Genomic DNA, 57,671 nt, shown 5'->3' on the forward strand with positions numbered 1-57,671 from the left:
AACGGCTAGACCAGTTTCGCTATATCTCTGAAGATCTGCTCCAGCTAATCCTGACCCGCTCCTGCCAGGCCAAGGCCGATGTCGTCTCCCAAGATGAAAAGGAAGCGGGCAAGCGGGCCATTCTCAATTACGGACACACCATTGGCCACGCAATTGAGAGCCTGACCGGCTACCGCACCATCAATCATGGCGAAGGGGTAGCCATGGGCATGGCAGCAGCAGGCCTGTTGGCCGAAAAGATGGGGATGTGGAACAGCACCGACAACCAGCGTCAGCGCCTTCTGATTGAAAAAGCAGGTCTCCCCAGCACCATTCCTAGCGATCTAGACCCCGATGCAATTATCGATCTGCTCCAGACCGATAAAAAGGTCAAAGACGGCAAAGTGCGCTTTGTGCTACCCGAGGCCCTGGGCAAGGTCACCATTACCGACCAAGTTGATGAGGCCGACATCCGGCAGGTATTAAAAACCCTGCAAAGCACCTAAATCTCTCCCTCCCCGTGTCTCCCCCTCTCCGCATCCCGCGTCTCCCCCCTAAACCCCAGCTCCCCACTCTGGAGCCCTGCAGCTCATTGTCGCGGCTAGCGCTGACATGGCACGATAGGGGTTTCTTGAGTTACTGGGTTTGACCTATGCAGACGCGCGATCGCAACTTCTCCCCCGCCTCCGATTTAATCCTTGACCGTAGCGCCTCGGTCAGCCGCACCACAGGCGAAACCGATGTGCAGGTCAGCCTCAACCTAGACGGACAGGGACAGTGCAGCGCAGCGACCGGCGTCCCCTTTCTCGACCACATGCTGCACCAAATTTCCTCCCACGGGCTAATCGATCTAGAAGTGCGGGCTAAGGGAGACTGGGAAATAGATGACCATCACACCAATGAAGATGTCGGCATCACCCTGGGCATGGCGCTGCACAAGGCCCTGGGCGATCGCAAAGGCATTGTCCGTTTCGGTCATTTTTTGGCTCCCCTAGATGAGGCGCTGGTGCAGGTGACTCTAGACTTTTCAGGGCGGCCCCACCTCAGCTACGGGCTGCAGATCCCTACAGAGCGAGTCGGCACCTACGATACTCAGCTAGTGCGGGAGTTCTTTGTGGCCGTGGTCAACCACAGCCAGATGACCCTCCACATTCGCCAGCTAGACGGCATCAACTCCCACCACATCATTGAGGCCACCTTTAAAGCCTTTGCCCGCGCTGTGCGCATGGCGGTTGAAATCGATCCCCGCCGAGCCCACCTAATTCCCAGCTCCAAGGGAGTGATTTAGACGAATTCCATACTGGGAGAAGCCCGCGCCGTATTGCCTAAGCGGTCGGTGTCAGGATTCTGTCACGGCAGAGGCGGCCCCACCAACGGCAGCCTCAGCTTAGAGGGGGCGCTGCGGGGCGGGTTCACCGTTAGGGTAATGATGCGGCAGTCCATTCGGGCACTGTCTCCGGCAGGCTTACCGGTCCCGGCATTAACCGCGTAGGCGGGAAAGCAGGCAGCACTGAGGCTGAGTCGCAGGGCGTGACCTTTAGGAATGGCAAAGCAGGTGGGCTGTAGCGATAGCGTCAGCGGCTGCCCTCGCTCTGTCTCTGGCCGCTCTACCCGCTGATAGCCTTGGGTCAGGTTAAAGACACGACCATCGGCTCGCACCTCCGACAGCACCGCGCAGACATCAAAGCTAGAGGCATCAGCACGGCAGCGCAGGTCTAGCTGAACGATACCTGCGATCGCAACAGTCGCCTCAAAAGGCTCCGTAGTGTAGGTCAGCACATCGCTACGGCCATCAATCGCCGAGCGCTCAAACGACCCTGATGGCATACCCGCATGGCCCCCTAAGGAAGGAACAGGTCGCCAAGGATCGTGTACCACCACGTCCGGCTCCGGCGGAGCCAGCGGAAACTCAGCCTCCAGTTTGCCGACATCTTCTCGCATACCGGCTAGGCCAGTACTGGTCAGGTAGTAGGTCTGAGTTTCTCCTTCAGGCCAGGCGGCAAAGGTGCGCCACTGGTTGGTCCCCATCTCAAACAGGGAGATCGAATCCTCCTTCAGCAGGCCCGTATTTTTGCGCTTGAGAAACTGGTCAAACCAGCGGATTTGCAGTCGATCAATCGGGCTAATAGCTTTAGGGCCAAAATCAACCGCCCCTACCTGACGGCTCCAGGGCAGGTGGCCCCAAGGCCCCACCCAAAGATGCTGAGGTGTTGTGCCTCGCGCCTTCATCTCCTGGTAGAGCCGCAGGCTGCCTCTCAAGTAGGGATCAAACCAGCCGCCCACGTGGAGCATAGGCAAATCGACTCGGCTCAGATCAGGTTTAAGGGCCTGCCAGTAGTCATCGGGGTAGGGGTGATCGAGCCAGTCGTAGAAGAAAGAATCGGCAGCCAGCTGCGAGAGCACCTGAGGCCGCGCCGCAATCGCCTCGTTCAAGGGTAAGTCGCGGGAGGCCGCATAGAGACGGTTAAACGCTATCTCGTCCCCCTGGCGGCGAGCCGCCTCGGCAGCCAGCTGAATCGCCCAGCCCAGCCCAGCCTGCAGCAGCAGCGCGCCATTCTCATAGGCCCAGTCGGCATAGAGATCGTAGCCGACCATAGCGGGAGCTAAAACCTTGAGGGCAGGAGGCGCTGCCGTCGCTGCATAAAGCTGGGTCATGCCTTGGTAGGAAAAGCCATACATTCCCACCTGGCCAGTGCTGCCGGGTAGCCCGGCAGCCCAAGCCACGGCATCAGCACCATCGTCAGCTTCGTGAGCAAATAGCTGAAACGCCCCTTCCGAACTGCCCCGGCCTCGCACGTCTTGAATCACGACGATGTAGCCCTGGCTGGCGTACCAGGTCGGGTGGGCATAGACCACAGTGGATGCGATCGCACGGCCATAGGGCTGCCGCATCAGCAGGACCGGGAAACGCCCTTCATCCTCTGGGTAATAGACATCCGAATCCAGGCGGACGCCATCGCGGGTGTGCATAGACAGAGTTTGGTGCGGCTGTACCCGGTACCGTGCCATGAAGCAGTTCGTTTAATCAGGGGCAGGACACTAGACTAGCAGGCAGGCCGTCCTGTCGGCCCAAAACAGCCAAATCTTCCTCATCTAGCTCTGCCGGAATGCCGCTACGGATCAGTTCGGCAAAGTCCTCGTTCGGCACCATAATACAAAGCGCATAGAGCCGACTTGGCCCAACGTTTTCAATCACGTGAACGCCCGTGGGCGGCACCAGAATGCTGTCTCCTGCCCGGATCAGCATGCTTTTGCCATCACAGGTAGCGCGGCCTTCTCCTTTAAGCACAAAAAACATTTCCACGGCAATCTGGTGTCGATTAGGCGGCGTCTTTCCCCCTACATCAAAAATTTCGACACAGTAGGTCAAAGACATATTGGCAATAGTGGGATCAAAAACAATCGCCAGACGATTCGTATCTTGAGAGCTAATGCGATAAGCCTGATAGTCTTTGGGAGACTTAATTACAGGCACCACACAGCTTTCAGAAAGCGTACAGCTTGGAGTATCCATACCGGTCTCCATGAGGAAGTAGGTTAGTTAAAGGCTGAAATTATGGCTGAACTATTGCTGAATCCGGACGGTTTTTGCCGCCTATAGCGTTGGCTAATCACCTCTGCAAATAAGGTGTCTGCAACCTGCTTACCAGACCTCCGGCAGTCGCAGGGTAGTCTCTACAACACTTTGTAATAACAAGTCAGAAACTAGCGTTAAATTGGCCTACCTTACGCATCCAAATTACCCCAAAATTAGATGGCTATGAACCAGTTCTAAGGCGTAAAACAGGGCACAATAGGAGCGTTCCAGCGGGAAAATCTATTGGGAGTCGTCATTTTGAGCCAGACCTTTACCCTTCGGTCCGTTCTTGTCCTCAGTGAAACAGGCTACCAGACTCAAGATGTCCAGGTTAGCGAGGGCATCATTGCGGCGATAGGTGCCGACCTCTCCGTGATAGGAGAATCGATTGACGGTCGAGGGAAACTGCTGCTGCCGGGATTTGTCAATGCCCACACCCACTCTCCAGAAATGTGGTGCCGAGGGCTAATTCCGCCACTGCCCCTAGAACTCTGGTTGGGGGTGCTCTATCAGTGCCCGCCACTGACGCCCGAGCAGACATACCTAGCAGCGCTCTGGACGGCGGCTGAGACACTTCTATCGGGGGGAACAACCCTAGTTGACCACCTGCTCTTGACTCCAGGGCAGGAGCTGGAAACCATTGCTGCCGCCGCCCAGGCCTACGAAGAGATTGGCATTCGCGCCTGCATTGCCCCGCTGATTCAAGATCACTCAATGGATGTCAGTATTCCAACGGGTCAGGTCAGCAGTCAGCTTCCGTCTACCCGCCAAACTCGGGCTGTGCTGGAGATGATGGAAACGGCCATACAGCGGCACCATCAGCCTGCCAAGGGGATCTATATCGCCCCTGGCCCAACTGGCTTTCAGCTCTGCTCCGAAACCCTATTTCGGGGCTGCGTTGAGCTGAGCCAACGGTACGACCTCTGCCTCCACACTCACCTATTAGAAACCAAGGCCCAGCAAATGCTAGCCTACGAGCGCTATGGAGTAAGTGGCGTGGAGTATCTCAACCGCATCGGCTTTTTGGGCTCTAAAACGTCTCTAGCCCACGGAGTTTGGCTAGACGACGCTGACATCGATCTGCTAGCGATGACCGGGGCCACAGTGGTACACAATCCGCTGAGCAATTTGCGCCTGGGCAGCGGTATCGCGCCGTTACTGAAATACCGGCGGGCGGGCGTAAACGTGACATTTGGCTGCGATGGCTCAGCCAGCAACGATGGGCAAGATTTGCTAGAAGCCATCAAGCTGGGCACAATGCTGCACAACCCAACCGACTTTGAGTACCGCAACTGGCTGAGTCTGCAAACAGCAGCTTCTATGGCAAGCCTAGGCGGGGCTAAGGGCTTAGGCCTGCAGGAGCAGATTGGATCGCTTACGGTAGGCAAGCAAGCCGACTTGGTTCTCTATGATTTAAGTGACTGGTCGATGCTGCCTGCTAGCGATCCCTTAGGGCTGCTGCTGCTGGGCAGACCTGTCAATCTGGTGGATCGGCTCTGGGTAGGGGGTCGCGCTATTCTCCAAGACCGTCAGTTTAAAACGGTGGATCTGGCAAATCTGCGGCAGCAACTGCTGCAGGGGCGATCTAGCTGGGTGACGACTCCCCCCGTCCTAAGTCAGGCATTGGAGGAACAGTACCGTTCTGTGATGGGTCTTGGGGCAGGGGCCTAGGTGGGTGTAGTTAAAGATTGAGGATAGAGAGCTCAATCGATGGCGCGACGTATCGGAATCCTGCAAGATAGGGAGGGAATGTGCATCAATTTTTAAAGCCAGCCTCAAGACACGCCAGAAGCCTGATGTGATGACTGATGCGACGACCGATATCCTCGTCATTGAACACGACCCTATCACCGAGCATTTTTTGGTGCATACGCTACGGCAGCAGGGGTACACGGTGACGACCGCCCGTACGGGGCAGGAGGGGTTAGCCCAAGCCAAAACGCTGCAGCCCGCAGTCATTATTTGCGACTGGAATATTCCTGGCACTGTAGATGGGTTGACCATCTGTCAAACCGTTAAGCAGACTGTCGTCTCGACTACTTTTTTCCTGCTGCTGACGTCTCGCCACAGCATTGCCGATCGTGTTAAAGGGCTGGAGCTAGGGGCCGATGACCTCCTGTCCACACCGGTCGACGTAAATGAGCTGCGCGCTAGAGTGCGGGCCGGACTGCGGCTGCACCAGCTAGCCCGCGACTTGCGGCAGCAAAAGCAGCGGCTAGAAGACGAACTCGCAGAAGCAGAAGCCTACGTTCGCTCGCTGTTGCCCGATAGCCAAGCAGGGCGGGTGCCGATTCAGGCCCGCTTTGTACCCTCACAGCAGCTAGGCGGCGACTGCTACGACTATTACTGGCTGGATCCAGACTATCTGGTGATGTACCTGCTAGACGTCTCAGGGCATGGGCTGGGGTCGGCTCTCCTGTCAACCTCGGTGCTAAACGTGCTGCGATCGCAATCTCTCCCCGACGTCAACTTCTATCGCCCAGAGAATGTGCTCAAAGCCCTGAACGAAACCTTTCAGATGAGCGACCAGAACCAGAAATACTTCACTATCTGGTACGGCGTTCTCAACTGCGCCAATCGGCAATTGCTCTATGCCAGTGCCGGACACCCACCTGCTGTCTTGATCTCTGAGCAGCAGCAGGGGTTTACCGCCGAGCGACTACGCACCCCCGGCATGCCTATCGGCATGATGCCGGAAGCCCGCTATCAGTGGCAGCGGTGCCAGGTTCCCCCCAATAGCACCCTTTATCTCTTCAGTGACGGTCTCTACGAGGTGCTTCAGGACAACCGGGAATACATCGGGCTAGACGGATTTATTGATTGTCTGTCTCAGGCTCAGCGGCAGACCCATGTCGACGACATTCTACAGTCCGTGGAGCGGCGGCGAAGCCCCGGTAGCGCCACCGACGACATGTCCCTGGTCTCAATCGTTATAGATTAGGGTGTTCTAAATTAGGGTCTGGACTTAAGACCTGGAGCAGGGCGCTCTAGCTCAGTACCTTAGCTTCAAACTCAGCGCGATCAGCAAACACCTCAAAGACCCGGTCCATTCCCGTCAGGTCAAACAGCATGCGAACCTGATCGTTAATCGAGCAAATATACATCTTGCGCTCGGCTGCCCGCACTTTCTTCAAGACCATCACCAGACTGCCCAGCCCCGAGCTGTCAATAAAGCTGACTTTTTCTAGATCAATCAAAATTATCTCGTACTCCTCTGACAAAGCCTCATCCACGGCTTTACGGAAGGCCTCCGCGTGGGTACTGTCCAAAACTCCAGCTGGTTCAACAGCTTTAAAAGAAGAAGTCATTTTGAGCCCTTACAACAGAATCACAAAAACACAGCTAATGCAGGATTTAGGGTGCTGCCCCTTACCTAGACAGCCTCTTGCTTCAGCACCTTTTTCACAGGGGCCTGTTTCAAGAGTACCGCTGTCAGTTAAGCAAACCGATAGCGCGCTATTACCTAGACTGACAAAGTCTCCGTTGAAAGAGGGGGCTTTTCCGGAGAATAAATGCGCAAGGGCCTACGATCAGGGCCAATTTCAATCACCAGATCGACCCAGTCCGGCTGGCTGCATAGAGGAGTGATAAAAAGCTCTGGGTGTAACGCCTGCCAGAAATACTCGACAAATTGGTTCAAGGTAGCGTCGGACATACCTGCCTTGCCCTGAGCCATCATCTGGTGCTCGGCCTGACGCCGCCACCGCTGGCTGATACGGTAGTCCTGGGGATAGAGAACTACTAGACGGTCCAGAAGCGCCCACAGCGGCAGATATGCCTGCAGCTGCTGGTTCATATCACGAGCAAACTGGCGATCGGCCTCAGTCTCAATTGGCGGCGGTAGGGGCTGATCAAATCGTTGGGGCTCGATTGGCCGAACGCCCAAAAACCATCCTTCAAACAGCACAATATCAACATTTTCAACCCATTCGGGCGTTATCCGGTCCCCCTCTCCTCCATGCAGTGACTTATCAAACCGGGGTAGGGGCACCGCCTCTTCCGGCTGGGCCCGTCGCAGGTGCTCAAGAGTAGCAATGCCCAGATCAATATCGTGGGTGCCAGGTGGGCCTCGCCAGATCAGGCGAGGGTCAATTAGCCGCAGCTGTTGTCGGTCGGCATAGGTTTTATAGAGGTCATCAATGGACAGCCCTACCGTTCGATAGCCCATAACCTGAAGCAGCAGCTGCAAGATTTGGGTGAGCGTAGTTTTGCCTGTCCCCTGCCCGCCTAAAAACCCCTGAATTAAAGGTGAGGATTGGCTCTGTCGAGCCGCTCGCAGCTGCAGCGCTAGAGGCAGCCAGAGCTGCCAATAGAGCGGCAGGTAAGCGCTGAGAGGCTGGTGGGGCAGAGGCAGCCGATCGTGCAGCGGCACCATCTGATGTAGCCAGTGCAACCGTTCCTCTAGCGCTTCCCGAACCGTCTTGGGCGTGATTTGCCAGGCTGAGGAACGGCGGGTGTCGGTTAGTTCCCAGGCGATTAGCTGCTGCCACTGATCCTCGGCAATCGGCTGTCCGGCAAGGCTCTGCTCTAAAATTTGCACCACGTCTATCATCGCTACAGCCATCCTATGACCTGCTAAGCCGAAAGAAGATGCCGCCTGAGTAAGCCTGTTCGTCTCGACCGTAGCTAGTCACTGCGATCGACTGTAGATGGCTGAATAGGGGTTGGCCTAAGGTTTCAATAAGCTTGAGCCAGGGAGCCCGATTCAGCCAATCTGGTCTGAGGGTTTGCCAGTCGAGATAGAGGTAGCCTGCATTGGGCAGGGTTAAAGGCTCGATAGTTTTTTGCCATTGAGGCGAGGTGAGCAGCGAGTTGCCATTCACCTGAAACGCTCGGTAAAGGCTGGTGGGCGAGTTTGACAGCAGTTCGTACTCTCCTGACTGAGTGTGCAGACCTGCAACTGTTGTAGTCACAACTAGTTCAGGGGATGCGCCCGCTGGAGATGAGGAATTTGGATCTGGGGTGGAGGCAATGGATAGACGAGTCCAGGCCGAGACTGATTGATCTGCCAATGTCAGGGGGCCTACGCTCAAACCCTGCTGTCGGGCCAGCTCATCAAAGCGGGCCATTGCCGCTGGGGTATTGTCTTGGTGGTGGGCAGCTAGCACCCAGCCTGAGGCCATTTGAGGGGAGCGAGTCACCAGTCCTAAAGCATAGTCTCCGCTAATCCAATCTAGCAGCGCTTCTGGCGGTTGATTAGGCAAAGGGGCCTGCAGGCGATCCCACAGTGGCTGCCAGGCGGGTACCGCAGCCGCATAATAGGGCAGATTGTTGCGAACATCTTGCCACAGCTGGTCTAGCTGGCTACCCACGGCAGCCAGTGCTGTGTCGGCAGGCAAAAATTGGGCGGCCTCGGGCGGTACCGGGGTAGCCTGCTGTGGTTTGAACGGATGTCCAGCAGCGGCCAGCAGCACTGTATCAGCCAACAGTCCTTGACGGTGAGGGCGCAGGGAGAAAACAGCTCGATCAATTATGCCGTCTGAGCTGCCTAAGCCTTGAGTCCGGAGAGCGGCAGTCGTATGGGTAGCCAACCCTAACCAGCTCAAGCTGGGGGGCAAGTTAACAACGGCTAGACCAATTCGACTGTTGTCTAGCGAAGCTACAGCTTTCCGGTAGCCCAGGTCGTGCTCCAGATTGAGATCTCTAGACTGGGCTGCGGTTAAGGCCTGCTGCAAAACTCTGGGGTCGTTAGCCAACAGAACAAACTTTTGGCCAACTAGAGCGCTGGCAACGGACTGAGGGCCAAATTCAGCAATTCCAGCTTGAGGCAAATCAGCTGGGGAGGGGTCGCCTTGAGCTGGGGTATAAATTAGCTTGCTGCCCGCAAACTGCTCAAATCTGAGGCGGTCTCCTGCGATCGCACGTTTTTGCCAAAACAGCTCGAGCACAGCCTTAGCCCGCTCGCTATCGCGGCAGCTCAGGGCTAGCAGGTAGCCGGGCTGGCTGCCGTTATCGGGATCTTGATCAAGATCCGCTGTTGTGACGGCAAAGGTAATCTCGTTGCCTAACCAGGGACGAATATCCTCTTCGTAGGTCAGTCCCACCCCTGCTAGCAAGGATTTTTCTAGCCGAGCAATCTCGGCTTGGGTTTGCCGTCGATCGCCTGGAGCCGCTAGCAGCAGCCACAGATCTGTCAGGCGATCGGGGCGAGTTAACAGCGACACCATAACGGGCGCATTCTTAGAGACAAAGGGAGCCGCAGTGGGCAGCGACTGTCCCCCCTGAGCAAGCAGAAAAAGTGGACTCCGAGAGGTGAGCCCAATAAATCCACCGATTCCCACCACCAGCAAAGCCACCACAACCAGAGTCAAGGTGGAAAAAAACGTTCGGACTTTCATGCGATCAATCGAACTAGCACCAGAGATTCCTGACCTCTATGCCCTTGACTCGGACGCAGTGGTCAAGAGCTAGTTTATTACTGCAGGGCAGATGCCAGCGCTAGATCTCTATGTAAGTCGCCGTAATTTAAGGATTGTGAAGGTTTTGCCCGGTGCTAACGAGAATCAAGGCTGAGCTAGACCACTAGATCCGGATCCAGTCCTCGCCAAACAGCGATCAAGCGCCCCTGCAAATCTACAGCCTCTGCCGGAAATTCCATCACCGGATACTTGGGGTTGGCCGGCTTAAGCTGCACCAGATTGCCCTGACGGTGAAAGGATTTTAAGGTTGTACCGCTCTCCACACGGGCAGCCACGATGGTACCTTCCCGCAGGCTTTGAGGATCGGTAATGGGGCGCATAATGACGACATCGCCGTCGCAAATCTGCTCCCCAATCATGCTGTCTCCGGTAACTTTTAGCGCGTAGTCATTGGTCCGAATGGGCAGCCCAGTCAGGTCCAAGCGCTCAATCCCGTCGGTAAACACTTCATTGACAAAACCAGCGGCAATGGTGCCCAGGATAGGTACACCCCGAGCATTTCCTTTAACGCGAATGGTTCTTGCCTTGCCCTCGCTCCATTCGATGTAGCCTTTATTCTTAAGATGCTCCAGACGGCTCTGAATAGGAGCAGGTGACTTCAACCCCATAGCCCGCATCATCTGGCGAATGGAAGGAGAGTGCTGATGCTCTCGGATGTAGTCTACCAGCCAGTCGTAAAGCTCTTGTTGGGCAACAGTAAGGGGTTCCATAGTGGGAGACGCTCAAACGCTGTACGGTAATCATAACAGAACAAGTGTACCAATAAATACAGAGTTCTGTCTATAATCTATGTAAACATCTGTATTGTCTACCCCTAAAGCTTGCTCCCTCAGCAAGCCACAACCCAACTAAACAGCTCAACTAAAAAGTAAAGAGACCGCCCGTAGACGATCTCTTTAATAATCACTTGTAGGACGATATCCTGCAAGCTGTTAGATCCAGGAAGATCTCACCCTTACCTGCTCCTAACGGATGTATTCCTTAAGGATGCTGTTGCGGTTGGGGTGGCGAAGCTTGCGCAGGGCCTTGGCCTCAATTTGACGGATGCGCTCACGTGTAACGTTAAAGATCTGGCCAATTTCTTCCAGAGTCTTCATCCGGCCATCGTCAAGGCCGTAACGTAGACGCAGCACATCGCGTTCGCGGGGGCTGAGGGTGCCTAAAACACTCTCTAGGTCTTCCCGCAGCAGGCTCTTGGAGACCTGATCTTCTGGAGTTTCACCATCGGACTCGATGAAGTCTCCTAGACGGGAGTCTTCTTCTTTACCAATGGGAGTCTCTAGGGAGATGGGCAGCTGAGCTGACTTAGCGATGAAGCGAAGCTTCTCGATAGTCATTTCCATGCGGGTTGCAATTTCCTCTTCCGTGGGCTTGCGGCCCAGTTCTTGAGACAGCAGCTTAGTGGTTTTCTTAATCCGAGAGATGGTTTCGTACAGGTGAACCGGCAGACGAATCGTGCGGGACTGATCTGCGATCGCACGGGTGATAGCCTGACGGATCCACCAGGTCGCATAGGTAGAGAACTTGTAACCCTTTTCGTGGTCAAACTTCTCCGCCGCTCGAATCAGGCCTAGGCTGCCTTCCTGGATCAAATCCTGGAAAGATAGCCCTCGGTTCATATACTTCTTGGCAATGGAGACGACCAGTCGCAGGTTGGACTGCACCATTTTGTCTTTGGCGCGGCGACCTACGTGTAGACGGCGGCGGAAGGCTGGCAGTTCCATGCCCACCTGACTCGCCCACTCATCATCTCGAGGATCCCGTTGCAGGCTCTCAACTAAACCTTCTCGAATACGCTCCAGCTCCAGGAGGTCCGCAATTTTGCGAGCCAGTTCGATTTCCTCTTCGGCCCTCAGCAGGCGAATTCTTCCAATTTCTTGGAGATAAAGACGAATGGAATCTTCAGTGTAATGGCCCCGTTTCTTGGCTGGAGTACGGCGGCGGGAAGTTTTTCCCTTGGCTCCTTTAGCCGGCCCCTCCTCCTCCTCTTCGTCTGGAGCGACAAAATCCTCGTCCCCATCGTTACCAAGCAAGAGTTCTAGCTCGTTCTCCGGCTCAATGGTTTCGAGCAGATGATTAGCTTGAGTCATGCCGCGATCCTCGTGCTCCTCTAAATTCAAGACAAAGGCTTCATTCAAACTAGCACTCCGGGTCAAACCCTGCCTGCTATTTCTAAAGCGTTGTTAACGCTTTGTGTCACCCGTAGGCCGGACTTAAGAAATAACGTGACAGAGAGTCTTCCCAGAATCCCAAAAAAAGTCACAGTTGGGCGTGAATGTAGCCTCCCAGTATTACCGGGAACCATTCCGCCAAAAGTTTTCCAATTGTAACTTCTCCAACAAAGATGTACCACCTAAATGCTTGATTTCCGGCTTAGAATTCACACACTCCTTAATCAAAACCCGCAAATTGGTAGCCACGGCGACTTCCTAAATTTTTTGGAGGCTGTATGTAGGTCAAGAAAAGCCTATTTTTTTAAGAATTAAAAAGGAATTCACGCTGAGCAGCTGCTCTTTCTAGCGCTCTAGTCTTATGGAGAAGGTCTTGTTAAAGGAGGTGCTAAAGAAAGTCGCTAGTTTTTGAAGCCTCAGAGCTAACGTCTGCCGAGGGTTGGTACACTGACTGCTGCAGGCTCGTAACTGCCAACTTTTGATTGCGTAAGCTGATCCACAGGCTGCAGTGGTTGTCTGCCGTGCTCACAACAATGCCAGCCTGCCGCTCAGCTAACCTGCAGGCCGTCTGGTAAAGCCGAGATCGCTGATCGGTCTTGACGGTTTGGGCGCGGTAGTAAAGCTCGTTCCGATGATGCAGTCCATCCTGCACCCTGCCATTGAACCAGAACTTAAAGAGGTTCAACTGGCTTTCTAGCAAAATTTGAGGCAGCACAGGGCTTCACTCCAATCTCGTTGGGGATAGGGAACAAGGAAATACCCAGTGACTTGCCAAAGCGTTGGGAGCAAATCTAGAGCATCCCGATCAAAGTTTCTCAGCTAGCAAAATTTTTAGGTTACAGTCAGACTCAGCATCAAAGCTAGCAGGCAAAGGGTTAGGGAGCTTACTAGAGCTCTGTTAGAAATACTTTTCCTAGTCTACCCAGGGGGAACGCTGCCTATCTTGGGGTAGGAGAAATGGGGCTTACGTCTAGCTCTGTTTAGCCAGGGCTGATTCGACTAGAGAGGTGAGAACTTCTCCACTCAAGGGCTTAACTAGAAATCCGTCGAGACCAGGATTCTCATCCTGCTGTCCCCAGCGGGGGCTGGTTGAATCAGTCAAGGCAACAATAGTCATGTTGGCTGTACTGGCTCCCTGGCGCAGCTGTTCTACTAGAGGCTGAGACCAATTTTGCCCATCGCCTATCAAAATCACGAGGTAGGGAGGTACCTGATGAACTTTGGCCAGCGCTTGTTCTGCTGTCCCTGCAATGAAAACAGGACAGTGCAGCTGAGTCAGCAGAGAATGAACTCCACTCGATTCTTGCCGCTGGGTATCCAATACTAAAATGTAGCGATGAGTCTTTGACATACACAGTAAACTACTCTGGCTTTTTATAGTAGTTAGTCCTCGAGAAGTAGCTTTAAAAGTTTCGCATTGTCCAAAATATGGCTAAAAGCCTGAAAGGCTGGTTTCACGGTCTTGTTAGGGTTAGTAGGGCAATAATCTTCTTCCGTTTTTTTTAGCCTTGTGAAATCAAATCTAAATAACGAAATTCCGGTGAGCTGTTAGCCCTGAAGGCAGTTCAAGTAATGCAGCTTAAGTCTTCGCAATAAAGCTTTATACAAAAGCAAAAAATTACTTAAGATTGCCAGCAAAAAAACAAATGCCTTACTTCAAATGCTTGCCTGCTCATCTTTTTAAGCTTTTTACCTTGTTTTTTAATAGACCCGAAAGCCCGCTTTTAAAGTCGATTAGGCAAGCTAGCTAGAGAGCACAGCTCTAGCTAGCTTGATATCTTTCTTAGGAGAGATGTCAGGATTCTGGGGTTTGCTCTTGGACTATTAGGTGATTGCTCTGTCTGCTCAATTGTTTCAACTCTTCTTCAAAAAAGCTGGGCTGAGCTTCGGAGTTTTGCATCATTTGAGTAGGTTGATCGCCTTAGTTAAAGTAGGATTTGGGCCTACTTCCATGAGCGATCTTCGGTGAATGGATTTCATTGCTTTTACTGATCGCTTTTACAATAAAGCAGACGAATTCCGATGGCCATGGGTGGTGCTAACCCAACCTTTCGATATTGATCGGGTACTGACAACCATTCGAGATGCGATCGCACCGTTTCCTAAGGCGGCTATGTTTCAGCTGGCAGAGGAGGGGTTTGACTCCCTGTTTGAGCAGCTGGTCTCCTGCATCATCTCCATCCGGACCTACGATGAGGTCAGTGCGCCGGTTTCCCAACGCCTCTTTAAGCAGGCCCGGACGCCAGAAGCCATAGCGCAGCTATCCGTTGCCGAAATTTTTGACTGTATTCGAGACAGTACCTTCGCTGACCGTAAAGCAGAGCAGATTTTGGCTATTGCTCAGCAAATTGTGTCGGAGTATGGGGGGCATCTACCGGCTGACCCTGAAGTTCTCACTAGCTTTCATGGTGTGGGGCCCAAGTGTGCCCACTTGGCTCTGGGGGTGGCGTGTCATCTGCCGTATATCAGTGTCGATGTGCATGTTCATCGGGTGACCAACCGCTGGGGCTACGTACAGACCCGGACGCCCGAGAAAACGCTGGTGGCGCTCCAGAAACAGCTGCCCCAGCAATACTGGGTTGAGATTAACTCGCTGCTGGTGCCCTTTGGCAAACACATTTGCCGAGGGACTCGCCCTCGTTGCCAAACCTGTCCGGTCGAGTCTATGTGTGCTCAGGTCGGAGTCACAGAGGTGGGGGGATAGGCAGGTATGAGCCGTTCTAAAATCTTTGTCACTCGCCGACTGCCCATTTCTCTCTCACCGCTAGAAGCTGTGGCGGAGGTTGTGCTTTGGCCTGAGCGGCAGCCCCCGCCTTATGAGGTGCTGCGGCGCGAGAGCCAGCGCTGTGAAGGGCTGCTGTGTTTGTTGACCGACCGCATTGATGCAGCACTGCTGCAGGCTTCACCCCAGCTCAAGGTGGTGAGCCAGATGGCAGTCGGTTACGACAATATTGATGTCAAGGCTGCCACCGCGCTCAAAATCCCGGTGGGCCATACGCCAGGGGTATTGACCGAAGCAACGGCGGATTTGACCTGGGCTTTGCTCATGGCAGCGGCGCGGCGCGTAGTTGAGGGCGATCGGTTTACCCGCTCAGGCCAGTGGACGACCTGGGAGCCTGACCTGCTCTTAGGACCTGATGTGGCGGGAGCGACCCTCGGCATTGTGGGGCTCGGTCGCATTGGTCAGGCGGTAGCTCGGCGGGCGCTAGGGTTTGATATGCGAGTGCTTTATACAGCGCCTCGACCGGTTGATAAAGCCCTTGAGCAGCAGATCAGGGCTGAGTACGTTGACCTGAGTAGGGTTTTGCGAGAGGCCGACTTTATTACCCTGCACGTGCCGCTAACCACAGCAACGCATCATCTCTTAGGGGCAGCTCAGTTTCAGCAGATGAAGCCGACTGCCGTTTTGATCAACACGGCTCGTGGTGCCATCGTCGATCAGAAGGCGCTGTATGAGGCACTGCAGGCAGGGCAGCTAGCCGGGGCAGCGCTAGATGTTACTGAGCCGGAACCAACGCCACTGACAGAACCACTGCTCAGCCTACCCTCTGTCATTGTGACGCCCCACATCGGCAGTGCCAGCCGTCAGGCTCGTGAGAAGATGGCGCAGATAGCAATAGCTAACCTGCTGGCTGGCTTGCGAGACGATCCTTTACCTCATTGCGTAAATTCGGAGATTTATGGTTGAAGCTTCTACTCGGCTACGTGTTTTGGTGGTGGGTGCAACTGGCGGGGTTGGCCAGCTAGCAGTAGCCAACCTGCTGGAGCAGGGCTATCCGGTGCGAGCATTAACCCGCTCTACAGAGAAGGTGCAGCGGCTGTTTGACAATCGTGTTGAGGCCGTCGTGGGAGACATTCGCCAGCCGGAAACGCTGCCACCTGCAATGACGGGGGTGGGCTATCTAATTTGCGCCACCGGTACAACCGCGTTTCCCTCACAACGATGGGAAATTGAGCTGCCAGAGGGAGGCGGAGGACTAGCAGGTGTAATAGGGTGGGGCCGCATTCTCACCGATGCCACTTACCGTCAGCAGCACAGCCGCAATAATCCTCATATAGTTGATGCTCTAGGCGTTGCCAATCTGGTTGCCGCCGCTCCTGCCGACCTCAAGCGGTTTGTCTTTATTTCATCAGTCGGCATTCAGCGCCAAAAGCAGTTTCCGTTTTCGGCCCTAAACGCCTTTGGTGTACTCGAGGCAAAGCAGCAGGGAGAGCAGGCAATTCAGCAGTCGGGCTTGCCCTACACAATCATTCGACCGGGGCGGCTCATCGATGGCCCCTACACTTCCTATGACCTAAACACGCTGCTTCAAGCCAAAACCCAGAGCAAGCGAGGCGTGGCCATTGGTCAGGGCGACACTTTGGCTGGAGACGCCAGCCGCATTGACGTGGCTGCCGCCTGCGTAGCCTGCCTGCAAAACCCAGCGGCAGAAAACCAAATTTTTGAGCTAGTTAACCAGGGCAGCCGTCCGGCAGAACTCGACTGGAACCGCTTGTTTGCCAGCCTGAATTGAGAAGAAGGGGTGGGGAATGTAAGGAGTAAGAGCTTTGAACTAAGGCCAGATTCACTGAAGTTAAAATCCAACACTCAGTAGTTTGGCCCTCTCCCCTCTGCTCTCTCCCTACTCCTCACAAACCTGTCGCCAAAGCGGGTGCCTAGGTCCTTTCTGGCGGATGCGGCCGAGCTGCTTTTCGAGGCGTTCTCGTTCGTGGGTCGAGAGGCCAAACAAGATATGGCGGCTTTCTGCCATCAGAAGCGCCACTGTCATGCCGACACACAGGCTTAGACCTAGCGCCGACAGACGGTTATAGGCTAGCCCATAGCGGACTGCTGTCCAGGTGAAATACTGACGCAGCAGGGCTATTTCGCCGCGAAGGTGCCATAGACAAAGGGGGGCAACCACTAGCCAGAGCAGGCAGGTAATTATCCACCACCGCCGCATCATGACATCTCTGAGCCGGTTAATTTGGCGTTCGTAGGCGGAATCTGTCACGGTTAAGGAGTGTCTTCAACCGTTCCGGGCAGGGGCTCAGCGTCGGCCTGGGTCGCGTAAGCTCGGCCTGTTCGCTCTCGCCAGAAGGCCAGCATTGTACTGGCCACAAAGATGCTGGAGTAGGCTCCGGAGACAAACCCAATAATTAGAGCCAGGGCAAAATACTTAAGTGTTTGCCCGCCAAACAGCAGGATGGCTAGCAGGGGCAGCGTGGTGGTCAGACTGGTGTTGATAGAGCGGGCTAGCGTCTGATTGACGGAGTCATCAACGAGCTTATCAATGTGCTCACTGGGCTGAAGCTTAATGCTCTCACGCACTCGGTCGTAGATGACTACCGTATCGTTAACCGAAAATCCAACGATGGTCAGCAGGGCCACAATAAATAGGCTGTCTATCTCAACCCCTAAGACCAAACCCAAGGCAGCGAAGACGCCAGCAGTAATGAGAACATCGTGGAACAGAGCAATAATCGCAAAAACTGCGTAGTCAAACTCAAAACGAAGACTGAGGTAAACAATGATACCAGCAAACGAAACTACGAGTGCTAGCAGACCTGAGGCAAAGAGCTGTTGCCCGATTACTGGCCCAACTGAGTCAATTTGAATTGAGTTGGGGTCAAACTGGCCCAAAGCGTTTTCGAGGGAGGACTGCAGTTGCGATCGCACCTCAGTCTCTAGATTAATCGTTCGCACCGCCAGAGTCTGCCGGTCTTCGCCTATAACCTGCAGGCTACTGCTCTCTAGCCCCTGCTCAGCTAGCACCTGACGCACAACAGCCAGATCAATCGGCTCGCTGCAGTTGTCGGGCACTGAACAGTCCCGCGTTAGCTGCAGCCGGGTGCCCCCGGCAAAATCGAGTCCAGGCCGCAGCGGCGTCCCTATCTGCTGCCAGGAGATCGCCATCGCCACCAACCCTGCCAGGATGGCCAGACCCGAGATTGTCCACCAGAGGCGGCGCTGCTTAATAACGTTGAGCTTCATAAGACCAGGAGAGTTAGTACTTGGGGGCCTGCTTTAACCCCGGACAAAACAGTTCAGGCTTGCGGAACTGAGGCAGGGAGAGACTAAACAGCAGAAAAGTACGGCTACAGGTCAGTGCCGTAAACATGCTAATGGCGACTCCAATGGCCAGGGTTAGGGCAAATCCTCGAACCAGGCCGGCTCCCAACCAGAACAAAGCACCACAGGCGATCAGCGTAGTGACATTGCTGTCAAGAATGCTGGAGAAGGCTCGGTAAAAACCGGCCTCTACGGAGCGGTAGAGGGTTTTGCCTGAGCGCAGTTCTTCGCGAGTGCGCTCAAAAATCAGCACATTGGCGTCAACAGCCATGCCAATGCTGAGAATAAACCCGGCGATACCGGGTAGAGTCAGGGTAACGCCCAGTAGATTGAAGGCGGCCCAGGTCAGCAGAGCATAGATCACCAGCGACAGATCGGCCAGGATGCCTGGCAGGCGGTAGTAAACGGCCATAAAAATCAGCACCAAAACTAGGCCGCCTATGCCTGCGTATAGGCTGCTCTGGATACTGTCACGGCCCAAAGTCGGTCCTACGGTGCGGTTTTCAACGATTTCGACAGGCACTGGCAGTGCACCACCGCGCAGCTGAATGGCTAGATCTTGGGCAGAGGCAGCGTCAAAGTTGCCCGAAATAACAGCTCCACCCCCAGCAATGCCGGTTTCGGCGTACTGCACATCAACGGTGGGCGAGCTGATCAGGCGATTGTCAAGAAAAATGCCTAAACCACGTCCGGTGCCAGCTATGCTGCGGGTCAGATCGGCAAACCGTTCGCCGCCTTCTCGATCAAACTGGATCTCTACCTGCCAAATTGATCCACTCGGCGGTAGACCCGCCTGGGCGTTGGTTAGGGCTTCACCTGTTAGCTGAGGCGGTTCAAATAGGTCGGCAATGGCGGCTTCGCTGGTTGCGATCGCAGCCTGTAGCTGCTCCAGCTCACTCACGGCATCTGAGTCAGGCAGGCCCCGTGACTGGGTCTGCTGCAGTGCGGCCAACTCCTGCAGGTGCCCCTGAAGAACCTGATTCTCAACCACAATTTGCTGCTCGGTGCCGGGCCTTTGCGCCCGAAACTCTAGCTGGGCCGTACCGCCCAACACCCGCTCTGCCTGCTCAGGATCATTGATGTCGGGTAGCTGAACCAAGAGCTGGTCACTGCCTAGCTCCTGCACAAGCGCCTCTGAGACACCCAAACCATTAACCCGACCCTCCACCACCCGTTTAACCGCATCTAGGGCCTCGGGAGTAATTTCCCTCACCTTATCAGTGGTCTGGACCTGTAGCGTCAGCTGAGAGCCACCCCGCAAATCCAGGCCCAACCGGGTCGGAATTTGTACGATCACCAGGACAGCCGCGATGGCCAATGCAAAAATGACCGCCAGCAGTAACCGTTGTCTTGCCATAAATCACACATCTCAACAGCGAAGACTCTGGGTCAACCCTAAACCCTCAGAGCCACCATTTTCTCAACCGCTTCTTCAATTTGCTTGGGCTGAACAATAGTTAGGCTCTCCAGCTTACCGTTATACGGTGTAGGAATGTCTTGAGAGGACAGACGCAACACAGGCGCATCCAGTTCATCAAAGAACCGGTCATTGATCGAGGCAATAATCTCTGCGCCCACCCCACCGGTCTTCATACACTCCTCTACCACGATAACTCGGTGAGTCTTGCGGATGGACTGACCAATGGTCTCAAAGTCTAGAGGCTTCAAAGAAATTAGGTCAATAACCTCGGGGTCAAAACCCTGCTTCTCCAGATTCTTCACCGCCTGCATGACGTGATGGCGCATGCGGGAATAGGTCAAGATCGTCACATCGCTGCCTTGCCGCACCACCTCAGCCTTGTCCAGAGGGACCAAATATTCGTGCTCAGGCAGGTCTTCCTTCAGGTTATAGAGCAGCACGTGCTCAAAAAACAGCACCGGATTGTTGTCACGGATAGCGGATTTGAGCAGGCCCTTCGCGTTGTAAGGCGTAGAACAAGCCACAATTTTTAAGCCCGGCACCGCCTGAAAGTAAGCCTCTAGCCGCTGGGAGTGCTCAGCGCCAAGCTGCCGCCCGACCCCGCCCGGCCCCCGAATCACCATCGGAATCTTGAAGTTGCCGCCAGAGGTATAGCGCAGCATTCCCGCGTTGTTGGCAATCTGATTAAAGGCCAACAGCAAAAAGCCCATGTTCATCCCTTCGATGATGGGGCGCAGCCCGGTCATGGCTGCACCAACGGCCATGCCGGTAAAACTGTTTTCGGCAATAGGCGTGTCAAGTACCCGCAGTTCACCGTACTTCTCATAGAGATCCTTAGTGACCTTATAAGACCCGCCGTACTGCCCCACGTCCTCTCCCAGCACAAATACTGTGGGATCTCGCTGCATTTCTTCGTCAATCGCCTCCCGTAGGGCGTTGAACAACAGGGTTTCTGCCATTTTGAGCTATGCCAATAATTTATTTGATAAGTTCCAAAGTCATCTTGATCTAGGGGCCAGCAGCAACTGCCGCCAAAGGCTCCCTAGGCGTTTTCAGCAAAGATATCCCGGTAAAGGTCTTCAGGACTGGGCTCCGGGCTTTCTTCAGCAAAGACCACTGCCGCATCAATGGTTTCTTGAATGCGCTGCCGAACCGACTTTAGAGTTTCCTCATCAGCTAGGTTTTGCTCCAGCAAACAGACCTCAAACCGCTTGAGCGGATCGCGGGCTAGCCAAGCTTCTTTTTCAGCTTTGGAGCGCAGCTCGTCGGGGTCGGCCAAAGAGTGGCCCCGGAAGCGGTAGGTCAAACATTCAATCAACGTTGGGCCTTCCCCAGCGCGGGCACGGGCAACAGCCTTTTGGGCCACTTCCCGCACTGCTAGCACATCCATGCCGTCCACTTCTACGCCAGGCATGCCAAAAACGCTGGCCTTGCGGTAGATCTCAGGCTGAGAGGTAGCTCGTTCGTGGGCCATGCCAATTGCCCACTTATTGTTTTCAACCACAAATAAAATAGGCAGCTTCCAGAGAGCAGCCATGTTAAGGCACTCAAAAAACTGGCCATTGTTAGTGGTGCCGTCACCAAAGAAGCAGGCAGTGACCTGATCAGCCCCAGCATCGCCCATCGCGTCTCGGCGGTAGCGCGATTGAAAAGCTGCGCCTAGCGCAACTGGAATACCTTCTCCAATGAAGGCAAACCCGCCTAACATATTGTGCTCTGCCGAGAACAGGTGCATAGAGCCGCCTCGGCCTCTGCTACAGCCAGTTTCCTTACCAAATAGCTCGGCCATTACGTTGCGAGCAGGCACCCCGGCGCTCAGAGCATGGACGTGATCTCGGTAAGTGCTGCAAACAAAATCATCGGGACGCATGGCTTTGATTACACCCGTAGAAACGGCTTCTTGACCGTTATAAAGGTGAACAAACCCGAACATTTTGCCCCGGTAGTACATCTCGGCGCACTTGTCTTCAAAATAGCGGCCAAGCACCATATCTTCGTAGAGCATCAGCCCTTCTGCCTGCGTCAGCGGGACTGATGCCGCGTGAAATGCTGGTAGTGTCCTTTCCTGAACCATGGGTTTGCTGAGTCCTAAGCCGCAATGTCCAATTTTTGACTATAGCGAAAAGGTCGTCCAACTGATCAGCCTGTACGACAGTCCTCGTCAGACCCCATTAGACTGTAGCTCCAGACTTTAACATTGCTAGAGCAGATCAATTCCTGATTCTGATCTTGAATATTCTGAACAAACAGGCCGAGTTGAGCGAATTGAATCTACTCATTCTAATATGATGGGTTGATGAAATCTGACGGTAAGCTGGTCAGGACTGGAACCAACCCAGCTAAGGCTAGGCTGAAACAGGGTAGCATCTGACAACCATTGCAAAAAAAATTGCAAAAGATGAAATCGTTCGCGCATCCGTTGCAAGCCTTTTTGGATACTATTCGATTGAATTCACTGGTGGGGATTTGAGCTGTGCGAATTCCGTTGGACTACTACCGTATTCTGGGGTTGCCGATTCAGGCGACGGCGGACCAGCTAAAGCAGGCCCATCGCGATCGCACCCTGCAGCTGCCCCGTAGAGAGTATTCCGAAATTGCCATCGATGCCCGCAAGCAGCTGATCGATGAAGCCTACGCAGTGCTTTCCCAGGAGGGCTCGCGGAAAGACTACGACAGCAGGTTCCTGGCCAAAGCCTATGCCTCAGAAGATCCAGCCCTGCCCCCCGAGCCCCAGCCCAGCCCAGCGGAGGTCAGTGTCAACGCTGGGGAAGAGGCACTGCGCGCACTGGCTTCAGATCCGGCTGTCCCCGAGGCCCCCTACACCCCCACCATCGAAATTGACGACAGCCAGTTCGTAGGAGCCCTGCTGATCTTGCTGGAACTTGGAGAATACGAATTGGTCATCCGCTTAGGGCGACCTTATTTATCCAGCGGCTCCCGACACCTCGAAAATCCCCTTGGCGACCCTAAAGCAGCCCTAGCCGATACAGTTCTGACGCTAGCTCTAGCCTGCCTGGAGCTAGGCCGGGAGCAGTGGCAGCAGCGCCAGTACGAAATTGCCGCCGAGTCGCTTGAAACTGGGCATGAGTTACTCATTCGAGAAAACCTCTTTCCCGTCATTCGAGCAGAAATTCAGACCGAACTTTATAAGCTGCGGCCCTACCGAATTCTAGAGCTGCTGGCTCGCCCCCTAGACCAAGCCCGAGAGCGGCGGCAGGGCCTCCAGCTGCTGCAGAGCATGCTGCAAGACCGGGGCGGTATAGAAGGAACCGACGATGACCTCTCTGGCCTGACGATTGACGACTTTTTGCGCTTTATTCAGCAGCTGCGCGACTATCTAACCGCCTCCGAACAGCAGGAGCTTTTCGAAGCAGAGGCGCGCCGCCCCTCTGCCGTAGCGACTTATCTAACGGTCTACGCCTTGCTCGCTCGAGGGTTTGCCCGGCATCAACCGGCTCTGGTGCGGCGGGCCAAACAGCTCCTAATGCGAGTTGCAGCTCAGCAAGATGTGCATCTTGAGCAGGCCGTTTGCGCCTTGCTGCTGGGGCAAACCCAGGAAGCCAGCCAGGCCCTAGAGCTAAGCCAAGAATATGAGCCACTGGCCTTTATTCGCGAGCATTCCCAAGCCGCTCCTGACTTGCTACCTGGCCTGTGCCTGTATGCAGAGCGCTGGCTTAAGGATGAAGTTTTTCCCCACTTCCGAGATCTGCGAGAGCAGCAAACAGCGCTCAAGGAGTACTTTGCAGACCCGCAGGTACAGGCTTACTTAGAAGCCATGCCCGCCGACAGCCCCAACAGCCCAACAGCCTCCTTTCCCCAATGGCGGCAGCAGAATAAAGCTGCTGCTGAGCCTGCCCCAGTCATGGCTCAAGACCCCCCGGTACAGCTTCGCCAGCCTGCTAATTCGAGTCTCAAGGCAGAACCGAGCCGAAAATTTGAGAATCCCTTTGCAGGGTTAGGGCGCGCAGCAGAACCGCCGTTGCCATCAGAGATGGGAGAGCCCGCTGCAGCTCTCTCTATTGCCGAGCGGGTAGCGCAGCTCTCCCCCGAAGGCCGTTTAGAGGCTCCCTCCGGGCCAAAAGGTCCAGCCCCGCAAAATAACCATAACGACCACAATGGTCGCAGTCGTAATGGCCGCAAACAGCCCACGATTGTCAAACCCGCAGGGGAGGCAAGCCCACCACCGCCGATAGAGGAGCGGCGGCAGCCCGGTGCTCGGATTCCGCGCTGGGATCGGCTGGCTTTGCTGTTTTTGGCCGGGCTGTTGGGTATGGGGGCATTAGGCTTTTTGACGACCCGCGCCTTTGGCCTCATGGCAGATATCTTTGGCGGCCCTAAAGTGCAGGGGCAACCTCTGGCTATTGGCGTGACCGCACCTGCTATTGAGATTCCGCCTGCTCCCACCGAGGCTGAGCAAATCGGAGTTGAGGAAATTGCTGAAAGGGCAATCGAAGGTTGGCTGACCGCCAAGCGAGAGGCGTTGGGCGCTGACCACCAAGCTGATAGTTTACGAACGGTCTTGGCCGACCCAGCTCTGACGCAATGGGAGCGCCGAGCCAGAGAAGCTAGACAGTCAAACTGGTACTGGGAGTATGAGCACGCAGTTGAAGTGAAATCAGTAGAGCCGAGAGATCCCTCTGCGGATGCCCTGCGGGCTACGGCCACGGTAACTGAAACAGGTCGTTATTTCGAGCAAGGCATTGAAAACGACTCTGCCTCCTACGAAGACACCCTCACCATGCAGTACGACCTCGTGCGCCAGGACGGGGATTGGCGCATCAAGGGCATGACCAAAGTGAACTAGAAAACCCTCTTTGCTTGAATTGAGGTGAGCTGATAGAGATAGCCCCAACAGTTTTCTGATTTGCTTTCTCAAAATTGCCCCTAACTAAAGACGTAGGTTATTAAAGGGGTTTGCCATAATGGACTTTTGGCTGTTAGGTTCGGCCATCCCTCCGCTAAAGAGGGCATAAACCGTGTTTTGATAGTATCTGTTTGAGTAAGCTTGAGCGTAATGCAAGTAGATAGCCCACCAGTCCCCTCCCAGCCGTTGATTTTAGAGGCTTTGCCCGACCCGGACTTGCCCAAGGAGGAATGCCCTCGTCGGGCGCGGGTACAGCTTGACCTCTTGCTGTTGGCGATTGAGGCCCTAGATTTGGGAGGGTCGGAGGCAATGCTAGTAGCTGCTCGTGAACTCGATCTGCAGAATATTGTTCGGGGACGCGTACATCTATGGCTCCTGCGAGGCACCAACCCTATGCGCCGCTACAGCCAGCGCCGCCCCCTGAGCTTTGCTGAAGCCAAAGCGCTCGCTATCATTACCTGCTCTCTAGCTCGACGGCTTACTGTGCTGATCCGACAGCTGCTCCTGGGGTATCAGCAGCTAAGTGACAAGCATCTGTCTTTGGAGCACCACTTTCGCCTGAGCGACTACCTGACTCGGTTTCGCAGCCATTTTCGCTCTCGGATGAATCCTAGCCGGGCTGGGGTGATTGCCTACACCACTGATGAAAAACTAGACGAACTGGCTATGAGCTTGCTCTCACAACTGCTGCTGTGTACCGGAGCTCAGGGCACAAAGCGGCTCTGGACTAGTCTGTTTGATGGAGAGGCCGTATGACCATCCAGCGCCAGTACAGCTTGCCTAACTGCAGCTTAATCTTGGAAGGGTTGAGCACTGATGGAGACACTGGATTAGCTCCGATGTCTGTGCTCCTCAATGTAGAGTGCCACCTACCAGGGGCTGCTGCCGGGCCTTTGACGGGCGGACGAGAGTTTTTAGACAACCTTGTGGTAGCGGTCAGCAGCTACGCCCAACGACTGCTTAGCGGCATTGCCCCACCTATGCAGCGATTAGAACACCCGCCGCTGGTGGAATTGAAGCCAGGGGAAGGGCCTTACCACCACCTCATCGTTCGCAGCGACAAATCGTCTGATAGCAACACCCCAGCAAACGACACCAGCGTCACAGCGCCTCTAGACATCAGGCTCAGTACAGTTCAGTTTTATGACCTGATGGAAGCTGTAGATCAGCTTTTGACCGACGCCCAGACGCTACCGGATCTGGCACTGGCCCTAAAGCCAGTCTCTCGTCGGTTGGTCAAGCCTGCCGAACCGGTTGCCAAACGGGTAGCGCCAGCAGTAATTGGTGCTTCGACGTTGGCCGCTGCCGCCCTAGCCCTATTCTTTGTGCCATTACCAGAGTTTGAGCCAAGGCCGTCTTCAGGGGCCTCGGTGACAGAACCGACAACTGCGGCAGCCGGGACAACCCCTGATACCCCGCCTACCCCGCCCGATGAGCCAGCAACTGAAACCCCGCCGGAGACAGGGCCTGAATCTGGGGCTGCAGCTCCTGCAGCGGCTGGCTCCGCCGTAACAGGGCCGGTAGCAAGGTCAGCAGAGAATGCACCTGAAATTACCGATGCGGATGCAGTTGAAGAGCTAGGGCAGGATCTCGCTGAGCAGCTCCAGGATGAGTGGGCTCTCGACTCACTACCTGCCGAGGATTGGCGGTATGAGGTGACTGTTTCTCAAGACGGCGATATTTTAGGCTACATTAGCCGCAACGATGCAGCTCTGGCTAATGATGAAGCGACTCCTCTGCCGCAGCTGCTGTTTCGACCGCCCAACCCAACTGCCCCCATCACTGAACCGGTAGCTCGATTTATTACTCGCTTTACGTCAGGGGGAGAGGTGGTAGTTGAACCGGCCCCATCAAGCTCACTCAAAACCAGTGAAGCGACTGTAGTAGGTGGGGCGAGGCCCCTAGACCCAGAGATTGCCAATCCCATCCGAGATGGCCGCCAGATAGAGACGCTCAACGCTGACCTGCGTCGCACCATCAGCAGTAACCGCAAATCCACACGCTTCCCAGAGCCTGTGACCTATCGGGTACGGCTGAATGAGGCTGGCGATATTGTTGGGTTTGTGGCAGTTGATTCAGCGGCAGGCGCGGCCGTAGATCAAACTCCTCTGCCTGATCTAACCACCGCAGGCCAAGCGAACTCGCCTCAGTCTGACTTTATGGTAGTTTTTACCGAGGATGGGACTGTCCAGGTTAGCCCCTGGAATGGCTGGCCTGATTGATTTGATTGAAGCACCTCTGCCTGAGTTTTTTGTAAGGTTACCTGCACCCAGATATGTCTGAGTCTCCTTCGAACGAATTTCCTCAGGGGTCAGGAGTTTCTCCCGATGGGGTTAGGGTTGCCCCAAATCCTATCCCTCCAGCTAAACCAGCTAGGCGGGGGCCCTTGTCTGGGCTGGCAGCTCTATGGACTTTGACGGTGCGGCTAGCATTGTTGGGGGTGGGGGTAAGCCTGGGCTGGTTAGCTGGCGTGTTAGCAGCCCAACTTTTGCCTAGCCCTAATCTTTCGGAGCCACCTTTTCAAGAAGTGGCGATGCGGCACTCTAGCCGAGTAGTGCGTAAGGTGCGGCAACTCCCTCAGTGGTGGACCGAGGATTTGACTCTTACCTCTGCGATCGCAACCTCGCCGCTGCCTGATGTGGCCTCCCCGCCTCCGGCACAGACGGCCCCACCGCCTGCCACCCCCAACTTAGATGCCGTGGAGCAAGAAGCGATCGCATCGGAGCTATCAGCCCTGGGAACTGAGCTAGGAGCGCTAGACAATCGCCTAGCTGACCTAGAGACAAAACTAGGAGAGCCCGTGTCGGATGCCCCGCTGGAGTCTCGCCTGCAGCGGCTAAATCGCAGCCTGCCGGGGACAGCGGCTCCAGATCCGGCTGCTAACAGCCCTGAGGCTCCCACCGCAGGCGATTCGGCTGCCCCAGCTGGAGTCCCAACACCAGACATAGATCCCCTGTTTCAGTTGGCCCGCGATCGCGTCACGCTGCCCAGTTCTTTGCTCTTTATGCCCGGTCAGGCAATCTTGACCCCCAGTGCTGAGCGCATTCTCGACACCCTGCTAGCGGATTTGAGCCGCTACCCCGGCGCAACTCTGGTGGTCGGCAGCCACAGTGACAGTTCTGGGTCTGCTGAAGATTATCGAGATTTGACCTTTCGGCAGGCGCTGGCGGTGCAGCAATATCTAGAGTCTCGCATGGGGGAAGGCTATCGCTGGGTGCCGGTGGGCTACGGCCAAACCCGCCCGCTCATTGCCGGTACCTCACAGGCTGAGCAGCAGCGCAACCAGCGCATTGAAATTGCCATTGTGCCCCGGCGCTAAGGAAGACCTAGCCAGGGCTGGTAAGGGCTCTTCACAGGCTACCAGCGTAGCGCCTAACCTGGGGTTTAATGGTGAGGAACGTTGTGAGCCTGGTTATGCGGATTGTTTTTTTTGGCACGCCCCAGTTTGCTGTGCCCAGTTTAGAGCGGTTCCTGAGCCACCCCGAGTTTGAGGTGGTGGGGGTAGTAACTCAACCGGACAAGCGGCGCGGGCGCGGCGGGCAGGTGATGCCTTCACCCGTCAAGCAGGTGGCGCTGACGGCGGGTTGCCGCCTCTGGCAGCCAAAGCGAATCAAAAAAGACGAAGCCGTTTTGGCGGAGCTGGAAGCGGTTGGGGCAGATGCCTTTGTGGTCATCGCCTACGGCCAAATCCTGTCGCCACGCATTCTAGCCATGCCCCGACTCGGGTGTATCAACGCCCACGGATCTCTGTTGCCAGCCTACCGAGGCGCGGCCCCCATCCAGTGGAGCCTCTACAACGGAGAGAGTGAGACGGGTGTTACCACCATGCTTATGGATGAAGGCATGGATACTGGCCCCATGCTGCTGAAGTCGAGGGCTCCCCTTGACCTGATGGACACGGCCCTTGATTTGGCCCAGGTTTTGGCGGCCCAAAGTGCAGACTTGCTGGTAGACACGCTGCAGCAGCTTCAGGCTGGAACCGTAACGGCAGTGCCTCAGCCCGATGAGCAGGCTACTTATGCGCCGCTGATTCAGAAGGAAGACTATGCGCTGGACTGGAGCCGCAGTGCGATCGCACTACACAATCAAGTGCGAGGCTTTTACCCCAACTGCAGCACCCTATTTCGCGGCGAGCCTTTGAAGATCACCGCCACCGCGCCCCTAGAAGAGTTTACCTGGCCCCAACTGCCCGAAATTTTGATTCGGCTCCAGTCTACGGTCGAAGCCATTCAGCTAACGGCCGCTTCGGCTCAACCGGGAGAAGTAGTGGGCCTATTAAAGGGGCAAGGACCGCTGATTCAGACTGGAGAAGGGCTGCTGCTGCTGCTGCAGGTTCAGCCCCAAGGCAAGCGGGCTCAAAGTGGGGCAGATTTTGTCAACGGCAGCCGCTTAGAAATTAGTGAACGGCTCGGCCAGTAAAAGCGTTATGCACTGCCATGTGCTTGCCACCACTATCAGGGTAGCTCTGCGATCGCACCTAAAAATATCTTGACTGCCTGCTAATTCTTTGAGTTATCCGGCCAAGCCCATTAGGATAAGAAGTGAATTTCTGTTAAGACCTGCTCCTTGATTAGTGGCAGTGTCTTAAAGCATGTTCCAACTAAGTTGTCCTGGCCGAATCGAATGGTGCTTGCCTTACCTGATCAGTACAGATTTTTGCCTCGTTTCTTGCGATTATCGGCGGTCAGCGTGCTCTCCAATATGATGGTGCCTCTCGCGGGTCTGGTTGATACGGCCTTTCTAGGGCATTTAGCCGATATTCGGCACCTAGCTGGCGTGATTTTGGCATCGATTTTGTTTGACTACCTCTACCGAGTGCTCAAGTTTTTACGCTCAAGCACCAATGCTCTGACTGCTCAGGCAGCAGGGCAAGAATATACCAAAGGTGTGCTGCTGGCGGGGCTTAGAAGCGGCCTGATGGCGCTGCTGATTGGCCTAGCAATCTTGCTGCTGCAGTACCCCCTGCAAAAAGTTGGGTTTGCCATCCTAAGCGGCACAACGGAAGTAGAAGCATCGGGTCTGGACTATTTCTATGGCCGCATCTGGGGAGCCCCTGCCGTCTTGCTCAACTTTGTGCTGATCGGCTGGTTTTTAGGCCGAGAGATGAACTGGGTCGTTTTGATCATCTCAGTACTGGGCAACGGCTCTAACGTGCTGCTGGACTACCTGATGATTTTTCAGTGGGGTTGGGCCAGCACGGGGGCAGGGCTAGCTACCGCTGCCAGCCAGTACTTATCTTTGCTAGCAGGTCTGGGGGCCGTGTGTTTCACGGTTCGCGGCTCTGATGTGAGGGCTGCCCTCAAGGAGGTTTTGGACTGGCAATCGCTCAGAGAAACGGTGGCCCTCAAAGGCAATCTATTGGTCCGGTTTTTGGTGCTGATCTCGACCTACGCCATTTTCACCAACCTCAGCTCATCGTTGGGCACCACGACCCTGGCTCAAAACGGTCTGCTGCTGCAGATTGCCCTGCTCAGTCAGTTCACAGTTCAAGGGGTAGGCATGACAACTCAGACCCTGACTGGCAGCTTTAAGGGCAAGGGAGAAACTCAGCTAATGATGCCGCTACTGAGAGTTGCGATCGCAGCCGCCCTGCCCATCGCCCTAGGGTTTGCCCTGGGAGCAATCCTCTTTCCAGACCTCGTGTTTGGGCTGCTTACAAACCATACCGAAATCAATGCCCAGATTAGCGATTACGTGGGTTGGCTGTTGCCCCTGCTCGTTATTACAGCAGTCGCTTTTATGATAGAGGGCTACTTTATTGGTATGAAGCAGGGCAAAGCACTCCGCAACGCTGTCTTAATTGCGTTTGGCTTGGGGTTTGGGCCGCTAGCGGTAGCCGCTGAATACGTCCAGAGCAACCACCTGCTCTGGCTGTCGCTAGTGGGTTACGTAACCGTGTTAGGAACTATCCTGGCAATTCAGATTCCCAGCACGCTCGATCTGGAGCTACCCAAAGAAACCCCTGTTCCCAGTGCTTGAGCTACTGATTAAAATCCATAGCTGCTGAGGCCGCGCTCCTCAGTTGATGCATGTACATGCTGTAGCGCCCATAGTTAGGGATCAAGCACTAATCTCCTTAAATTTCCGTTAAAAGCCACATTAATTGCCGGATTCTTCAGCAATTCCAAATTAGGTAATAGACGATTTTAATCGCCTATTACTTAATTTGTCTTGACCACGAAAAAGTGAGCAGGTTGAGCAACAAAAACGTTTCTTCAACTTGTTTTACTAGTTCACAAAGTGAGCAAGTTGAGCAGTAAAAACCTTCCTTAGGCAGACCCCCTCAGTTGCCCTAAAGATAGACCAATTAAGCCAGCCAAGCTAATAGCATGAAATGTATTAAGGCGAGATTGAGAGTTTACCTCATGCAACAAATTAAAGAGACCAAGCAGGCTGCACAACAAGCCCCGATCGACAATTCAACTAGTCTTCCTCGCACTGCCAAGGCTTATAACGGCTACGACCGCAACGCCTGGATTTTTGGCTGGAACCCTCAGCAAGAGCTGTGGAACGGCCGTCTAGCAATGATCGGCTTCTCAGCCTATCTTCTCTGGGATTGGGCAGGCTACAGCGTACTGCGCGACGTACTACACCTAGTGCGGTAGAAAATTTCTTTTTCCCCCCAACTCAATTTCTTTGAGTAGTTTGTGAACTGATTTTGTGTGAAAGAGAAAAGGAGATTTTAAAGAATGCGTAGTCCTTCTGTCGATGCTGCTATGGATAGTCAGGTTCGTACCTGCGCCCTAATTTTGGGTATTTTGTCCCTATTCTTGGGAATAGCAGGTTTTGTACCTGGCCTAGTATCCTTACCGGCAGGCCACGATTATTACCTGGGTAACGGGTATCTGTTTGGTATTTTCCCCACCAACTATTTCCATAATGGCATTGGTGTTTTAGTGGGTCTTTGGGGCATTGCCGCGTTCACTAGCTTAAGCGGCTCTATTGTCTTCAACCGGATCTTTGCGATTATTTATGGTGCTCAGGCCATTTTGGGCCTATTACCCTTTACCAACACCTTCTTTGGCACGATGCCTCTGTTTGGTAACAATGTCTGGTTGAGCGTTATTTTGGCTGGCGTTGCATTCTACTTTGGCTATATCAAATCTGATGCAACTATTCTCCAGCAGGGCTCTGGAATTCCCCTTTCTAATAGCCTGTAAGACCTTGTAGTAGCCCTTTAGGGCCAACCCCCTTGGGCAAACATTAAGGGCTTTTGCTTCCTTTGTAATCGGCAAGCAAAAGCCCTTAATGCTGGCTATAGAGATAGAAAGTCCTCTGAAACGTTTGTTTCAGAGGACTATTTGCTGTGGTTTAGCACCTGCAAGGAAGGATTGAGTACCCCCTGAGTGAGCAGCAACACTTGAACTCTGTTGAGGCTGCTTGGAGTAACCAGAATGAAGGCCTGCTAAAGCTAGCTGCTTTGGTGAGCCGGTTCAAACTTGTGAGCGTAGTCTTGCAGCAGAGAGCTAACCTGACCGAGGACATCGTCTCCAACGGGCTTTTTCCGGATGCTCTGGCGCTCGGGGTAGAAGTCAGGGCGATCCATGTTGCGAGAAATTGCTTCTTTAACCTGGGCAGAAATCAGGTCAGACACTTCGCCCTTGGCCTTTTCTCGCTGATAGCTGGCTCCTTCTTCGGTTGTCGCATAGAGGGGCGGCAGCCGGTTTAAGGCGTAGGCTGCCACATCTCCCAAATCAAGAGTGGCGTCAGTAGTGGCCTCGATTTCAGCAACTCGCGCAATGGCCTCGGTCAGAACCAGCTCTTCCATCACGTTGATGAACTGCTTGCGAGGAACGGCGACAACTTCGCCAGTTAGAAGAGCACCCATGAGCCGATCCAGGGACATGTACTCTTCAATCGACAGTTCAGAGGCGGTATCACAGATGCGGCCAACTTCGGCTTCCATAGCCGGAGTTAGGTAGCCGTCCTGAAGGGCCTGTTCAACAATTTTTTCGATACTCATTGGGCTAATCGCTCCATTAGGGTGCTATGGATTAACAGCCAGCTTTTGGGGGCTGCAGGTTGTCCTTAGTGTCGTTGCCACTGGATCTAGTGTGCCCGGAGCCATCATCAAAGAGCACAAACTTTACCAGGACTTCGCACAGATGAGCGGAAAACAAGGAACTTCTCAGCTAGGTGCCCCGGCTACTCATGCACCTGCTACTCAATACCACTATTGCGCCAGGGAACCGGATCAACGGAGACGCCATTTACATAGAGGCCCCAGTGCAGATTAGGGCCAGTGGCAAAGCCTGTGTCTCCCATTGCCCCGATCTGCTGACCTGGCTGCACAAAATCGCCTTCCCTGACATCAATGCGGGAAAGGTGAATCATAACGCTAGCAACGCCCTGGCCGTGGTCAATGCCAATAGTGTTGCCGTTGAGGGTAAAGCCATCTTGAACTCGGCCTACTAGGGCAACGCGACCAGCGGCAGGAGCCAGAATAGGAGAGCCTGTGCCGTCAGCGTAATCAACGCCTCGGTGGTAGTAATCTTGGGCAAATTCACCGTTGTAGTAGCGGCGAATGCCGTACTCAGAGCTGACTCTACCTCGGTTAGGGCGGCTCATAGGGCCATTCCAGAATTTGGTGGGAGTGCGCAGGGCCTTTAGCTCGTCCATGCGGCGAAATTCGTAGTCGGTGCCTTCCAGGCCAGCGCGCGAGGGAGAAAGGGTAATACGCTGCACCGGGAAGCTGCGGTTGCGTAAATCTACAGCTAGGTTGCGCGTTTCTTCTTGACCGCTGACCTGAATGGCAAGACGTCCGGGCTGATCGAGGGGGCTAGTGGGCACTAGGGCTCGAAAGCGGTTGCCGGGTAAGGCGTAGGTGGGATAGCTTTGGCCTTTGACTGTGACCACGGGAGAGGGGCCAGTGCGGGCCGGTTGAACCAAGACAGCAAGGGTATCTCCTAGCTGGGGACTGGTGGGCGTGATCTGCACTTCGTAGGCGTGGGCCGGGGAGCGCAGGGCTGCGACTAGGGTGATGAGCGCGATCGCAACTATTCCCAAAGAACCCTGCCGCCACAGCCTGCCAGAATGTGCCCAGGTGCTTTGGATGGTTGAAAAGACCTTCATAGGCTGATTAGTGGCTGATCAGTGTAGGTGTGTGAGGCATTGTTAGCCCCGAAGGTAGCACTAACTCTCGGGGGATTGTATTAATAAATTCTGCGCTGCGATTTTGCTGGGCCTTTACTGGGGCTTGAGGTATGCGATCGCATGGAACCAGATCTGCACGACAGCGCCATCGGCGGTAGAGACAGCAATACACTGCGGGTCTTGCCAACGCAGTTGACCGCTGATGAGATCGCCTGTCATCAGCTTGACTTCAATGTTCTGCTTGGTGCGGAGCAGGTTTTGGATTTGTCGAGTGCTGGGTAACCCTGTATCGAGTTCTGTTGTCATGATTTGGTGAGTACTTACGGGCCAATTGGCGGTAGGGCTTCAACTCTAGCCCCAATTTCAGGCAGTTGCCAACCGCACCATACCCCAATAATTTACTCCTCACTGCCCAGTAATTAGCTGCAAACTTCACCTGTGGATTCAAGCTAACTGTGCCTATGTTCCTGCGCCCTTACCCCTAAAATGAGAATCTGGCAGTGAAGAGTTTGGCGAAGCAAGAGAGCGCATAACCGATGGAGTTTACCAAGTATCACGGTCTAGGCAACGACTTTATTTTGATCGATAACCGCCATCAGAGCGAGCCTGTCTTGACCGCTGAAGATGCCGTTTTGTGGTGCGATCGCCACTTTGGCATTGGCGCAGACGGGGTGATCTTTGCCCTGCCTGGTCAAAGCGGCACCGACTACACCATGCGTATCTTCAACTCCGATGGCTCAGAGCCAGAGATGTGCGGCAACGGCATTCGCTGTCTAGCCCAGTTTATCGGAGACTTGGAGGCCTCTGACGGCAATGCCGCAACGCTGCCCTACGCTTACCGCATCCACACGTTGGCAGGCACCATTACCCCAGAACTGCAGACCAATGGACAAGTAACAGTGGACATGGGTCAGCCTTACCTGCTGGCCGGAGAAATTCCTACGACACTAGCCGCTGCTGACGAGAAAGTGGTCAGCCAGTCTCTAATCGTGGCAGATCGAACCTGGGAGGTGACCTGTGTCAGCATGGGCAATCCTCACTGCATTACCTTCGTTGATGATGTAGCCGCCATTCCTCTAGAAGCCCTAGGGCCTCAGTTTGAGCATCACAGCGTTTTCCCTAAGCGCATTAACACCGAATTTATCCAGGTTGTGCGCCGTGATTATCTCAAGATGCGGGTGTGGGAACGCGGAGCTGGCATCACCCTAGCCTGCGGCACTGGGGCCTGCGCCTCGCTTGTGGCAGGTGTGCTGACAGGACGGTGCGATCGCAAAGCCACTCTGGAACTCCCCGGCGGCCCACTGCAAATCGAATGGTCAGAAACCAACAACCGCGTCTATATGACTGGTCCAGCTGAAAAAGTGTTTGCCGGTTCTAGATAGCGGCTAACTCCAATCCTCTCGCCCCCGTCCCAGCCCTTTGTAAACATCGGCCTGCTGGTGAATTTCACGAGTCTTTTCGTAAAGGGCAGCTTCAGTCAGGCCCCAGTTGCTTAAAGCTTTTTCCAGGTCTTTCTGGATGTCGTGGGCACCGGGGAAGCCTTTGTAACGAATGATCATGCGGCCCAGTTCGGCCAGGTTGTAGTCCGAAGGTTCGCCGTTGAGGATCTGGCTAACGGTCTGGCGATCGGTGCGGTACTGGGGGTGCTGCTGTTCCTTTTGCTCGGCCATAGGGGTTGGTTTTAGCGCAATGCGGTTTAACGCTCTTTAGTGTAAGACACCGATTTGCCTACGCTAACCTAGGTCGCTGAAAGAGTAAAATCCGTTTAGTCAACAGACCGGGGGAGAGAATTTGCAGCAGCTACAGGGCCTATAGCGGTTTTCAGATCAGTAAGTTACAGGCCAGGTTGGATGGCGTGGATGGTTGGATGGGTGGCGAATGCAAGCGAAAGTGGCTGTAAAGGATTTTGCCGAGTTGAGAAGGCATTGGTGCTGGGGGCTAGGCGGCATGATTGGGTTTTGGGGTGCGATCGCAGCCCTCCCTGCCCAGGCAGGTATCTGTGTCTCAGAACTGGCAGGGGCGCTAGATGCGATCGCAACTCAGCCATCCCTCCAGTCGGCTCGGGTGGGCGTCTATGTGGAGACTCAGGGCGAGGCTGCCGATCGCCAGGTTTTATATGCCCGTAATGCCCAGCAGTTCTTTATCCCTGCCTCCAATGTCAAGCTGCTGACGACCGCCGCTGCGCTGGATTTTCTAGGCCCCGACTATCGCATTCGCACTTCGGTTTACGGCGAGGCTGCAGCGGTGACCGATCTGCGAGTCGTCGGTCGGGGCGACCCTAGCTTGACCCGCGAAGATTTAGTTAACTTGGCCCAGCAAATCGCCCAGTCGGGTGTGCGCCAGGTCAGCACGCTGACCGGGGATGATAGCTACTTTTCCGGGTCGCCGGTCAATCCCAACTGGGAGTGGGAAGATGTGCAGGCGGGCTATGGGGCTCCGGTGAATAGTTTGATTAGCGATCGCAACGCCATTAACCTGAGCCTGGTGCCCCAAATGATCGGCCAACCACTTCAGGTTGTCTGGGATATTCCCACCCCAGCCAGCTCCTGGCGCGTCGTCAACCAATCTCGCACTGTGGCTCCAGGCGAAGCGGAATTTGTCAGCGTGGGGCGAGATTTAGGTCAGCCCGTCTTGTACGTCAGCGGGCAGCTCACGGCAGGTTCAGAGGCTGAGACAGCAGCCATCGCCATTCCCGATCCAGCGGCCTACTTTATCGACCGCTTCCGGTTGGCGCTAGAAGCACAAGGCATTGCAGTGGGGCAAACGACAGTGACCCTAGAGCCAATGACCGCACCAGCCAATGAACTTGCCTTTCACCAGTCCCCGCTGCTGGCAGAACTGCTGATACCAACCAACCGCAACAGCACGAACCTCTATGCCGAGTCTCTGCTTAAAACGCTGGGAGTCGCCTTTTCTGCACAGCGCCCTGACCAGGCAACTGAGGCAGGAATTACTGCTGTAACGGCCTTGCTGGCTCGTCTGGGTGTAAATCCTGAGGAGTTTGCGATCGCAGATGGCTCCGGCCTATCTCGCCATAACCTAGCCACACCAGCAGCCCTGGTCAACCTGCTTCAGATCATGGCCCGCCACTCCCAGTCAGCGGTTTACCGAGACTCTCTGGCCGTAGCTGGGATCAGCGGCACCCTCCGTAACCGGCTGCTAGACACTCCACTGGAGGGCAACTTCTACGGCAAAACGGGAGCAGTTAGCAGCAATGTGTCGCTTTCTGGGTACATGACTCCACCTAGCTACCAGCCTCTAGTAGTGAGTATATTGATCAACAACGCTAACCAGAGAGCAAGCGTTCTGCGTCAAATCATCGACGAGATGCTGTTGACCCTGGCTCAGCTCGAAGACTGCTAGACCCATTGACTTGCTTCTGCACAATTTTCGCTGCAACCCTGAGGCTCTGTCTATTCTGTTGCTACAGGGCTAAAGCTGAATTTCGCGCCGTCATGAGTTCCGGTCGTTGCACCCAAAGTGTAGCCGGGAACACTTCAAGAAATAAGTCAGCCTATCAAGTTGAATTTAGAACTGTTTTGAGCCATATCTGATTACTGAAGAAGTGGCTTGCTAAAGATCTATAATCGCAGAACTCTTTAAGATTTTTTTAAGACTGACCTCTAAAGCCGTTTAACTGCCTCTCGTTTATCGCGCTATGGCTCTTACGTCTCTCCAGCACCAGCTCGACGACTATTATCAACAAGTTCACTCTGTTATCCTGTCTCGGCAAAACCCGGTAACAGGGCTTTTGCCAGCCAGTACAGCGGTCAATGTGCACGGCAACTACACCGATGCCTGGGTCCGCGACAACGTCTACAGCATTTTGGCAGTGTGGGGGCTGGCCCTGGCCTATCGCAAGATTGACGAAGACTCAGGCCGCACTTACGAACTTGAGCAAAGCGTTGTCAAGCTCATGCGAGGTTTGCTGTTTGCCATGATGCAGCAGGCCCACAAAGTAGAGCGGTTTAAGGAAAATCAAAATCCTCTAGAAGCCCTCCACGCCAAGTACGATACGACAACCGGCAGCACCGTCGTAGCCGACGACGCTTGGGGCCATCTCCAGCTCGACGCCACCTCGCTTTACCTGCTAATGCTGGCCCAGATGACGGCTTCTGGACTGCAGATCGTCTTCACCCAAGACGAGGTCAACTTCGTTCAAAACCTGGTCTACTACATTGGCCGGGCCTATAGAACGCCGGACTACGGCATTTGGGAACGCGGCAACAAGCTCAACCACGGCAAGCCTGAGCTCAATGCCAGCTCTGTCGGGATGGCAAAAGCGGCCCTAGAAGCCATGCAGGGCCTTAACCTGTTCGGCATTCGCGGCGGACAGTCCTCGGTAATTCACGTTTTGCCTGATGAGATCGCCCGCAGCCGCATCACGCTAGAGTCACTGTTGCCTAGAGAATCGGGCTCCAAAGAGGTGGACTCGGCCCTGCTCAGCATGATTGGGTTTCCGGCTTTTGCAGTAGATTCTCCCGAGCTAACTGAGCGCACCCGGCTCAAAATTATTGACAAGCTGCAGGGCCAATACGGCTGCAAGCGATTTTTGCGGGATGGACATCAAACCATTAGCGAAGATATCACCCGGCTGCACTACGAGCGGGAGGAACTGCAGCAGTTTGAGCACATCGAATGTGAGTGGCCGCTCTTTTTTACCTATCTGTGGATCGACAGCCTATTTCGCAACAGCCCTCAGCAGATCGAGTTTTACGAGGAGCGGCTAAAGGCCCTCACGGTTGACCGAGATGGCGTTGGCCTATTGCCCGAACTCTACTACGTGCCTGCAGATTCTCTAGAGGCAGAGCGGCTCAGCCCCGGCAGTCAAGCCCGTCTGCCTAATGACAATGTGCCCTTAGTTTGGGCGCAGAGCCTTTACTTTCTAGGGCAGTTTTTGCGGGATGGGCTCCTGCAGCCCGGCGACATAGACCCGTTGGGCCGCCATGGAACGGTTCGAGAACCGCGTCTGCCGATTGTGCAGATTGCCTTGCTGTCCGAAGATCGGGCGCTGCAGGCAGAGTTAGAGACCTACGGCATTTCCACTCAGGTCTTAGATGAGCTAGCGCCAGTTCAAGTTTTTCCAGCGGGCGAACTGTCGGCCATTTATGCCGAGATTGGCCGCAACAGCAAGTTGGGGTTGAGTGGTCGCCCAACCCGTCGGCTTCGCAGCCTCACGACTTCGCGAATTTTCCGCATCCAGGGCAACGGCGCAGTCTTTCTTCCCTCATTTCTGGACCAGCAGCAGTTTTACTTAACGCTGGACTACCACTTCCTGGTCTCTCAGATTCGCAGCGAAATTGCCTACATCCATGACCACTGGCGCGAACCGGGTCGGCCCACCCTAACGCTGATGCTGACCCACACCATGTTTCAGTTGGGGCACAAGCCTATTCACGAGTCGCCTTTGCTGGCGTTGATTCAAGAACTGAGGTCGGGCCACTGTGACCATGTGTCGGTCAAGGTTAGCCCGCTGTCTCAGCTAATAATGACTTCTGGAATTGAGCGGATTGACAATGCTAATCACTACCAGCTAGGCACTGCAGCAGTAGGGTATGCGCCTCTAATTACCAGCTATTTAGCTTTTAACCCAGACCACACGGGTCCGCTGAGCATTCTAGAAGAGTTTGACCTGGAGCGGGAAACGGATCTCAGTCGGCTTTTAGCCGCCCTGCAACAGTCCGACAACCTCTATGAGCAGATTGAGCTGCTAAGTACTTTAAAGCGCCTCAAAGGACTGACGTTTGACACGGGTATAGGTGACCCTGGTCATCTGGTGACTGTGGAAGTGCTGCTGGATGAAATCTATGCCAAGGCAGGCAGAAATGAGTGCTGGTCGATTCTGCGCCGAGCTTCAGGCCTGCTGAACAAGGCCGACATTTCCCTATCTGATGCAGTGACGGAAATCTTGGTGCGGCAGAAGCAGATCTCGGTGGGCAAAGCCTACAGTGATGCTTCTCTGATGACAGAGCCGATGTCTCATCACGAAATTGTGGAGAAGATCAAGACGTTTTGCGGCGAGGATGAGCGAGACTCGGTGCTGACTCAGGAAATTTTGGTGTACTTGAGCGTATTAATTAAAACCGAACCTCGGCTGTTTGATGGCCTGATGACTCTGCGGGTCGGGTATCTGATTTTGCTGCTGACCAGTGAACTGGCGCGGGAGAAAGATTTGACCCAGGATGAAGCCTACGAGTACCTGATGTCGTTGAGCCCTTTTGAAATTAAGCAGCGCCTACGTCAGGGACTAGCTGGCTATAGCGGCCTCAACCAAACCGTCTTTCAGCGAGAGTCGCTCCACATTAAGCCCAAAGCTTCGGTCAATTGGCAGGTAATTCCTGAAGATATCGAGGGAGAGCTGGCTAATGGCGATTGGCTGCGTAAGCGGCAGATCGATGGTGAAATCAACCGCTTGCCCGAAGGGTTTTATTCCCAAGTTTGGGAGCTGCTAAAGCACTGCAAAGGGGTCGTTATTGGTAATAAGTTTGAGCGGCGCAATCGCTTGGATAGCCGGTTGATTTTGTCAGAAATGACGCCGGGAGAGCAGAACTTTGCCCGCCGCATTGACCACCTGCTAAATAAGATTCAGGCTCCGGAGTATCGCCACGTCAATGTTGAGGCGCTGCAGGAGTTGGGCGAGATCTTCAAGGTCAACCCTGACCTGTACTTTGAAGACTACGTCACTCTAGATGTGCTGGTGGGACACGCAGTGCGGATTGCTTGGCTGGATCATCGACCTGATCGGGCTAACACCTACGAGGCTGACAAGGCGTTTGCCTGGCGATCTTTTTACAGGCTGCCGCCCCGGCATTGTGCGGCTTGTTTGGCTAGGGCGCTGGAGTTCCTGACAACTCTGGGGGCAACAGAAGGAGCCACTGCTATGGACACAGATCAGGTGGCTTGAGTGTTGTGGGTGAGGTGGAGAGTGCGATCGCACCCCCCCTCCCTAGACCAGAAACTGAGTTTCTCTCAGATCAAGGGTTAGGCACGTTTTGCCACACAGTATTTACTCTGCACAAAGCCAATCTCATAGGCTTTGGTTGCCAGGTGAGTCAACTCAATGTCTTGATCCAGATTGCCAAAAAGCGATTTACCAGCCCCAAGGAGCACTGGAATCATTGTGATGGTGATTTCATCGATCAGTCCTTCACGGAGAAAGCTTTGGATCACAAGCCCCCCATCAATGTAGAGATGCTGGGCTCCATTGTCAGCAAGGTGCTCAACCAGCTTCTGTGGAGGCTCGGACGAGGCAGAAACGGTATTAGCAATTGCTGTTGGGATGGAAACTGAACCTCGGCTGAGAACTACGACCGGTTTGGAGCCATAGGGCCAGTCACCAAATGAAAGCGCTTTCTCAAAGGTGTTTCTGCCCATGACAAGGACGTCTACGGATGCGATGAAATCGTTATAGCCAAAGTCTTCGTCTGGGGGAACGCTGGCATTAGCACGATCGAGCCAGTCGAGGCTGCCATCAGCGCGAGCAATGTAACCATCAAGGCTAGTTGCAATAAACACAGAGGACTTTACGGCCACAGGGATTTTTTCCTTTCTTTGACACAAAATACAATAATTTATTGATATTAATTTTACTCTGAAGCTCTAAAAAACCGTCTTACAGGACGGCTTTGCAATATTAAAACTATTAATATGACTGCAAGAACTGCAGGCATAGTTACTTTAAGGCCGGCTGCTACCGAGGTATAAAGGCGCGGAAAAGGAAGACAAGAAGCTACATCTTGAGAGCCGCAAACCATGCGCTTCAAAAGCCTATATCCTGGAAAGTGAAAGAGCAACGAGAGTAAGCCAAGATATACCCAACCCGAGCCTATAGATAGCAAAATGGCTGCTAGATTTCGGCCTGCTTTATTTGAAGTGATGGTGCTCTGTAATGTCTGTGAAGCTGTCAGTTCTTCCTGTATTTCTGAATATTTCTGCTCATACCATTTAGAGATATTTTGACCCATTAACCAACCTGCCCACCCAGCAATTACAGAGGCCAATACAGAGTTAAAGCCAATGAAAACTGCTGAACTGGGTGTCATGGCTTTAGAAGAGAAGTACCAAGGCCCGAAGCCTAGGGCTCCTCCAGCGGCTACAGAGGCACTGATAGTTTTGGCTATCGCACGGTAGAGCCGAATATGTTGAAGTGGGTAGAAGAATAGACATGATAGTAGACTCAGCAGGAGCCCGTTAACGAGACCCAGCCCTAAACCCAATCCAGCACCAACCATGCTTGTCCAAAGGGCGAGGGTGAGATAGGCGCAGCCAAAAAGCGCACCTAGTACGCTTCCAGACATTAGCCCTATTGCTCCACTTCGTAAGACAATATATCCCGCCCACTTCAGTCTTAGAATATACTCTTGGCTTTTTGATCTGAACTCATTATTAGCCATTGCTCTTTTCTTATCAGGTATGGGGCCACTTCCCTACCGTGGCTTAGCAAGCATAACCTAAGGTACTCTTGCACCTTTGATTATGAACTACATTAACCCTTGTGTGGAAGTTAAAACGAACGGCTGCCTTGAGCCAGAACATCACTTTCAATATCATTCAAACTGCCGGTCAACATTTCTGAGCAATATGAAATGCCGATACATATGAGAGTTCAAGACTTCCACCTAGGTCAAAGACAATTCTATTTCTTAACTCTTCAAATAGAGCCTTCTTATTTTCAGACTCTAGCTTCAAATAGGGTGAGTAAGTATTCAAAAGCAACAAATATTTGTCAACTGTATAAGTTGTTTTAGATTCAATACAACCAGTCATCAGGTCTTTGAATAGACCTGAATCTGTAATCATTTCTCCTAATCCTTGCAGAATTTCCTCCTGCGTTTTCCTGTCTTCATAACGGTCAAGTGATGGAGCATGAACCTGATAAATTCCAGACAAGCCTTGATACACTTCATAGCAAGGCTGAAGTTCTTTGTTCCATAACAAAATCAAGTAACCATTTTCCTTTAAAGCTTCTGCTGCTTTTGAATATCCCACATCTGATGGTATCCAATGGAAAGAACTTGCCGCTAGAACAGCATCAAACTTCTCAGTTCCTAGTACCCATTCCTCAAAAGAAGTGTTCTGAATTTTTACATTGGGGTACTGCTCACAGTTTTGTTGGGCTAATTGATAAAAATCCGGGTTGGGTTCTAAACACAACATCGGAAATTCCAATTGAGCGAATGCTACTGTTGCCGTTGCTGGGCCGCATCCCACTTCAAGAATTTTCGAGTTAGGCTTGAGTTGAGCAAGCTCTACAACCTGACAAATTAACTCTTGGGGATAACGGGGTCTTGCTTGGTTATAAGCCTCTGCTGCTGGAGAATACCAATTTTTTCGCTGCTCTAGATTCCTAGCAGAGTAGCCGCTTATTACTTTTTTTAAGTTTTTGTAGTCCATTTGTGCGAGTTGCTCACTCTAATTGATAACTTTAGGATGCTGCTCCAACCAATGACTGAAGCAACCTAATAACTTAGTATGCGGAAACTTTTGGCCTAGCATTCTAGCTGGGATAAACCGATAGCTTCTGTAGCGCCATTCTCTGCAAGATTGCTTTACTGCGATCGCAATGACAGATACGGGATGGGGCTCCACCTCGCCATCGCGCGTTAGAGGATTGGCTTAAAGTGGAATTGGCCTGTTTGCGTGCTTTTCTCAATGTTTCAGGCAACTCGGCGGCGGTTAGCTCTTTGGTACACAGCCGTTACGGCGGTGCTGCTGCTGCTGTTCGCCAGCGGCTTCTATTTATATGTGCGCACAACGCTGGTCGAACGGGTCGATGACACCTTGAACCACGTCGTTGAGATTGTGCAGCGATCGCTAGTGATTGAGGCGGGGGAACCGGGCGGGCGCGTGCTAACTGCCGTGGGCGTGATTGAGCCGTCTGTCCATGTCAACGTTGAGGCTAGCTTTCGAGACAATGCGCCGACTGGAGAAGACGACCACATCGACCTAGAATGGTTTGGGCCGACGGGCGATCTGCTGTGGACGACTCTGTCTGAGCCCCTGAACATTCCCCTGCACGTGAATCCGGCAGGGGAGACGGTACGGGTCAGCAATGAACAGGTGCTCCGACAGGTGACTGAGCGGGTGCAGCAAAATCATCAGGTGCTGGGCTATTTGCGGGTGAGCCATCCTTGGTTTGAGGTGACTAAGCCCAGTCGGCGGCTAATTTTGGATCTGGCCTTGGGCACTAGCCTGATGGTGGGCACGGTAGCGGGGATTGGCTGGCTGCTGTCAGGCATTGCGATCGCACCCGTGCGCGACTCCTACCAACAGCTCAAGCAGTTCACCGCAGATGCGTCTCACGAGCTGCGCAACCCAATTGCCGTGATTCAGACCAACGTGCAGGTCGCCTTGGCCGATCCCGAACCGGATGTGGCAACTCAGCAAAGTCAGCTTCAGGTGATTGAGCGGCTGACCCGGCGGCTAGGGCGACTGGTGGATGATCTGCTGTTTCTCACGCGGCAAGAAAGTGGTCTGGTGCCCCTGCGGCGAGAATCTTTTGACCTGGATCTGCTGTTGGCAGAAGTGACTGAGGAGCAGCAGGTGATTGCCCAAGAGCAGGAAATCAAGCTGGACTACGGCATCTTAGCTCCGGTGGCTGTGGCTCTGAGCAAGGGAGCAGGGGCCGAAGAAGCAGAGCCGCTTGACCAAGATAAATTCACCCTGGCGGGCGATCCCGATCAAATTACCCGGCTCTTTACTAATCTAATTGGCAATGCCCTGCAGTACACACCCAAGGCGGGGCGAGTTGAGGTAACGCTACAGCCCGCTCGACAACAGGGGCAGCCTTGGCTTCAGGTGGTGGTCAAAGACACGGGGATCGGCATCACAGCGGAGGCGCTGGCCCATGTGTTTGATCGGTTTTATCGGGTCGATCCGGCCCGCAGCCGCAGCATGAATGGCGCGGCGGGATCAGGCTTGGGGCTTGCGATCGCAAAGGTCATTGTCGATAACCACAGAGGCCAGATCCGGCTAGACAGCCAGCCTGGACAAGGAACGACAGTGACTGTGCTACTACCCCGGCTTACTTTGATTGGCTAAGTTCTGGGGAAGTCGTACGAAATCGGGCAATTGGCAACACGTCTACCCTCAAATCGATCCTTTGCTCTAGCTCCGTTTCAAGCATTTGATGCAGTTGATCAATCTCAGTTTCGGTGACGGATTGGGGCATGGCCGACAGCTCAAGGTGCAGCTGCAGATAGGTCTGCTGGCGTTGAACCGATAGTCTAGTAACAGAGAAGTTGTCGTTAGTTGAAGCAGATTGCTCAACCAGGCGGTAAACCCGAGTTCGGGTACGCTGCTGCCAAGCCAAATCTCGAAACGATAGACCAAGAGGCAGGCCCAGTAGGGTCAGGGCTAGCACCGAAAGGGTGAGGCCGCGCTTGGCCCGTTCCGCTGTGCCATAGCCTTGCCAGATAAATATCAGCGCCCCGCTAAAGATGATCCCGGCGAGGTTCGTCAGCAGCATGAGAGATGCCCCCAGCGCCACATCTCGAGAGGGCAAGGCAAGGCCAATGCCGATCACGCTGAGGGGAGGCACCAGCGCCACAGAAATGGCAACCCCCGGCAGTGCGTCAGCAATGTGCCGCCGAGACTTGGCGTAAGCACCCGCTGCGCCCGCCGCCAAGGCCACCCCTAGATCGATTAATGTCGGAACGCTGCGGGCCTCAATTTCTGGGGTCAATGACGCTAGCCCCAACAAAACCGTGATCAGGCTGGCGGTGCCAATGCCCAGTACAGCCCCGGTTATCACAGAGAAGCTTGCTCGCTTGAGCAGTCGCCGATTGTTCAAGGTCATGGCAAACGCAATGGCAATGATCGGCCCCATTAAAGGCGCGATAATCATGGCCCCGATGATGGTGGCGCTGCTGTTGGCCAGAAGGCCCAGCGTGGAAATAATGACAGACAGCAGCAGCAGAATGTAGTAGTTGGGGGTGGGTTCGGCCCAGCGCCAGAGATCGCGGCTCAAACCTGCCATGAGAACTGGCTTGCTCTTGAGCCAAAACCAATCCCCGCTGTTACTTTGCGTCATCGTTCCGGCCCAACGCCGTAGGCGAACAATGCGCCGCCGCCAGGGATAGCTAAATTTCATAGGAAGTTAGGAGTAAAGAGACTGAAGAGGCAGCATGCTGGGCTAATCCCTTCCATTTGTCAAGCTCACTTCATTATTGGAGATTGCTGTCTGATGATATAAACGATGGAATATTGGCAGCTTAACGTCAGCAGCGGGGCAATCTTTCATCCAGAAGGATGTATTAAGCCACAGCAGGGAACCCGCAGCAGCTTTCCATCTTCAGAGAGAGTCTAGGACGGGCGGGGATCTTTAGGGTAAGTCTTAAGGGCAAAACAGCAGCGCACATTAAATCTTGAAGCGGTTTCATCAAGGGGCGTTAGGATAGGCTGATGGCGCTGCGATCGCAAGGGGAATTATCCGCTGTCTTACCCGGCCCCTGCGCGCTGATTCAACAGAGATGCTTTTTGATTCCCAGAGATACTAAACCAAGCTGTTTAAGGTTAACTTGCGATCCCCGCATCTAACGAGATGCGTCCTTTAGTATTTCGTCCTTTTGGTATTTTGTTGCATTGCACTCATTGACTATTGACTCTATGGCTGACTCCCTGCAGTTTTCAGCGTCTACAGTTGCGCTTGCTTTACGAGCCCCTGCCGATCCCCGCCTGGATCCAGCAAATCCGCCGCTGCCGACAACGACCGGTATTTACGTCTGCATTCACGGACATTTTTATCAGCCGCCTCGCGAAAACCCCTATCTCAACGCAGTTGAGCGCCAGGCTGGAGCAGCGCCCTTCCACGACTGGAATGAGCGGATTCACCATGAGTGTTACCGGCCCAACGCCTTTGCCCGCATTCTCAACCACCGGGGCGAGGTCATGCGGATTGTCAATAACTATGAGTACATCAGCTTCAATATCGGCCCAACGCTGCTGAGCTGGATGGAAGGCTACGATCCCGAAACCTATCAGCGGATCTTAGAGGCCGATAGGCGCAGCTGCGCTCGCTTGGATGGCCACGGCAATGCGATCGCTCAGGTCTACAACCACGTCATCATGCCCCTAGCTAACCGGCGTGACAAATACACCCAAATCCACTGGGGCAAGACCGACTTTAAGCGCCGCTTTGGCCGCGATCCCGAAGGGATGTGGCTGGCCGAGACAGCGGTCGACGCTGAAACGCTAGAAGCCTTAGTGGATGAGGGCATTCGCTTCATCATTTTGGCCCCCTCCCAGGTGCAGCGCTGCCGGCCGATGGCGGCTGGGGATCAGCCACCCGGAGACTGGTTTGAGGTGGGCGGCGGTCAGGTTGATCCGAGCCGTCCCTACCGCTGTTTCTTAAAAGACGCTCACGGGAATGCCGACCCCGAACGATTTATTGACGTTTTCTTCTACGATGGCCCCATTTCAAGGGATATGGGCTTTAACGACGTGCTCAGCTCTTCCCAACACTTTGCTGGGCGCTTGGGTCAGGCAATTCATGGGGATCACCGTCCGGCCCAGCTGATCTCGGTCGCTACTGATGGCGAAACCTTTGGGCATCACCGAGGCGGAGCCGAGAAAACTCTGGCTTACGCTGTGACTCAGGAATTTCCTCAGCACGGTTGGTGCGTGACTAACTATGCTCACTATCTAGCCCTACACCCACCTACCTGGGAGGCCGACCTCAAACCTGTGACCGCCTGGAGCTGTGCCCACGGCGTAGACCGCTGGCAGGACGACTGCGGCTGTGGCGGGGGCGGGGGCTGGCACCAGCAATGGCGTAAACCACTGCGTCAGACGTTGGACTGGCTACGAGATCGGCTCACAGCAGTCTTTGTCGAGAAAGGTCCCCAGTTTTTCACCGATCCCTGGGCAGCGCGCAATGCCTACATCAATGTGGTAGGCGATCGCAGTGAGGCCAGTCTCAAGCGTTTCTTCCAGGCTCACCAGTGCCGCAAGCTAACCCGCATAGAGTGGGTAGATGCGCTGCAGCTGCTAGAAATGCAGCGCCATGCCCTATTTATGTACACCAGCTGCGGCTGGTTCTTTGAAGAGCTGTCGCGGCCCGAAGGCACCCAAATTCTACGCTACGCAGCGCGAGCGCTGGAGCTGGCAGGTGAAGTGGCCGGGGTGGAGCTAGAGTCTGAGTTCGTGCGGCGATTGACCAAAGCGCCCAGCAATGTGCCCGGCTTTGAAAATGGGGCCGGGGTTTACCAGCAGCTAGTGATCCCCGCCAAGGTGAGCCTGGAGCAGGTGGCGGCTCACTATGCTATGAGTTCTCTGTTTGTGGAGTATCGCCAGGAGCAGCAGCTTTTCTGCTACACCGTTACCCAGCGAGACTACCAGCTGCAGCGTATGGGACCGATTGCGATGGCAGTGGGGCAGATTCAGCTAGTTTCAGATATCACCCGCGAAAAGCTCGACCTCTCCTTTGCGGTGCTGCATCTGGGCGGCTGGGATTTCCACTGCTGCATCCAGTCCTTCCGGTCACGTCTGGCCTACACACGCGCTAAGGAAGAGCTGTTTGAGGTGCTGGGGCAGGCTAGCGTCACCCAGACTATCCTGGCGATCAACCGAATATTCGGGGAGCGGTCCTACAGCCTAGAGGATCTTTTTGCCGAGGAGCGCCACCGCATCATGCGCCTGCTCTCACAGGAGACACTGTTGCGGCTTGACCAGCTCTATACCCAGGTTTACCGCGACAACTACAGCCTGCTGCGGGCCTTCCACCGAGACGGTCTGCCGGTACCCCAGGAACTTCAGGTAGCGGCAGAAATTGCCCTCAGCCAGCGAGCCCTAGAAGTGCTGGAAGCCCTGGAGCGAGAAACCGGTGATCCGGGCAGCAATCCGCTGCGGATCGGCGGCCATTATATAGATGAGCTGGATGCGATCGCAACTGAAGCCAGTTACTTCCAGTGTCGCCTAACCCTGCCAGGGGCCAAGTCTATGCTAGAGGCGCTAGTCTGGCGCTCCGTCTGGCACCTACTCAGTCAACCCCAGCCCGACACCATCCAGGCCGACGTAGATTGGCTGAGCCGCCTGATTGAGGTGCCAACCCGGCTGTCTCTGCACCTGTCTCCAGATCGCACTCAGGAGCTGTACTATCAGCACCTATATGCGGTGTTGGTGCCCGCTCTACTTGCCGCAGAGCCTAACGGAAAGTCTCGGCCTGGTCCTGATCAAACCCTTTTTGCTAAGCACCTGCTGCGTCTGGGCCAGTGCTTGGCAGTTGATGTTTTCCACCTATTAGCTCAGCTAGAAATCAGTGAGCAAAGCTAGGCTCGAAGCATAAACGGAGGTTGGGTTGCCAGCAAAACCCAACCTATAATTTTGACTAGAAATTTGAGTGGGTGAATCAAGCTGCTAGCTAACAAAAAAGGGGCACACCATTGTATGCCCCAGCAGTAGTCTCCCAAACTCTTAGAATCTAGCGGTAGTTAACATCGCGGTAGACCAACCGAGAGTCAAAGCCGCGAGCCCTTAAAATATTGACCAGCGACTCTGCCTCAAAGCGGTTAGTAAAACTGCCCGCATTGATAAATCTACCTTGACGGGCACTTTCAAACTGGGCTTGGGGCGCGATGGCTCGAACCTGCGTTAGGGTCTGCTCATTGCCAAAGACTGCCGCTACAAAGGGGCTTAAATCGGCAGTGGCGGCAGGAGGAGTCACCCCTGGAGGGAGGTCGGTCTGAGGAATGTTGACTACCAAAGGACCGATACGCTGTTCCTCAAGCACAACTCTCCCCGTGGCGTCAATAAACTGGAGCACCGCCTCCCCACCACTATTAGCCCGGACAAAATAACGACCCGGGATATTCCTAAAGCTCGCCCCCCCGTAGTAACTGACCCAGTTCTGATAGGGAGCTTCTGTGGGGCTTAGCAGCGTTGCAACCTGACCGTTGACAGCGGACTGCTGACTCAGCTTATCGTAGACATTGAGCAGCCTAGTATTATCGCGAGTATATACCCGCGCTGAAAAGGTTCTTGTCTCGAAAGCCAGAATAGTGTTGGCATCTAGGTTAGGTTGCTGGCCGCCGCCAGTCGTAATATCTGGTACGTTAATAGCGGCAATCGACGTACTGTTCTCCTGCACCTGCAGCGCATTGGTAGCCTGCACAATAATTTCTAGGCTGGCTTGATTGGTCGTCCGATTGGCGTTGGCCCGAAAAATAACGTTTTGGGCATTGCGAGAGCCAAAGCTGTCGTAGGAAACCCAGGGAGTACTAGCCAACTGGCCCCGGTAGGTCACTGGCGCTGCATTTTGCTCAAGCTGCCCTGTGCTCCTGTTATAGATATTCATTCTGAGCGGGGTACCTGTTCTGGGGTAAACGCTCACAACGTAGTTAGGCGTTGTGAAGTAGAGGGTACTGTTCTGCTGAGTATTAGGTTCTTGGGCAATTTGAACTGGGAAACCGAAAGCTGTCTGACCACTAGGGGGTGCTGAAGGCGCAACATAGCTCTGTACAGGCAGGGCCATGCTGACAGTTGCAATTACAGCAACAACAGCCAGCACGAAGGGGCGTAATTTTTTGGTCAATAGCCAGGTTCTAAATCGGTGTCTTGGACCATTACTGTGCATTATTTTCAGCTCCCAAAAACATGTGCAGACCTACCCCTAACAACCGAGGCTGCTTCGCCTAACACCAATTCCCAAGCGGCTACAGCTCGTTTTGAGGAGGGGCACAGTTTCTGTGCCCAGGACAGAGCCTGTAGCTGCAATACGGAGAATTGGTATGAGCCAAATGCTAGCTAGTTCAGTACGGCAGTTATTTTAGCGAAGATTCTCTAAAAAGTTCCCGTTTTTCCTAAAGAATCGTGGCTGTCAGCATGGGCAAGTTTAGAGAGCCATTAACGAGGCTTTATAAGTGAGTGGCTTAAATTAAACATAACTATCACTGAGAGCGCAGCGCAGCAGTCTTTTTGTCGCCGCTACTGGGTAAGGGTTGCTTCGCTTTGCTCACGATGACTATTTGGGGACACCTACTTAAAGCAGCATTGTTAACCCTAAACCTCGGCTGAAATTTAGCCAAGGCATTTAGTTAGATGAGCAACTTGTGCAAACTGAAGCCTGTATAAATAGTTGCTGCTAGTCGCCTGCTGTCTGCTCTGATGAATCGAAAAGATTGGGCAGTTCTGAGGAGAGTTCAATCGGCAAAGAGCCCGTACGGATGTGAACGTCTCTCTGGGGAAAGGGAATTTCGATATGGTGCTTTCTAAATGCGGCCTCAATGGCGAAGTAAAGGTCGCTTTTGATAATAACTTGCCGGTTGGGTTGGGAGATCCAGACCAACAGTTCAAACTTCAGAGCATTGTCGCCAAAGCCGGTAAAGAAAACTTGAGCGGCCGGGGAACGAAGAATTTGGGAGTTTTTTTCGCAGGCTTCGAGCAAAGCAAATCTCACCTTTTCCGGGTCGGAGCCGTAGGCCGTGCCCACCGGGAGCCGGATGCGGGAAACCGGGTTACGGTGGCTCCAGTTGATCACCTCTTGCTCCAAGAAGCGGGAGTTGGGCACGATGATAGAGATGTGATCGAGGGTGCGAATTTCGGTACTGCGGGCACCGATGCGCTCAACAGTACCCAAAAACTCGCCAAAGTCTAAAAAGTCGCCTACTTGAATGGGCCGTTCAAACACCATGATCAGGCCGCTGACAAAGTCTTTGGCAATGTTTTGCAGGCCCAAACCGATACCAACACCCAGAGCGCTGGCAATCAAGGCCAGGGAGCTGAGGTCAATCCCCCAGATCTGCAGAACGACAACGGCTCCCAAAAAGACCAGCGTGTATTTGACCAGAATGGCGACGGCTTCTTGAGATCCCCGGTTGATGCCGCTGACCTCTAAGATGCGCGATCGCAACACATTAGTCGCAGCACTAGAGACAATCACCACGGCCAACAGCACCGCAAACAAAACCAGCAGATCAAGGACCGAGTAGTTTCGCTCTCCCAGGTTGAGGCTGCGGGCGAATAAACCCTCTGACAGGCCCGTGGTCAGCAGATAGGTCAGCCGCCGCGTGAGGGGAAACAGGTTGGTGATGTAGAGCGCTGTGCCCAGCCAGAGGGCCACCCGAGCCAGAAAGCGAGTCAGTCCCAGCAGTAGATTGCTACCGGTAGCCTGAAGCTCTTCCTCCTGGTGGGAAAAGGTGGCGGCTGCCATCAACGGCCGCAGCGTATGCTGCCAGATCCGGCCAATCAGCCAATGGGCGACTCCAGATAGCAGCAGGGCCAGCGCCGCAGAGATAGTGGCTCGCAGCAAAAAGCCCTGCTGCCGCTCTGTTTGAGCCCGATCGAACGCCGATTGCAGTGTTTCGGTGAGGATTTCCGCCTGGGCCTCTGGGTTTTCTGCCCGGTTGAGCTGAGCATCGGCCTGAGTGATGCTCATCAAATAGTCGCCGTTGACCAAAATGACCGGCACTTCGTCCCGCACTTCTACGGTTACTACCTTGGGGTAGGGGGCTTCGGCCAGTTCCTCTAATGTCCTCTGGATCGGGTTGGCCCGCTCTTGAGCCATTAATTCTCCAGCGCTAGCAACCTGAAACAGAGGCCGGCCATCTACAACAATGGTCTGACTTTCTACCGCCTGTGCCCCAACAGGCCCCATCAGGCAAAGATGCAGTGCGATCGCACCAATCACCGCTAAAACAAACCGCTTGAGCCGCTGCCGCCGCGCCATGAGTTCCCTTCATTATCGTTTTCAGGATACTCCTTTCTGACGGTGGCGGCGCAGCAGAGGTGCCGGGAAAACTGCCATAGGCAGCAGGAGACGACCCTGGCTCCCAGACCACCTAACCAAATTCAGCGGTTGCGCCGAGTGCCCATAGCCTCAGCTCTCAGAGGCCCCGGAGGCCTCCTCCTTGGGCACCGCTTCTCTCAACGCTTTGCGGGCAATGCGAGTGATGTAGATCGTAATTGCTAGCGTGGCCAGCAGACCGATTATCCGCAGCGCCCACTGCGCGGTAGCAGCCTGGGGGTCAGGCTCTCCTCCAGCCCCCAGCATTGCCAGATTGCCCAACAGCGACCCCAGATAGACATAGAGCACGGTGCCGGGAACAATCCCAACAGTGCCCAGCACGTAGTCTTTAAGCGGTACCTGAGTTAGGCCCAGAGCATAGTTGAGCAGGTTAAAGGGAAAGGCCGGAGACAGCCGAATGAGAAAAATGATTTTGCGCCCCTCTCGCCCAATCGCATCGTCAATGGCCTGAAACTTAGGGCTGTGAGCAATGCGGCCAGCGACCCAGTCCCGCGCCAGGTAGCGCCCCACCAAAAAAGCTGCTGTCGCCCCCAGCATTGCGCCAATAAAGACCAATACCGTTCCCTGAACAACGCCAAAAACTACGCCTGCACCCAAAGTGACTATCGAAGCCGGGACAAAAGCCACAGTTATCACCAGGTAGAGCAGAATAAAGGCCACAGGTGCGATCGCACCCAGCCCATTGATCCAGGTCAAGGTCTCCACCAGGCGCGATTGGAGCAGATCAAGTAAAGAGTGGCCCGCTGCTGCTGCCCCTTCCTGAGCCAAAGCCGGAGCCAGCGGCAGCATCAGAAACCCCGCCCCCGTCCACAGCACCAGCCGCAGCAAAACCCCGTACAGGCCACATCGCCCAGCGTTTCTCATTATCTTCAACGAAGCCTCTAGAACGGCAGAACGTTTGCCTTGCCTATATTGAAGCTCGCCCGCCTGAATTTCTCCTGAGAAAGTAGAAAGCAGGCAGAGAGCCTGTGAGACACTTTGCAAGTCGAGTTTATCCTGGGGGCAGGCAGCACACTCACCATGGCTCTGTCCCTGACCAGTCTGCTAGAGAGTTTTCGGCCTCCTCCCCTAAAAAATCGCTTCAGGAGCCCCTATGAACAGCCGTATTCTACTGATTGAGGATGAGATCAAGCTGGCCAAGTTCGTCGAGCTGGAGCTGAGCTATGAGGGCTATGAAGTCAAGGTAGCCAACGACGGGCTATCTGGTCTAATGGCGGCCCGTAACCAGCTGCCCCATCTGATCATCCTCGACTGGATGATGCCGGGGCTAAGCGGCGTAGAAGTGTGTCGGCGGCTGCGGCAAACCGGTATGCAGGTGCCGATCATTTTGCTGACAGCCAAAGATGAGGTGAGCGATCGGGTTGAAGGGCTAGATGCTGGGGCCGATGACTATGTGGTTAAACCCTTCAGCATTGAGGAACTGCTGGCTCGCGTGCGGGCTCACCTGCGCCGTACCGATCCGCCCGAAGCTGAACTGCTGGTGTTTGGCGATCTAAGCCTCGATCGCAAGTCTCGCGACGTAGCTCGGGGTCAGCGCCGCTTAGAGCTAACTGCAAAGGAATACGACCTGCTGGAGTTTTTGCTGACAAATGCTCGCCAGGTGCTGACTCGCGATCGCATCTTAGAAGAGGTCTGGGGCTATGACTTTATGGGCGACTCTAACATCATTGAGGTTTACATCCGCTACCTGCGCCTGAAGCTAGAAGCCGAGGGCGAAAAGCGCCTGATTTACACCATCCGAGGAGTTGGCTACGTGCTGCGCGAGTAGCGGCGGGCTAACTGGTCTACAAACCGGTTGCTAAAGCTGCGATTAGGCGCTCTAAGTGGGGAGCCACTAGCTGAGCACTTTCCGGGGGAAACGCCAGCACGATCTCGCCTTTGAGCAGCCGGTAGGCCTCAACAGCAGACTCTTCTTTGTGCAGCGATCGCGTAATGTTTTGCAGCCACAGCACATACTCCTCTACAAAGCCGGAGGCGTCATCTAGCAGCACGGCTCTGGCAATGCACTCTAGGGTATAGCCCATGTCCCGCTGGCACTTGGGGCCGTGGTCTTGCACCGTCTTGCGGTGGGTTTGAATCAGCTTCCGTAGGGTTTGCAGCACCAGGTTTTGGCTGTGCTCTCGCAGCAGGCTATAGGTATTGAACCGGACTACAAAAGACTGGACATACCCTGCTAAAGGCTGCAGTTCGGCGTCGCTCAGATAGCGTCCATCGGCCTGCTGAATCGATTCACGTAACGCAGTGTTCATTTAGCTTAACCAGTTGTAATAATCACTCGGGCATTGGCCCAAGAGTTCCCACGGCAGAGCTGCGATTTACCATGCACGGAGAATCTTTAAGGGGATTTGCCTCTTGGCAGGAGCAGCCGCGGCGGATTTGGCCCAGTCTGATGGTGGGGCCAGCTCAATTTGGCGCAATCAGCTCCAAACAGTCAGTTCCAAGCAATCCATCCAACGCAATTGATTCAAGGAGACGCCTGCCAATCTACTGCTGCCTGCTCTAAGACGTAGCGGGACAGAGCAGCAATCTCATCTTCCGATAGGCGATCGGCAAAGGCAGGCATGATGCCCTTACCCCGAGTGATTAAAGTTGCGATCGCAGCCTCCGAGTCTACCCCATTACGCTTTAAGGCCTTTTGTTTCAAGGTTTTTCCCCGACGGACAATATTGCCGCCATTGAGGTGACAGCCTGCACAGTGCAGTTCAAAAAGCTGGGCGGTCTCTGCTGAGGTGGAGCTAGTTAAAGCTGCCGCCGGGTTAGCCCAAAGCAGCGTCAGAAGAATCAAAAGAACTCCTATCAAACGCCTGAGCGCAGCTGCCGAGAAGCGGTTAAAAGCTGACATGAATATTGCGCGCCTCTGAAAGACGAGAGCTAGGTGAATTAACAAAAATCACCAGGAGCGGCCTCGCAAGGCTCAGCTACAGGCGTCTCGACTAGCATAGCGAAGGACGCCGGTCTTAGCTTAGGGTAGACAGTTCCTCCTCCCCCAGAGAAGCCGTCAAGTAGGCTGTCATCTCCTCAGCGGGCAGAGGATAGCTGAACAAAAAGCCCTGCATTTCAACACAGCCCATCGACCGCAAACAGATGAGCTGGTCTTGAGTTTCCACCCCTTCTGCCACAACATTTAGGTGCAGCCCTCGCGTCATGGCGATAATCGCTGACACCATCGCTCGGTCCTGGGCATTTTCAGCCACATCCCAGACAAAGGCCCGATCGATTTTTAAGCCATGCAGCGGAAACTTCTTCAAGTAGCTGAGGGAAGAATAGCCGGTACCAAAGTCATCCATTGAGATCCGCACTCCTAGCTGTTGCAGCGCCTGCAGGGTTTCAATGGTGCTCTCTACATCTCGCATGGCCGCTGTCTCAGTAATTTCTAGCTCCAGGTTTTGCGGCTGGAGATCGCTCTCTCGCAGAATAGTCTTGACAGTTGCCACCAGGCTCGGGTGCTGAAGCTGGCGGGCCGAGAGGTTGACAGCTATCCGCAAATCGAGCAGCCCTGCCTGCTGCCAGCGGCGGCTTTGGTGGCAGGCCTGCCGCAGCACCCACTCTCCAATGGCAACAATCAGCCCGGTTTCCTCGGCCAGCGGGATAAAGGTCTGGGGCGAAATCAGCCCCAATTCCCCGTGCTGCCAGCGCAGTAGGGCCTCTACCTGAATTACCCGACCAGTGTCTACATTGATCTGGGGCTGGTAGTGAATGACAAATTCCTGTCGCTCTAAAGCGTGGTGTAGGCTGTTTTCCAGAGTGAGCCGCTGATTGGCTTGGGAGTTGAGCGTGGTGGTGTAGAACTGGTAGTTATTGCGGCCCTGCTCCTTAGCCCGGTACATAGCAGCATCGGCATTTTGCAGCAGCGTCGTCAGATCTTTGCCATCTTGGGGGAATAGGGCAATGCCTATGCTGCTGCTAATGTGCAGTTCATGGCTGTCGAACTGAAAAACCGGCCTTAGAGCACTGGAGATACGCTGAGCGATTTGGGCGGCATTATCGGGGGACTGCAGGTTGGGCAAAATCAGGGTAAATTCGTCGCCGCCCCAGCGAGCAATGATGTCTTCTGTCCGCAGCTGCTGCACCAGTCGCTGGGTAACTTGCTGCAGCAGCTGATCGCCCACCGCATGCCCCAAGGTGTCGTTGATAATCTTAAAGCGGTCTAGATCTAAAAAAACTACCCCCAGAATCTGCTCCAGCTGGCAGGCATGGTCAATAGCTAGGGGCAGCTGCCGATTAAACAGCGTGCGGTTGGGCAGGCCAGTGAGCGCATCGTGAAAAGCCTGGTAGCGCATCTGCTCTTCGGTGCACTGGCGCTTGATGGCTCCGCCCAGGCTAGCTGCGATCGCAACTAAGGTGGATTCCTCATTACCCGACCACTGCCGCTCTAAGTGGCAGGCATCAAACCCGATATAGCCCCAAAGCAGACCGTCCATAAAAATGGGCACCATGAGGATCGACAAAATGTCATCCTGGCTCAGAAGTTCCTGTTCTGAGGCTGGGAAATGTCGCACAATACCCTGAACCGATTGCCCCTGAGCAAAGGCCCGATACCACCGCTCTAGGCCGTAGTCTGCGTAGGGCAGGTTTTGCCAGTGAGCCTGAGAAATGCTGGCGGCAATACCGCTTTGGGTCCATTCATGGCGCAGGCTCATAGCCAGCAGCCCGGTGACCGGATGGGCGTGGTTCTCGCAGATGTAGACCCGATCAACATCGGCGGCTAGGCCCAGAGTCGCCAGCACTTGAGGGATAGCCGCCTCAAGCTGGCCAACAGTGAGCAGGTGGCGACTGGCCTCAGCTACCCCCCGCAGCAGGCGATCGCGCCGCCAGCCCTCAACCTCTCCCTGCTTGCGTTGGGTAATGTCTTCTACCGTGCCCTCGTAACCTGTGAGCCAACCGCGATCATCAAAAATTGCCCGAGCCGACTCGGAGATCCAAATAATGCTGCCGTCTTGGCGGTAGACCTCCGACTCAAACCCCAGCACAGCTCCCTCTAGCGCCATTTGCCGCATAAAGTCTTGGCGGCGGCTCGGATCAACATACAGCTGTTGACCAATATCGGTTAGGTTGGCCATGAGATCGGCTGGCGAGGCATAGCCATAGAGCTTTGCCAGCATGGGGTTGGCCGTTAGATAACGCCCTTCAGGGGTGCTCTGAAACATGCCCTCCACTGCATTTTCAAAAATGCTGCGGTACTTTTCCTCAGCCTGCTTGAGAGCCGTTTCAGCCTGCTGACGTTCTATTGCCAGGGCAATCGCAGCAGTTGCAACTCGCAGGAGCGCCAGCTCAGACGATTCCCAACGGCGGGCCGCCAGACAGTTGCTAAAGCCAATCAGCCCAACAAACAGGCCCTTGACCAAGATAGGCAGCAG

The 57,671-nt window shown here is 54.4% G+C and carries 49 protein-coding genes (2 of these 49 running past the window's edge); 21 read left to right on the forward strand and 28 right to left on the reverse strand.

Going from position 1 to position 57,671, the window contains the following annotated elements; all coding sequences use genetic code 11:
* Both aroB and hisB read left to right on the forward strand, forming a co-directional pair.
* On the forward strand, positions 1-485 hold the end of the coding sequence (gene aroB, locus H6G13_RS06830; RefSeq protein WP_190482399.1) for a 3-dehydroquinate synthase. It extends 628 nt beyond the left edge of the window; only the last 485 of its 1,113 coding nucleotides appear in the window; its start codon lies beyond the left edge, outside the window; its stop codon occupies positions 483-485.
* Positions 486-631: 146 nt separating this feature from the next.
* Entirely contained in the window at positions 632-1,267 is a 636-nt protein-coding gene (hisB, locus tag H6G13_RS06835) for an imidazoleglycerol-phosphate dehydratase HisB (RefSeq protein WP_190482400.1), read from the forward strand.
* Between the two features lie 62 nt (positions 1,268-1,329).
* On the opposite strand, the gene H6G13_RS06840 is transcribed toward hisB, so the two are convergent.
* Both H6G13_RS06840 and H6G13_RS06845 read right to left on the reverse strand, forming a co-directional pair.
* Positions 1,330-2,988: a CocE/NonD family hydrolase gene (locus tag H6G13_RS06840; protein WP_199305750.1), complete on the reverse strand. Its 1,659-nt coding sequence runs from the start codon at positions 2,986-2,988 to the stop codon at positions 1,330-1,332.
* Between the two features lie 16 nt (positions 2,989-3,004).
* The gene (locus H6G13_RS06845; RefSeq protein ID WP_190482401.1) at positions 3,005-3,493 is read right to left on the reverse strand and encodes a cupin domain-containing protein; all 489 of its coding nucleotides are present in this window, start codon (positions 3,491-3,493) and stop codon (positions 3,005-3,007) included.
* 306 nt (positions 3,494-3,799) lie between these two features.
* Between H6G13_RS06845 and H6G13_RS06850 the strand changes: the two genes are divergently transcribed.
* The gene (locus tag H6G13_RS06850; RefSeq protein WP_242028171.1) at positions 3,800-5,227 is read left to right on the forward strand and encodes an amidohydrolase; all 1,428 of its coding nucleotides are present in this window, start codon (positions 3,800-3,802) and stop codon (positions 5,225-5,227) included.
* A gap of 130 nt (positions 5,228-5,357) precedes the next feature.
* The gene (locus tag H6G13_RS06855) at positions 5,358-6,497 is read left to right on the forward strand and encodes a SpoIIE family protein phosphatase (RefSeq protein ID WP_190482402.1); all 1,140 of its coding nucleotides are present in this window, start codon (positions 5,358-5,360) and stop codon (positions 6,495-6,497) included.
* Positions 6,498-6,543: 46 nt separating this feature from the next.
* Here the strand turns inward: H6G13_RS06855 and H6G13_RS06860 are convergent, their stop codons facing one another.
* The 7 genes from H6G13_RS06860 to H6G13_RS06890 all read right to left on the reverse strand — a co-directional run bounded on the left by H6G13_RS06860 (position 6,544) and on the right by H6G13_RS06890 (position 13,497).
* Entirely contained in the window at positions 6,544-6,864 is a 321-nt protein-coding gene (locus H6G13_RS06860) for an STAS domain-containing protein (RefSeq protein ID WP_190482403.1), read from the reverse strand.
* A 155-nt stretch (positions 6,865-7,019) separates the two neighbouring features.
* Positions 7,020-8,120, reverse strand: a complete 1,101-nt coding sequence (locus tag H6G13_RS06865) for a glycerate kinase (RefSeq protein WP_242028172.1) — start codon at positions 8,118-8,120, stop codon at positions 7,020-7,022.
* Between the two features lies 1 nt (position 8,121).
* A complete protein-coding gene (locus H6G13_RS06870; protein WP_190482404.1) occupies positions 8,122-9,894 on the reverse strand; it encodes a DUF3352 domain-containing protein in 1,773 nt (590 codons plus the stop codon).
* Between the two features lie 176 nt (positions 9,895-10,070).
* Entirely contained in the window at positions 10,071-10,685 is a 615-nt protein-coding gene (gene lexA, locus H6G13_RS06875; protein WP_190482405.1) for a transcriptional repressor LexA, read from the reverse strand.
* A gap of 255 nt (positions 10,686-10,940) precedes the next feature.
* Positions 10,941-12,065 carry an RNA polymerase sigma factor RpoD gene (rpoD, locus tag H6G13_RS06880; protein ID WP_190482406.1) on the reverse strand — a complete coding sequence of 375 codons (1,125 nt, stop codon included), beginning with the start codon at positions 12,063-12,065 and terminating at the stop codon, positions 10,941-10,943.
* Between the two features lie 469 nt (positions 12,066-12,534).
* Complete coding sequence (locus tag H6G13_RS06885; protein WP_190482407.1) at positions 12,535-12,861, reverse strand: hypothetical protein; 327 nt, start codon at positions 12,859-12,861, stop codon at positions 12,535-12,537.
* A gap of 255 nt (positions 12,862-13,116) precedes the next feature.
* Entirely contained in the window at positions 13,117-13,497 is a 381-nt protein-coding gene (locus tag H6G13_RS06890) for a response regulator (RefSeq protein ID WP_190482408.1), read from the reverse strand.
* 684 nt (positions 13,498-14,181) lie between these two features.
* Between H6G13_RS06890 and nth the strand changes: the two genes are divergently transcribed.
* The 3 genes from nth to H6G13_RS06905 are packed head-to-tail and all read left to right on the forward strand — an operon-like array spanning position 14,182 to position 16,660.
* Positions 14,182-14,850 carry an endonuclease III gene (gene nth / locus H6G13_RS06895; RefSeq protein ID WP_347277452.1) on the forward strand — a complete coding sequence of 223 codons (669 nt, stop codon included), beginning with the start codon at positions 14,182-14,184 and terminating at the stop codon, positions 14,848-14,850.
* 6 nt (positions 14,851-14,856) lie between these two features.
* A complete protein-coding gene (locus tag H6G13_RS06900; protein WP_190482410.1) occupies positions 14,857-15,834 on the forward strand; it encodes a D-glycerate dehydrogenase in 978 nt (325 codons plus the stop codon).
* Positions 15,827-16,660, forward strand: a complete 834-nt coding sequence (locus H6G13_RS06905) for an SDR family oxidoreductase (RefSeq protein WP_190482411.1) — start codon at positions 15,827-15,829, stop codon at positions 16,658-16,660. The genes H6G13_RS06900 and H6G13_RS06905 overlap by 8 nt, the downstream gene beginning before the upstream one ends.
* A 108-nt stretch (positions 16,661-16,768) precedes the next feature.
* On the opposite strand, the gene H6G13_RS06910 is transcribed toward H6G13_RS06905, so the two are convergent.
* From H6G13_RS06910 to pdhA, 5 genes are all read right to left on the reverse strand, one after another.
* Positions 16,769-17,140, reverse strand: coding sequence for a hypothetical protein (locus H6G13_RS06910; protein ID WP_190482412.1), 372 nt, complete (start codon positions 17,138-17,140; stop codon positions 16,769-16,771).
* Between the two features lie 2 nt (positions 17,141-17,142).
* Positions 17,143-18,120 (reverse strand): protein translocase subunit SecF, encoded by a 978-nt coding sequence (gene secF, locus H6G13_RS06915; protein ID WP_190482413.1) that lies wholly within the window; start codon positions 18,118-18,120, stop codon positions 17,143-17,145.
* Between the two features lie 13 nt (positions 18,121-18,133).
* Positions 18,134-19,555: a protein translocase subunit SecD gene (gene secD / locus H6G13_RS06920; protein ID WP_190482414.1), complete on the reverse strand. Its 1,422-nt coding sequence runs from the start codon at positions 19,553-19,555 to the stop codon at positions 18,134-18,136.
* A 38-nt stretch (positions 19,556-19,593) separates the two neighbouring features.
* Positions 19,594-20,577 (reverse strand): alpha-ketoacid dehydrogenase subunit beta, encoded by a 984-nt coding sequence (locus H6G13_RS06925; RefSeq protein WP_190482415.1) that lies wholly within the window; start codon positions 20,575-20,577, stop codon positions 19,594-19,596.
* A gap of 83 nt (positions 20,578-20,660) precedes the next feature.
* Entirely contained in the window at positions 20,661-21,692 is a 1,032-nt protein-coding gene (gene pdhA, locus H6G13_RS06930; RefSeq protein ID WP_190482416.1) for a pyruvate dehydrogenase (acetyl-transferring) E1 component subunit alpha, read from the reverse strand.
* 399 nt (positions 21,693-22,091) lie between these two features.
* Here pdhA and H6G13_RS06935 point away from each other — a divergent pair, with 399 nt between their 5' ends.
* From H6G13_RS06935 to H6G13_RS06970, 8 genes are all read left to right on the forward strand, one after another.
* Positions 22,092-24,422: an IMS domain-containing protein gene (locus H6G13_RS06935; RefSeq protein ID WP_190482417.1), complete on the forward strand. Its 2,331-nt coding sequence runs from the start codon at positions 22,092-22,094 to the stop codon at positions 24,420-24,422.
* 210 nt (positions 24,423-24,632) lie between these two features.
* Positions 24,633-25,238, forward strand: a complete 606-nt coding sequence (locus H6G13_RS06940) for a DUF3038 domain-containing protein (protein WP_190482418.1) — start codon at positions 24,633-24,635, stop codon at positions 25,236-25,238.
* Positions 25,235-26,704: a DUF4335 domain-containing protein gene (locus H6G13_RS06945; RefSeq protein WP_190482419.1), complete on the forward strand. Its 1,470-nt coding sequence runs from the start codon at positions 25,235-25,237 to the stop codon at positions 26,702-26,704. Before H6G13_RS06940 ends, H6G13_RS06945 begins: the two co-directional genes overlap by 4 nt.
* 164 nt (positions 26,705-26,868) lie before the next feature.
* Positions 26,869-27,801 (forward strand): OmpA family protein, encoded by a 933-nt coding sequence (locus H6G13_RS06950; protein WP_190482420.1) that lies wholly within the window; start codon positions 26,869-26,871, stop codon positions 27,799-27,801.
* A 95-nt stretch (positions 27,802-27,896) separates the two neighbouring features.
* Positions 27,897-28,901 carry a methionyl-tRNA formyltransferase gene (gene fmt, locus H6G13_RS06955; RefSeq protein WP_190482421.1) on the forward strand — a complete coding sequence of 335 codons (1,005 nt, stop codon included), beginning with the start codon at positions 27,897-27,899 and terminating at the stop codon, positions 28,899-28,901.
* 204 nt (positions 28,902-29,105) lie between these two features.
* A complete protein-coding gene (gene gntT / locus H6G13_RS06960) occupies positions 29,106-30,461 on the forward strand; it encodes a guanitoxin biosynthesis MATE family efflux transporter GntT (protein ID WP_190482422.1) in 1,356 nt (451 codons plus the stop codon).
* A gap of 386 nt (positions 30,462-30,847) precedes the next feature.
* Entirely contained in the window at positions 30,848-31,087 is a 240-nt protein-coding gene (locus tag H6G13_RS06965) for a high light inducible protein (RefSeq protein ID WP_190482423.1), read from the forward strand.
* A gap of 84 nt (positions 31,088-31,171) precedes the next feature.
* Positions 31,172-31,642, forward strand: coding sequence for a DUF4383 domain-containing protein (locus tag H6G13_RS06970; protein WP_190482424.1), 471 nt, complete (start codon positions 31,172-31,174; stop codon positions 31,640-31,642).
* Between the two features lie 251 nt (positions 31,643-31,893).
* On the opposite strand, the gene H6G13_RS06975 is transcribed toward H6G13_RS06970, so the two are convergent.
* From H6G13_RS06975 to H6G13_RS06985, 3 genes are all read right to left on the reverse strand, one after another.
* Positions 31,894-32,445 (reverse strand): late competence development ComFB family protein, encoded by a 552-nt coding sequence (locus tag H6G13_RS06975; protein ID WP_190482425.1) that lies wholly within the window; start codon positions 32,443-32,445, stop codon positions 31,894-31,896.
* Between the two features lie 197 nt (positions 32,446-32,642).
* Positions 32,643-33,554, reverse strand: a complete 912-nt coding sequence (locus H6G13_RS06980) for a M23 family metallopeptidase (RefSeq protein WP_190482426.1) — start codon at positions 33,552-33,554, stop codon at positions 32,643-32,645.
* A gap of 114 nt (positions 33,555-33,668) precedes the next feature.
* On the reverse strand, positions 33,669-33,881 hold the full coding sequence (locus tag H6G13_RS06985; RefSeq protein WP_190482427.1) for an RNA-binding protein hfq: 213 nt from the start codon (positions 33,879-33,881) through the stop codon (positions 33,669-33,671).
* A 230-nt stretch (positions 33,882-34,111) separates the two neighbouring features.
* On the opposite strand from H6G13_RS06985, the gene dapF reads away from it, so the two are divergent.
* Entirely contained in the window at positions 34,112-34,957 is an 846-nt protein-coding gene (gene dapF / locus H6G13_RS06990; protein WP_190482428.1) for a diaminopimelate epimerase, read from the forward strand.
* Positions 34,958-34,960: 3 nt separating this feature from the next.
* Here dapF and H6G13_RS06995 read toward each other — a convergent pair whose 3' ends face one another.
* Positions 34,961-35,245: a DUF3288 family protein gene (locus H6G13_RS06995; protein WP_190482429.1), complete on the reverse strand. Its 285-nt coding sequence runs from the start codon at positions 35,243-35,245 to the stop codon at positions 34,961-34,963.
* 208 nt (positions 35,246-35,453) lie between these two features.
* Between H6G13_RS06995 and dacB the strand changes: the two genes are divergently transcribed.
* Entirely contained in the window at positions 35,454-36,938 is a 1,485-nt protein-coding gene (dacB, locus tag H6G13_RS07000) for a D-alanyl-D-alanine carboxypeptidase/D-alanyl-D-alanine-endopeptidase (RefSeq protein ID WP_190482430.1), read from the forward strand.
* Between the two features lie 295 nt (positions 36,939-37,233).
* A complete protein-coding gene (locus H6G13_RS07005) occupies positions 37,234-40,479 on the forward strand; it encodes a glycoside hydrolase family 15 protein (RefSeq protein ID WP_190482431.1) in 3,246 nt (1,081 codons plus the stop codon).
* Between the two features lie 77 nt (positions 40,480-40,556).
* Here H6G13_RS07005 and H6G13_RS07010 read toward each other — a convergent pair whose 3' ends face one another.
* From H6G13_RS07010 to H6G13_RS07020, 3 genes are all read right to left on the reverse strand, one after another.
* Positions 40,557-41,090, reverse strand: a complete 534-nt coding sequence (locus tag H6G13_RS07010; RefSeq protein WP_347277440.1) for a dihydrofolate reductase family protein — start codon at positions 41,088-41,090, stop codon at positions 40,557-40,559.
* Positions 41,091-41,161: 71 nt separating this feature from the next.
* Positions 41,162-41,872 carry a hypothetical protein gene (locus tag H6G13_RS07015; protein ID WP_190482433.1) on the reverse strand — a complete coding sequence of 237 codons (711 nt, stop codon included), beginning with the start codon at positions 41,870-41,872 and terminating at the stop codon, positions 41,162-41,164.
* Between the two features lie 265 nt (positions 41,873-42,137).
* Complete coding sequence (locus tag H6G13_RS07020) at positions 42,138-42,968, reverse strand: class I SAM-dependent methyltransferase (protein WP_190482434.1); 831 nt, start codon at positions 42,966-42,968, stop codon at positions 42,138-42,140.
* A 258-nt stretch (positions 42,969-43,226) separates the two neighbouring features.
* On the opposite strand from H6G13_RS07020, the gene H6G13_RS07025 reads away from it, so the two are divergent.
* Positions 43,227-44,615: a HAMP domain-containing sensor histidine kinase gene (locus H6G13_RS07025; RefSeq protein WP_190482435.1), complete on the forward strand. Its 1,389-nt coding sequence runs from the start codon at positions 43,227-43,229 to the stop codon at positions 44,613-44,615.
* Here the strand turns inward: H6G13_RS07025 and H6G13_RS07030 are convergent.
* The gene (locus H6G13_RS07030; RefSeq protein WP_190482436.1) at positions 44,599-45,666 is read right to left on the reverse strand and encodes a DUF389 domain-containing protein; all 1,068 of its coding nucleotides are present in this window, start codon (positions 45,664-45,666) and stop codon (positions 44,599-44,601) included. The two genes, H6G13_RS07025 and H6G13_RS07030, sit on opposite strands and share 17 nt — an antisense overlap.
* Before the next feature lie 515 nt (positions 45,667-46,181).
* Here H6G13_RS07030 and H6G13_RS07035 point away from each other — a divergent pair.
* The gene (locus H6G13_RS07035) at positions 46,182-48,845 is read left to right on the forward strand and encodes a DUF3536 domain-containing protein (protein WP_190482437.1); all 2,664 of its coding nucleotides are present in this window, start codon (positions 46,182-46,184) and stop codon (positions 48,843-48,845) included.
* A 148-nt stretch (positions 48,846-48,993) separates the two neighbouring features.
* Here H6G13_RS07035 and H6G13_RS07040 read toward each other — a convergent pair whose 3' ends face one another.
* The 3 genes from H6G13_RS07040 to H6G13_RS07050 form a co-directional block, all read right to left on the reverse strand.
* On the reverse strand, positions 48,994-50,103 hold the full coding sequence (locus H6G13_RS07040; RefSeq protein WP_190482438.1) for a hypothetical protein: 1,110 nt from the start codon (positions 50,101-50,103) through the stop codon (positions 48,994-48,996).
* A gap of 549 nt (positions 50,104-50,652) precedes the next feature.
* The gene (locus H6G13_RS07045) at positions 50,653-52,236 is read right to left on the reverse strand and encodes a mechanosensitive ion channel domain-containing protein (protein ID WP_242028173.1); all 1,584 of its coding nucleotides are present in this window, start codon (positions 52,234-52,236) and stop codon (positions 50,653-50,655) included.
* Between the two features lie 150 nt (positions 52,237-52,386).
* A complete protein-coding gene (locus H6G13_RS07050; protein ID WP_199305801.1) occupies positions 52,387-53,103 on the reverse strand; it encodes a TVP38/TMEM64 family protein in 717 nt (238 codons plus the stop codon).
* Between the two features lie 304 nt (positions 53,104-53,407).
* On the opposite strand from H6G13_RS07050, the gene H6G13_RS07055 reads away from it, so the two are divergent.
* Entirely contained in the window at positions 53,408-54,082 is a 675-nt protein-coding gene (locus H6G13_RS07055) for a response regulator transcription factor (RefSeq protein ID WP_190482440.1), read from the forward strand.
* A 16-nt stretch (positions 54,083-54,098) separates the two neighbouring features.
* Here H6G13_RS07055 and H6G13_RS07060 read toward each other — a convergent pair whose 3' ends face one another.
* The 3 genes from H6G13_RS07060 to H6G13_RS07070 form a co-directional block, all read right to left on the reverse strand.
* Positions 54,099-54,563, reverse strand: a complete 465-nt coding sequence (locus tag H6G13_RS07060) for a hypothetical protein (RefSeq protein ID WP_190482441.1) — start codon at positions 54,561-54,563, stop codon at positions 54,099-54,101.
* A gap of 215 nt (positions 54,564-54,778) precedes the next feature.
* Positions 54,779-55,099, reverse strand: a complete 321-nt coding sequence (locus H6G13_RS07065; protein ID WP_242028174.1) for a c-type cytochrome — start codon at positions 55,097-55,099, stop codon at positions 54,779-54,781.
* Positions 55,100-55,271: 172 nt separating this feature from the next.
* A protein-coding gene (locus H6G13_RS07070; RefSeq protein ID WP_190482443.1) for an EAL domain-containing protein crosses the window boundary here: on the reverse strand, positions 55,272-57,671 show its 3' portion. 480 nt of this gene lie beyond the right edge of the window; only the last 2,400 of its 2,880 coding nucleotides appear in the window; its start codon lies off the right edge, out of view; it ends in the stop codon at positions 55,272-55,274.

The organism is Pseudanabaena sp. FACHB-2040 (assembly GCF_014696715.1).
GTDB lineage: Bacteria > Cyanobacteriota > Cyanobacteriia > Phormidesmidales > Phormidesmidaceae > JACVSF01.

Coding starts and splice junctions, on each gene's coding strand:
- H6G13_RS06860 (WP_190482403.1), bottom strand. CDS start 6,864: ATGACTTCTTCTTTTAAAGCTGTTGAACCAGCTGGAGTTTTGGACAGT.
- H6G13_RS06845 (WP_190482401.1), bottom strand. CDS start 3,493: ATGGATACTCCAAGCTGTACGCTTTCTGAAAGCTGTGTGGTGCCTGTA.
- H6G13_RS07050 (WP_199305801.1), bottom strand. CDS start 53,103: ATGCTGCCGCTGGCTCCGGCTTTGGCTCAGGAAGGGGCAGCAGCAGCG.
- H6G13_RS06890 (WP_190482408.1), bottom strand. CDS start 13,497: ATGTCAAAGACTCATCGCTACATTTTAGTATTGGATACCCAGCGGCAA.
- H6G13_RS06865 (WP_242028172.1), bottom strand. CDS start 8,120: ATGGCTGTAGCGATGATAGACGTGGTGCAAATTTTAGAGCAGAGCCTT.
- secF (WP_190482413.1), bottom strand. CDS start 18,120: ATGAAGCTCAACGTTATTAAGCAGCGCCGCCTCTGGTGGACAATCTCG.
- H6G13_RS07060 (WP_190482441.1), bottom strand. CDS start 54,563: ATGAACACTGCGTTACGTGAATCGATTCAGCAGGCCGATGGACGCTAT.
- secD (WP_190482414.1), bottom strand. CDS start 19,555: ATGGCAAGACAACGGTTACTGCTGGCGGTCATTTTTGCATTGGCCATC.
- gntT (WP_190482422.1), top strand. CDS start 29,106: ATGGTGCTTGCCTTACCTGATCAGTACAGATTTTTGCCTCGTTTCTTG.
- H6G13_RS06905 (WP_190482411.1), top strand. CDS start 15,827: ATGGTTGAAGCTTCTACTCGGCTACGTGTTTTGGTGGTGGGTGCAACT.
- dacB (WP_190482430.1), top strand. CDS start 35,454: ATGCAAGCGAAAGTGGCTGTAAAGGATTTTGCCGAGTTGAGAAGGCAT.
- H6G13_RS07045 (WP_242028173.1), bottom strand. CDS start 52,236: ATGGCGCGGCGGCAGCGGCTCAAGCGGTTTGTTTTAGCGGTGATTGGT.
- H6G13_RS06965 (WP_190482423.1), top strand. CDS start 30,848: ATGCAACAAATTAAAGAGACCAAGCAGGCTGCACAACAAGCCCCGATC.
- rpoD (WP_190482406.1), bottom strand. CDS start 12,065: ATGACTCAAGCTAATCATCTGCTCGAAACCATTGAGCCGGAGAACGAG.
- H6G13_RS07055 (WP_190482440.1), top strand. CDS start 53,408: ATGAACAGCCGTATTCTACTGATTGAGGATGAGATCAAGCTGGCCAAG.
- H6G13_RS07025 (WP_190482435.1), top strand. CDS start 43,227: ATGTTTCAGGCAACTCGGCGGCGGTTAGCTCTTTGGTACACAGCCGTT.
- H6G13_RS07035 (WP_190482437.1), top strand. CDS start 46,182: ATGGCTGACTCCCTGCAGTTTTCAGCGTCTACAGTTGCGCTTGCTTTA.
- H6G13_RS07030 (WP_190482436.1), bottom strand. CDS start 45,666: ATGAAATTTAGCTATCCCTGGCGGCGGCGCATTGTTCGCCTACGGCGT.
- H6G13_RS06940 (WP_190482418.1), top strand. CDS start 24,633: ATGCAAGTAGATAGCCCACCAGTCCCCTCCCAGCCGTTGATTTTAGAG.
- H6G13_RS07015 (WP_190482433.1), bottom strand. CDS start 41,872: ATGTCTGGAAGCGTACTAGGTGCGCTTTTTGGCTGCGCCTATCTCACC.
- dapF (WP_190482428.1), top strand. CDS start 34,112: ATGGAGTTTACCAAGTATCACGGTCTAGGCAACGACTTTATTTTGATC.
- pdhA (WP_190482416.1), bottom strand. CDS start 21,692: ATGGTTCAGGAAAGGACACTACCAGCATTTCACGCGGCATCAGTCCCG.
- lexA (WP_190482405.1), bottom strand. CDS start 10,685: ATGGAACCCCTTACTGTTGCCCAACAAGAGCTTTACGACTGGCTGGTA.
- H6G13_RS06870 (WP_190482404.1), bottom strand. CDS start 9,894: ATGAAAGTCCGAACGTTTTTTTCCACCTTGACTCTGGTTGTGGTGGCT.
- H6G13_RS07005 (WP_190482431.1), top strand. CDS start 37,234: ATGGCTCTTACGTCTCTCCAGCACCAGCTCGACGACTATTATCAACAA.
- hisB (WP_190482400.1), top strand. CDS start 632: ATGCAGACGCGCGATCGCAACTTCTCCCCCGCCTCCGATTTAATCCTT.
- H6G13_RS06840 (WP_199305750.1), bottom strand. CDS start 2,988: ATGGCACGGTACCGGGTACAGCCGCACCAAACTCTGTCTATGCACACC.
- H6G13_RS06970 (WP_190482424.1), top strand. CDS start 31,172: ATGCGTAGTCCTTCTGTCGATGCTGCTATGGATAGTCAGGTTCGTACC.
- H6G13_RS06975 (WP_190482425.1), bottom strand. CDS start 32,445: ATGAGTATCGAAAAAATTGTTGAACAGGCCCTTCAGGACGGCTACCTA.
- H6G13_RS06945 (WP_190482419.1), top strand. CDS start 25,235: ATGACCATCCAGCGCCAGTACAGCTTGCCTAACTGCAGCTTAATCTTG.
- H6G13_RS07020 (WP_190482434.1), bottom strand. CDS start 42,968: ATGGACTACAAAAACTTAAAAAAAGTAATAAGCGGCTACTCTGCTAGG.
- H6G13_RS06855 (WP_190482402.1), top strand. CDS start 5,358: ATGACTGATGCGACGACCGATATCCTCGTCATTGAACACGACCCTATC.
- H6G13_RS06985 (WP_190482427.1), bottom strand. CDS start 33,881: ATGACAACAGAACTCGATACAGGGTTACCCAGCACTCGACAAATCCAA.
- H6G13_RS06900 (WP_190482410.1), top strand. CDS start 14,857: ATGAGCCGTTCTAAAATCTTTGTCACTCGCCGACTGCCCATTTCTCTC.
- H6G13_RS06995 (WP_190482429.1), bottom strand. CDS start 35,245: ATGGCCGAGCAAAAGGAACAGCAGCACCCCCAGTACCGCACCGATCGC.
- H6G13_RS06925 (WP_190482415.1), bottom strand. CDS start 20,577: ATGGCAGAAACCCTGTTGTTCAACGCCCTACGGGAGGCGATTGACGAA.
- H6G13_RS06980 (WP_190482426.1), bottom strand. CDS start 33,554: ATGAAGGTCTTTTCAACCATCCAAAGCACCTGGGCACATTCTGGCAGG.
- fmt (WP_190482421.1), top strand. CDS start 27,897: ATGCGGATTGTTTTTTTTGGCACGCCCCAGTTTGCTGTGCCCAGTTTA.